The sequence below is a fragment of the Meiothermus sp. genome (assembly GCF_026004115.1).
Taxonomy (GTDB): domain Bacteria; phylum Deinococcota; class Deinococci; order Deinococcales; family Thermaceae; genus Meiothermus.
On the sequence record NZ_BPIM01000001.1, the window covers coordinates 3197563 to 3255233 of the forward strand.

The window sequence follows — 57671 nt, forward strand, 5'->3', positions numbered from 1 at the left end:
TGGGCAGTGACCCAAGGAGGAAACATGCGGCAGCTCAAACCTCTTTTGAAAATCCTTGCCTCAGGGATGGTAGGTCTATTGGCAGCTTGTGGTCAACAACCCACCACCGACCCAATTTCTAAAGCCGATGCCCAGAAGCTCAAGGACTCGCTAACACAGAGCAATAAATACCTCGTTGCAGCCATCGCCAGCCCATCGGGGGTCGTCACCACCAATACCGCAGGCGGGCTGAGCCTGCCTTCTCCGGTAGCCAACCTGATTCTGGCCTCTGGGCTGCAACCCCAATCCATCAACTGTACGGCCAGCGAAACCCCCCCCAAGGCACAGCAACAAGACCTGGACAACGACAAGATTCCGCTACAGGCTACCTACAGGGTAGACTGCACGGTCGGCGACACTCGGCTCAGGGGGGGCATCGTGCTGAGGGACAAAGACGACAACAACCCCACCAGCGGCTATACCGTGGACACCGACCAGTACCAGCTCACCTTCAACACCGGCAAGTCCAACGAGTCGGGGGTCAAGCTCGATCTGGATCTGGACGTCACCTGGAACAACCCCAACTATGCTGTTCGCTACAACTTCAACTTTGAAATCTACGGCAGCGATGGGCTTTACGGCACCACCTACACCTATACCGCCACCTATGTTCCTGATAATGCCCAAACGCCCTTTGCGGCAGGCACCTTTAACTATGAAGGTTCGCTGGACTTCCGTACCCCCACCAAGCTGTATCGGCTCACCGGCAAAACCACCGACCTCAAGTTCAGCAACGCCTGCAAGGAAACCTTCGTCGGCGGAAGCTGGAACCTGGAAGACACCCACGGCAACAAGCTATTTGTGGTCTACAACGCCTGCAACAACGTGACCGTGACCTACAACGGCGAGGCTTTATAGCCCTTGGCTCGGTTGTCAAGGCCAAAATTCGCACATCTTCTGGCCCAGGCGAGTACCATACACGTATGGCTCGCCTTTTAATTTTTGTGTTGCTGTTGCTTGGCCCGGCCCTGGCCCAGAACCTGCTCGCACTGGCCCCGCAGGGGGCCGTAGCAGGCTTTTACATGAACGACCTGCGCGGTAGCCGCTACCTGAGCGGTCTGGCTGCCGACTGGAAACAGAGCGGTATGGAGGCTCTGCTGGGCCGCGAACTGGGCAAACAGGCCGGCAACGATGCCGACTTATTGGGTATTGCAGCGGGCGGGGTGGCCATAGCCCTGTATAGCGATGGATTTTTTGTGATTACCCGACCCACCCAGGCAGCCATGCGGGCCCTGCGCAAGGATACCAGGGGACTGCGCCCCCAAGGCGGCTGGCTGGTGGGGGGTGACCAGGATGTCCAGACGGGCTTCAGCCGCGAGCTGGTGTTTATCGCCTCGCCCAGGTATGCCCGTTTGTTTTTGCAAAACCGCCGGGGCCTGCAAGCCCCGGTGCGGGGCGACATCGTGCTGTGGGGTTCACCGCCGCAAGACCTGTTGCAAAGCCTGAACCTGCCCCCCAGGGCCAATGGGGCAGCCCGCACCTTCCGTCGCTTCAGCTACGCCATCCAACTCACTGCCGGCGGCTACACCGAAGAGACTCGCCTGGACGTGAACCCTGCCCCCGACCCCGCCCTGGCCAGCCTGCTGCTGCCCAAAGAGCGCCCCTACAACGCTGCCGACCTTCCCCAGGGCTACTCGGTTTCTACAGGTGTGCTGGATCTGAGCCGGGCAGGCCCCTATCTGTCTGGCCTTTTACGCGATTTTGATGTACGGCTCAATCTCGATTTACGGGCTTTTGGGGCCCGCTATGCTACCGTAACGGTGCAAGGGCCACCCCCCGCCCCCGATGGTCGCAGCGAGGCCATTCTGGGTCACAGCCTGATCTACTGGGAGGTACGCGACCCCGCTACTGCCGAGGCCAACCTGCTGGCGCTCTTGCAGAGCCTGGCCGCCTTTTCTACACCCGATGGGCAGGGCGGCTTCAAGGTGTTGGGCAACGAAGGCGACTTTAAGGCGGTGGAGGTGGGTCTGGGCGGAACCCTCTACTACAAGCTCGAGCCCACCCGCCTGGTGATTGCAACCAGCAAAAGCGCCCTACAAGCGGTGAACAACCCCCCCTGGAGCCAGGATCCCAACTTCCGACGCTTCCGCGCCCGCATTCCGGCCAATGCCATCGGCTACAGCTTTGCTAACCAGGGCTCGAGCTTACAGCAGCAGTTGGGACAGCTGGGTACCACCCTCCCGCAAACCATTGGCAGCGAGCTGGATCAGCAAACCTCCCGCGAGCTGGCCAAAGCCTTGACCAACTTTACAGAGCGACTGGCCAAGCGCTTCGGTTCGGGGCTTTCGTATGCCGTGGTGGAGGGCAACAGCTTGATTAGCCGGGGGTTCTATGAGGTGCGCTGGTAATACCGGATTCAAAAAGATAATCATCCAAACCAAAGATCCCCCAGAGGCTAACTTTTTGAATCCTAGAGCACACCCCTCCCTGTCGGTCGGCGAAGAAAGCGTCTGCCTTCCAAGGGGCTTACGCCCTCCGCTACGCGGATAACTTCCAAGGGGCTTACGCCCTCCGCTACGCGGATAACTTCCAAGGGGCGGTATCGCCCTCCGCTACGCGGATAACTTCGGCCCTGTTAGTTCGCCGCCATCCGGCGCCGAACTAACCGAATCTGGTATTAGGGGTTCAAAATGGCCGCTCGAGCAAAAGCCAGCCCGGTGGCTTGCTCGAAGGCATGGGCTACGGTAAAGATTTGCTCGTCGCACAAAGGTTTGCCGATAAGCTGTACGCCCACCGGCAAGTTACCCTCGAGCCCGGCGGGGATGCTCATGGCGGGCGCACCGGCCAGGTTGACGGCTACGGTATCTATGTCGGCCAGGTACATCGAGAGGGGGTCGCTGGTTTTCTCGCCAAAGCGGAAGGCCGGGAAGGGGCTGGTGGGGGTGAGTAACAGGTTGGCTTGGGTAAAAGCATCGTCCAGGTCGGCTTTTAGTTTGGCCCTCGCCCGCAGGGCTTTGCCGTAGTAGGCATCGTAGTAGCCCGAGGAAAGCACAAAAGTTCCCATCAAAACCCGCCGCTGCACCTCGGGGCCAAAACCATGTTCACGGCTTTGCATCATGGTATCGGCACTATCCAGACCGGGCACCCGCAGGCCATAAAGCGTGCCATCGTAGCGGGCCAGGTTGGAGCTGATCTCGGCGGTGTTGACGATGTAGTAAGCCGCCAGGGCATATTCCAGGGTGGGGATGCTGACCTCCACAAAACGCACCCCCTGCTCCTCCATTACTGTGCGAAAGCGCTCGAGGGCCTCCAGCACGCCCGGCGAGTTGCCCACCGCCAGGGCTTCTTTAACGATGCCAATGGTCATGCCCTGCACTGGGGCCTCTAAAGCCTTCCCGAACTGCGGCACGGCCTCCAGGCTGGTGCTGTCTTTAGGGTCATAGCCACTGATCACATCGCTCAGCAGGGCCAGATCCTTTACCGAGCGGGCCAGCGTACCCACCTGATCCAGACTGCTGGCCGTGGCCACCACCCCATAGCGCGAGATACGACCGTAGGTAGGTTTGAAGCCATAGACCCCGCACAGCGCAGCCGGCTGGCGCACACTGCCACCGGTATCGGTGCCGAGCGCAACCGGCACCATATCGGCTGCGACGGCCGCCGCTGAGCCTCCTGAGGTGCCCCCCGGCACCCGTTCCAGATCCCAGGGGTTGCGGGTAGGGCCAAAAGCCGAATATTCGGTGGAAGAACCCATGGCGAACTCGTCCATGTTGGCCTTGGCCATCACAATAGCCCCTGCCTGCCGGAGCCTTTCGACTACCGTTGCGCTGTATGGGGGCACAAAGGCGGCCAGCATCTTAGAGCCACAGGTGGTCTCGAGGCCCTGGGTGCAGATATTGTCCTTGACGGCAAGCGGAACGCCCGCCAGGGGCAGGTTTTCGCCTCTGGCAAGCCGATGTTCAACAACATGGGCTTCTTCTAGTGCCTGGGGGTTCAGGCGGATAAAGGCATGGATGTGGGGCTCGAGCTGCTCGATGCGCTGCATGTAGCTCTCCACAACTTCCCGAGGTGACCTCTGGCCCGATTGAACGCTTTGCACAATTTCCAACGCCAACATACCGCCCCATGATAAGGCCGATGGGGCCGAAGGTAGCAAATATGGCTTTGGTGCCTGATTTTAAGGATGCTGTTTACGGGTCGCAAGTCTCAGGTCAAAGGCCGCCTTTTCGGGGCGTAGGGCTTGCCGAAATTTTGTCCTGGTGTTCTGGAACAAGTTCTGGAACAAGTTCTGGAACAAGTATCAGGATAACGGGCCTGGGCTATGCCCAATACCTCCAATCACAACCAGCCCTGAATACCGCATTCAAACCAGCTTTGCACATCAGGCCAGGCGGCCCCTCCGCCAAAGGGCAAAAAGGTGACCGGGCCGGGCTCCTTGCGGAACCAGGTGTACTGGCGTTTAGCATAGGCCCGTGTTGCGCTCACCACAGCTTGCTGGGCCTCCTGAAGCGTGTACTCACCTCGCAAATAGCCCGCTACTTCCTTGTAGCCGATGCTCTGCAAGGCGGTGGGCATGTGCGGGTACTGGTTCAGCAAGCGCTCGACCTCCTGAACCAGGCCTTGTGCAAACATTCGCTCGACCCGGGCCTCGAGACGCGGCTTTAGCCACTCCCAGGGGGGCCACAAAATCAGTTTTAGGTACCTGAACCGTGGCGCACGTCTGGGAATCCTGGCCGGTGGCATGCCGGTACGGCGCAGTATCTCCACCGCCCGCACGATGCGGCGGGGGTTGCGCTGCACCCGCAGGGCATCTTCGGGGCTGGCGGCCTCGAGTTCGGCCAGCAAAGGCCCAATCCCCCAGGTTTCAACCACCTTCCACAGCTCGGCCTGAAGCGCGGCATCGGGCTTTGGTAGTTCGTGTAATCCTTCCGATAGCGCTCGAATGTAATAGCCGGTGCCTCCCGCCACCAGGGGAATTCGATTCTGCTCCAGAATCTCTTCGATCGCCTCTTCGGCGCGGCGCACATAGTCAGAGACACTAAAGGGCTGGTTGGGCCACAGCACATCGATCAGGTAGTGCCTGACCCGTTGCTGCTCGGCTTGGCTGGGCTTGGCCGTTCCGATGTCCATCCCCCGGTACACCATGCTGGCATCGGCAGAAACCACCGCCAGCGGGTACCTCTCTCCCAGGCAGAGAGCCAGCTCGGTCTTGCCGGTGGCGGTGGGCCCGGTCAACACTGGAATGGCCGGATGGGGTCGCTGTTTCGCATCACGCATAGCTCATAGCCCAGGGCTTTAATCATGATATCCTCGAGGCCATGACCATTGAGCGCTTTGATGCTATTGAGCGTTTACAAACCATCCGCCAACAACTCGACGAGCTCTCGAGGCGGTTTGCCTCCCAGGAAGCCCTCGGCGAGTGGGTGCCGGCGGTAGATATACTCGACGAAGGCACCCAGTACCGCATTCTGGTGGATGTACCCGGCGTAAAAAACGAAGACCTGGAGTTGCTTGAGGAAGGTCAGACCATCACCCTGGCCGGTGTGCGGCATCCCAGGGTGGGCAGCTACGCGCGCCAGGAGCGTTCTACCGGCACCTTTCGACGCACCCTGACCCTGCCTGAGGCCATCCTCCCCAATAGCGCCCAGGCTTCTCTCAAGGGTGGGGTGCTCGAGCTGGTGGTGCAAAAAGCCCGTAAAACCTCGCGCAAAAGCAAAAAATAAGCCAGCCACGAAGGTTTTTATCCTGGAGCCAGTCCAGATAGGCCCAAGGGAATAGTGGCGATTCAAAGGATCTCCTGCACCTCCGGGGCCACCACCATATGACACTTGCGGCAGCGCGGCTCGTAGGCCTCGCTGGCCCCCACCAGGATCACGGGATCGTCGTAGCGGGCTGGTTTGCCGTTCACAAAGCGCTGGGTGCGGGTCGCAGGAGCTCCACAAACCGGACACACGGCATAAAGTTTTTCCACGTACTCGGCGCGGGTCAAAAGGTCGGGCATAATGCCAAAGGGCTCTCCACGAAAGTCCATGTCCAGACCAGCGCAAATCACCCGCACGCCCTTGTCGGCAAGCTCCAGCACTAGCGGTATCAAACCCGCATCAAAAAACTGTGCCTCATCTACTGCGACCACATCGGGAAGAGGCTCGGTCAGGTGGGCCCGCAGCTCGGCCGAATCGTACACCGCAATAGCCTCTGCGCGCCTGCCGTCGTGGCTCGAGACATCTGTTGCGTGCTAGCGGGCATCTATGCGCGGCTTGAATACCAGCACCCGCTGCCGGGCAATCAGGGCCCGCTTGATGCGCCGGATCAATTCGTCCGACTTTCCCGAGAACATCGGCCCAACCACAACTTCAATCCAACCCTGGTGGTGCGGAAGATGGGGCAAGCTCATAACCGGGGCCTAGCATATAGCATTGGCGGTATCGCCGACCGAAAGCGAGAGCAAGCGAGCAATCCAGTTAGCCGGTAGCCGTTCATGGGCCAAGGTATTGCGTGCACGGTTCACAGGCAACAAACAACCTGACTGCGCCAGGGTTCCATCCAGGACAAAGGGTTCTTATACCAGATTCGGTTGATTCTTTACCAAACGGCAGCGAATCTACCCGACCAAAGTTATCCGCGTAGCGGCGGGCAATACCGCCGTTGGAAAGGGCGACGCTTTTTCACCGACCGACAGGGAGCGGAATGCTCTAGAAAGACAACCTCTGGGATATTTGGTTTTGCAACGGTCTTTTTGCATCCTAAAGCACTCCCTTCGGCCCTGTTAGTTCGCCGCCATCCGGCGCCGAACTAACCGAATCTGGTATTAGAGCGGTCTCCAAGTACTTCCGCTCTAAAGTGGCAGCACATTTAGCGTAATATACTCAGATTATATTCTAATACTTTTTACTATTTCTAAAAAATGGACGGTTGTTGGACGGTATTGTGCTAACTTTGCAACAAGCAAAACTGCCATGTTCGGTCTGCCGGAACTCAACTACCATCAGAGCAAAGCCTTGCGGCTCCTGCGGTTGCTGGAGCTCCTGCAACAAAAGCCCTGGAAGCCGGCCGAGCTGCGACAGGAGCTGGGCCTGGGCGAGCGAGCCATTTTCGACTACCTGAACGAGGTAGAAACCCTGGCCGAGCGCCTGGGGTTGCGCTTTGTGCACGACACCCTGCGCAGCACCTACCACATCGAGGTGGTGGAGCGCCTGAGCCTGACCGAGACGGTGGTGGCTTTTGCTACCATCCGGATGCTGGCCCACCACGCACCGGGAACCAACAAGACCTACCAGGAAGCCCTGCGCAAGCTGGCCAAGCACCTGCCCGAGCCGCTCAAAACCCTAGCTCTAAAAAGCACCAATGCCTTGCAGCTTCGTCCTCCCAGCCTGAACGGGGCCAACCTCGAGACCCTGACCCAGGGCTGGCTGGAGCGGCGGGTGGTGGCTTTCGAGTACCGCATCCCGCAGGGTGGGGTCTTTGGGGTGGAGCTCGAGACCTATTTCATCGAGGTTTCGCGGGCCAACATGGCCGTTTATGTCATTGGGAAAGACCGCTTGTATGGCCGCAACATCCATTACCTGGACAACCTTAGAACCTACAAACTTGAGCGCATCCAGCGGCCCCGCTTGCTGGAGGCCTCCTATAGCATTCCCGACGATTTCGACCCAGGCCTGTACCTCTCGACCGCCTGGGGCATTGTGGGCGGCGCAAACCCGCAAAAGGTATTGCTTCGCTTCACGCCAGAAGCCAGCGAACGCATCCGTGAAGGGGGCTATCCCAATCTTTCAATCCTTGAGCAGCTCGAGGGTGGCGACACTCTCGTTGAAATTACCGTTGGCACCGATCATATTGGATTCCCCCTCGAGCTGCTTCCTTGGATACAAAGCTGGGGGCCCCGGGTAGAAGTACTAAAGCCCACCAGTCTGCGGCAGAAGTGGCTGGCCGAGGCCCGCCAGGTGCTCGAACGGTACGACCCCCAGCGGGTAACGGGCCCCAAAACCTACTGGGCCCACACCCACAAAGACCCCACCCGCTGGCAAACCCTGCAGGAACATGCCGCCCAGGTAGCCCGCCTGGCCGCCGAAAAAGCCCGCCCCTTTGGCGATTCGGAGAAGGCCGACCTAGCGGGAAAGCTCCACGACTTGGGCAAGTATGGCGACCTCTTCCAGCGCCGCCTCGAGGGCAAGGAAAAAGGCCTCGACCACTGGTCGGCGGGGGCTCATGTGGCCTTGTTCGAGTACCGCGCCCCCGAGCTGGCTTTAGCCATTCAGGGCCATCACATCGGGCTCCAGAGCGGGGCCAAAGAAAGCCTCAAGGCGATGCGGCTACGCGAGGATGGCCAGGGCTACCCGCCCGAGCTGCGCCTGAGTGAGACCCGCCTGGAGGTGCTTCAAGAGCGCTTGCAATCCGACGGCCTCGAGCTGCCCCCGCCCAGCCAGGCCCAGATAGCGCTGCCCCAAAGCGCCGCGGCCATGCTCGAGACCCGGATGCTCTTCTCGGCCCTGGTCGACGCCGACTTTCTCGACACCGAACGGCACATGCAGGGCGAGGTGCGGCCCAGCCCTCCCCCATTGCAAGCAGCGCTGGCCTTAGAGAAGCTCGAGGCCCGCCTGCAGGCACTCGCAAACCAGGAAGGTCTGCCCCAGCCCATCCGCGCACTTCGTCGGCAGGTCTCCGAAGCCTGTGCAGCGGCAGCGCAAGCACCGGCCCGACTCTTTACCCTCACCGCCCCCACCGGCAGCGGCAAAACCCTGTCCATGCTTCGCTTTGCCCTACAGCGCGCCGCGCAAGACCCGCGCATAAGGCGCATCGTGGTGGTGCTGCCCTACCTTTCTATCCTCGACCAAACCGTGCACATCTACCGCGAGCTATTCGCCGACTTCGGGCCCCACTACATCCTGGAAGACCACAGCCTGGCCTACCGACCGCTGCGCAAGGAGTTTTCCGATGAGCAAGACATCCTGGAACGGGAGCGCCGCCTCTTGAGCGAAAACTGGGAGGCCCCCATCATCCTGACCACCCACGTGCAACTCCTGGAGAGCCTGCACGCGAGCCGCCCCGGCGCCTGCCGCAAGCTGCACAACCTGGCCGGGAGCGTGCTGCTGTTCGACGAGGTACAAACCCTGCCCACCCACCTGGCCGTGCCCACCCTGAAGACCCTTGCGCACCTGGCCAGCGACAAGTACAGCTCGGTGGTGGTCTTTGCCACCGCTACCCAGCCGGCCTTCGATACCCTGCACGACAAAATCCAGGAAAACGAACCGCAGGGCTGGCAGCCGCAAGAAATTGTACCGAACCCTGAAGCGCTCTTTGGCCAAAGCCAGCGAGTAGCGGTGGAGTGGTGGCTCAAAAACCCCACCCCCAACCCGGCCCTGGCGACCCTACTGGCCGCGGATGAACAGGCCCTCGCGGTGCTCAACCTCAAGCGGCAGGCCCAGGCCCTCTTTCAGCAGGCCCAGGAGCGGGGCTTGGAGGGGCTTTATCACCTATCCACCGCGCTGTGTCCGGCCCACCGGAAGGCGGTACTGGGGCAGATCAAAGCCCGTCTGGATCAACGAGAACCTTGCCGCTTGATCGCTACCCAGGTGGTGGAGGCCGGGGTGGAGCTGGACTTTCCCATAGGCTACCGGGCTTTGGGGCCTTTGGAGGCCATCGCCCAGACCGCCGGGCGGGTCAATCGGCACGGCCTGCGCAGGGAAGGCCGTCTGGTGGTCTTTTTGCCCGAGGACGAGGGCTACCCCGACCGGGCCTACGCCCAGGCCGCCCAGCTCACCCGGGCCTTGCAGGCCGAGGGGGGCCTCGAGCTGACCCCCGCCGCCTTCCGCCGCTATTACCAAAGCCTCTATGGGCTGCAAAAGGTGAGCGACCCCGAGGTCGAACAACTCATCAAAACCCAAAACTACGCCGAACTCGCCCGCCGCTACCGCATTATCGAGTCTCCGGCAGTGAACGTGGTGGTGCCCTACAACGAGGAGGCCCTGGCCCTCATGCAGGAAGCCCGTGAGCGGGGCATCGCCGCCGACTGGATTCACCGGGCGCGGCCCTACACGGTGCCCTTCTTTTTGCCCCACGGGGGGCCGCCGGCCTTCCTCGAGACGGTCTTTCTGCGCTACGGTCGCCAAAAAAGCGAGGTTCCCGACTGGTTTTTATGCCCCGACCCGGCCTGCTACCACCCTTCGCTGGGCTTCACCCCTGCCGAGGGCGGGCAGGCAGGTCTGGTTATTTGAACACCGGGGTGCAGGAGCAAAGGCTATTTTTTTCCCAAAGGAGGTTCTATGCGAAGTTTTGTGCTCGAGGTTTGGGGGGAGCTGGCTTGTTTTACAAGGCCCGAGTTCAAGGTGGAGCGCTTCAGCTACCCCCTCATCACCCCCAGCGCAGCCCGGGGCATTTTCGACGCCATCTACCTGGACTTTGACCCCCAGAGCCAAAAGTCCCTCATGTACTGGCAGGTGGAGCGCATCGAGGTGCTCAGGCCGATACGCTACATCAGCCTGATGCGCAACGAGGTCAAGGAAAAGGCCAGCCCACGCAACATCCAGGCCTGGATGAAAGACCCCAGCCGCCTCGAGCCCCTCTATGCCGACGCCACCAGTAACGAAACCGGCCAGGACACCAAAGGCCGCACCCAGCGCCAGACCATGGCCCTCAAGGACGTGCGCTACCGCCTGAGCGCCCACGCGGTGCTCTACCGGGAAGACCCCGCCCTGCGCCAGAAAATTGAGCACAGCTTTGAGCGGCGGGCCCGTGCCGGGCAGTGCATCTACCAACCCTACCTGGGCTGCCGCGAGTTTAGCGGCTACTTCCGGCTGGTCGAGCCCGGCGAGGAAGCCCCGCCTGTGGACTACCACGAAAAGATCGGCTGGATGCTCTACGACGTCTTCGACCTCTCGCGACCGGGGGCCCCGCTGCGTACCGACAAAGGGGAAAAGCCCCGCATCAGCCTGTTCGAGGCCGAGGTGGTGGCGGGGGTGCTGCTGGTGCCCCCCTATGAAAGCGAGCGGGTCAAGAAGGGGGTGGGTTAATGCTCGCGCAGTTGGTGGAGTACGCCCGGCAAAAAGGCCTGGGCACCGAACCCGGCTTTACCACCAAGGAGATTCGCTGGCTGGTGGGGGTGAGTCCGGCTGGAGAGTTCACCGAGCTGATCGACCTGAACCAAACCAAACCTGCCCCCGACCTCTCCCAGCCCGACATGATGAGCCTGCCCGGCTACTTGCGGGCGCAGGGTCACACCGTCGAGCAGGCCGCCCACTTCCTGGCCGACACCTGTGCGGTGGTGTTTGGGCTGGCCGAGCGGGACGCCGCAGGGAATATCAAAAAGCCCGAGGAACATGCCAAAAACCTCCTGAAGCACGCTGCCTTCCGGCTGCTCATCCAGTTGGCGGCCAGAAACGTACCGCTCCTCGAGCCCATCGCCAAGGCGCTCTCCGACCCCCAGCAGGTGCAGGCTTTCTTGCAGAAGCTGGAGGCCCAAGCCCAGAAAAGGGGGCCAGAAAGGCTCAAATCCACCGACAAAATCTCTTTTTTCGTGAACGGCCGGTGCGTGCTGGACTGCCCCGACTGGCACGACTGGTGGCGGCAGTTTAGGGCCCAGGCCTTCCCCAAGTCGGGCGAAGAGGGCCAGATGCCCTCGTTCGCCAGCGGCGAGCTGGTCACTCCGGCTTCCACCCACCTCAAGGTCACCCGGCTGGGCGGGAGCGCCTTTGGCCACGCTTTGGTCACCTACGACAAGGAGGCCTTCGAGTCCTATGGCCTCTCCCAAGGGGAGAACGCGGCGGTAGAGGAGGAGGCCGCTACCGCCTACCGGGCCGGGCTGGACGCGCTGTTGGAGAAAGCCCAAACCCTGGGCGAGATGAAGGTGGTGGTCTGGTACGACCGCGAGATTCCCGAGGAAGACGACTTCTTCCGCGACCTCTTCGCCCCCAGCAGCGGCGAGGCCGAGGAGCTACAGGCCCTCGAGCGCGCCCACAAGGTGCTACAAGCCCTCAAGACCGGCCAGGCCCCGCCCAGCCTGCGCCAGGCCCGCTTTTTCGCCACCGCCATGAGCCCAGCCTCGGGCCGGGTGATGGTGCGCGACTGGCAAATCGGCAGGCTGGAAGACTTCGTGGAGGCCGTAACAACCTGGTTTGAGCAACTGGCCATCGTGCGCAAGGGCGGCGACCGCCCGGCCAGCCTGCCGGGGTTGAACCGGCTCTTCCTGAGCCTGCAGCGGCCCAAATCCCCCGACCAAAAGCTGGACGACTACCTCAAGCCCGTCAAAACCTTGCAACTCCCCCTCTGGCGAGCCGCCCTGAACCCCAGCCTGCCCATCCCTTACGCCGCCATCGCCAAAATTATGGAGACCCACACCGCCGAGGTGATGACCGGGGCCTTTACCGAGGCCCTGAACACCCAGAAACCCGACGCCGCCGCCCTGGGGCGCATCTACGCCCGCATGGGGCTTTTGAAGGCCTACCACATCCGCAAAGGAGGGAAGATGAGTACCGCCCTAGACCCCCACCACCCCAGCCCGGCCTACCACTGTGGCCGCTTGATGTGCCTCCTGGCCCAGATCCAGGAGGCCGCCAGCGAGTCCGAGATCAACGCCGGGGTGGTGCAGCGCTACTACGGCGCTGCCAGCAGCACGCCGGCCCTGGTGCTGGGCCGCCTCACGCGGCTTTCGCAGCACCACCTGAGCAAAATGGCCAAGGACGCCCCCGGCCTGGCCTACTGGTTCAACACCCAACTGGCCCAGGTCTGGAGCGCCCTGGGGCCCAGCCTCCCGCGCACCCTGAGCCTGGAAGAGCAAAGCCTTTTTGCCCTGGGCTACTACCATCAACTGGCCCAAAGCCGCAAGGGCAAGCAGGAGGGCGAGACTCAATCCGCATAAATCCAAGCCAAACCCTGAAAGGAGATGTTTATGTCCCAGCCCATCCAGAACCGCTACGAGTTTTTGCTCTTCTTCGACGTGCAAGACGGCAACCCCAACGGCGACCCCGACTCGGGCAACGCCCCCCGCGTAGACCCCGAGGACGGCCACGGCCTGGTGAGCGACGTGGCCCTCAAGCGGCGCATCCGCAACTACGCCCAGGCCGCCGGAGCCCCCATCTTTGTGCAGCACGGCACCAACCTCAACCGCTCCATCTTCGAGGCCCACGAGAAAACCGAGGGTGGGTTCACCGCAACCAAAACCAAGGACAAGGTAGAAGCGGCCCGCCGCTGGATGTGCGGGCAGTTCTTCGACGTTCGCACCTTTGGGGCGGTGATGAGCACCGGGGCCAACGCCGGGCAGGTGCGGGGGCCGGTGCAGATCACTTTTGCCCGCAGCCTCGACCCCATCTTTCCCGCCGAGTTCAGCATCACCCGCGGCGCGGTGGCCGAGGACGTCAAGAACGCCAAAACCCTGGAAGACTACCTGCGCTGGGAGAAAGAACAACCCGAGGACAGGCTGCGCACCATGGGCCGCAAGAGCCAGGTGGCCTACGGCTTATACCTGGCCAAGGGCTTCATCAGCGCCCACCTAGCCCAGGGCACCGGCTTCAGCCAGGCCGATCTTAAGCTTTTGGTGGAAGCCCTTTTGAACATGTACGACCACGACCGCAGCGCCTCCAAAGGCATGATGGCCACCCGCCGGCTTTACCTTTTCCAGCACGTGGGCAACGGCGACCCCCACAACGCCGAGCAAAACAAGCGCCAGGCCATGCTGGGCTGCGCCCCTGCCCACCGCCTGCTCGATCTGGGCCAGGTGGTCTCGGTGGGGCGACTCGACGAAAGCAAACCCCCCCGCCGCTTCGCCGACTACGAGGTAAAAGCCGACCCCCAGAAGCTACCCAAAGGGGTGCGGATGTTGGAACTGGACGCCTGGGACGAGGCCCGCTTTGACCGCTGGATGGGAGGGCAGGATGCCTAGAACCATCCCCTTTTCGCCCCCCGAACTCAAGACACCTGCGTTGGAGACCTGGACGCTCAGGCTCAAAACCATCACGCCAATGTTCGGCGGCAGCGCTACCCCGCGCGAGGTAGACCCGGAAAACCCTGTTCGGGCGGCCAGTGTGCGCGGGCACCTGCGCTTTTGGTGGCGGGCTGTGGCGGGGGGACGGTATGCCAGTGCGAAAGAGTTGTTCGAGGCGGAGGAGGAAATTTGGGGCAGTGATGCCATCCCAGGAAAAGTTTCCATAAAGGTATTGGAGGCGAGGGCATCAGAGCCCAAGCCTTGCTGTACTTATGAGCATCCGCGAAGAGATGGGGGAACTGAGCTAAAAACCTACCCTTATTTTGGGGAGTACCCCGGATATGCTCTTTTCCCGTTTCAGGGCAAGGCCCGGAGAGACAAACAAAGTGGCGTAATAACTATTACTGAGCAGCCATCTAAGTGTCTCGAAGAAGTAAGCTTTACCCTATGCCTTTCTTTTCCTAACTACATCAAGCCCCAAGTAGAACCGGCCGTCGCCTTTTGGCTAAAGCTTGGCGGAATAGGGGCGCGTACAAGGAGAGGCTGCGGAAGCTTAGAGATTGTTGAAGATTCGCTTCCTCAAAACACGAAGCTCGAATCTTTATTGGGTCGCAAAGCAAATAGTCTTCTCACAACGGTTCCAATCGTTTGTTTTGTGGGCGAAGAGAAAGAATCGCCCATCCAAGCATGGAAAGAGGCAGTTGAGGTTTACAAGGAGTTCCGGCAAGGAAAAGATTACGCCAGAGACCCAGGCTCTAATCCCAAATCTGCAAAACTCGGACGTTCAAGGTATCCAGAACCCGATACTATTCGCGAAATGTTTTCGCAAGAGAGTTGGCGGCACGGAGTAAAACATCCAGTTAGAGGCTTTCCTCGAGCCGATCTAGGCCTCCCGATAGTTTTTCACTTTCAGGAAGAAGGCCCTAAAGATGAAAACTTCTACCTCGAGTCCAACTATTCACGCGGTTCACGGTTTGCCTCGCCGGTCATTACGAAAGCGATGAAAAAGAATAATGGCTATGCTCCGGCTATTATTCTGCTCAACGCACCTCATGTGTGGGAGGCTGGAAACTTTACGTTGAGGTTGCGTTCGGATGTGCATGTAATAAAAGAGAACTTTGTTAATCTTGATCGGCACAGTCGAGAGCACATACCACCGCTGAGAATGTTTGGCTCCAAACCGATTCGCGAAGCATTGTGGGATTTCATAAAGTCCAAGGGCTACCAGGAGGTGCGCCTATGAGCCACCTGCTCTCCATCTCCCTGGGCCCAGTGCAAGACTTCATTGCCGCCGCGCGCCGCACCACCGACCTGTACGCAGGTTCGCAGATTTTGCAGGAACTGAGCAAGCACGCCGCGCAGCACTTGGCTTCGCAGGGGGCTACGCTCATCTTTCCAGCCAACCAGAACGCCGACGGGGCCAACAAGATTCTGGCCGAGGTAAAGGACGACCCTAAGCAGCTTGCCGCGAAGACCAAAAAAGCCGTTCAGGACAGGCTATTGAGTCTCTGGGACGAGACCAAAGGCAAACTTCCCGCCGAGCAACAGAACCTGATTGACCAAGCAAGGGCCCAAGAGCAGCTTGGGTGTTTTCTCGAGTTCTACGCCGCCTGGGTGCCGCTGCCCAACAAGGAGGCCTACAGGGAGGCCCGGCTTCAGGTGGAGCGCCTCTTGGCCGGGCGCAAGGCTTTGCGGGACTTCGCCCCCACCCAGCAGAGCGACGACGGCGTGCCCAAGTCCCCCCTCGACCCCTCCTGGGCGGCGGTGATCGATCCCCGACAGTGGGGGGATGTCAACATCCGCCTGGCCGTTGGCTCCTACCGCCCACTGCGCATCAAGCCCACCGAGCACCTCGACGCCATCTCGCTCCTCAAGCGCTGTTACGGGGTGCTGAACTCGGACAAAGTGGTGGACACCCGCACCATGGCCCGGCGCTCCTGGAGGCCGGAAGCAAAGCCCGACGAGCGCTACGGCGAGGAAGACGACCATATCCCAGAGCCCCAGCCCTACCTGGCCATCCTGGTGGCCGACGGCGACCGCATGGGCGAGCTGATCGCGCGGCAGGACGACCCCAATGCCCACCGTGGGCTATCAAAAACCCTGGACGACTTCGCCAAAGAAGCCCGCAAAATTGTGCCCAAGCACAGGGGCTTTATGGTCTATTCGGGCGGGGACGATGTGCTGGCCCTCCTGCCAGTGAATCGGGCCATCGCCTGCGCCAAAGACCTCTCGGAGGAGTTTCGCCACCGGGTCAAGGGCACCCTTTCGGCAGGAATCGCCATTGTGCACTACCGCGAGCCGCTTTCCATTTCCCTGCAACATGCGCGATATGCGGAGAAAGCCGCTAAGAACGGTGGACGGAATGCCCTGGCGGTGGCCCTGCACACCCGTGGTGGCTCGCCGGTCACGGTGGTGCAGCCCTGGAACGAGCTGTCCTGGGACGAGCTGCTCGAGGCCTACCAAAACCGCCAGATTACCCGTGGCCTGGCCCATGAACTGCGCGACCTGGTGCAGGAGTGGCAGGACGACATGCGGGCCGATTACCTCCATAAGGAAGCCCAGCGGGTTCTGTCTCGCAAAGAGGCCCGCAATCTAAAAATCCCCGCACCCGCCAGCGACACCCCCACCTACCGCAAAGCCCTGCTGCGCTTTGTGGATCAGCTCATCATCGCCCGCTTTTTGAGTGGCCTTCAGGAGGAAGAGCATGCCGGAAAGAGTGCTTGAAATCCACGCCCTGAGCCCCCTGCTTTTCCGCGACGGCAGGCCCTTTAGCGCCGCCGACGGTACCGAGACCGCCGCCCGGAGCCTGAGTCTGCCCTTGCCCAGCACCGTGGCGGGCTTCGTGCGGACGCAGGTGGGGCTGGCCGAGGGCAAGGGGTTTAGCCAGGAGCACCTGCAAAATCTGCACGGCCTTCAGGTGTGCGGGCCGCTGCTGGCTCGAGACGACGAGGTGTTGCTACCCGCCCCCCGCGATGCGGTGGTGTACCGGGATGCTGAAGGCAATGCCCAGGTCATGAAGCTGACCCCCTTTAGCCCCCCCGCGGGCCCAGGCTGTGACCTGCCGGACGGCCTTTTGCCCTTGCAGATCACCCAGGACGTGAAGCCCGAATCGGGCTACAACTTCTGGACGGCCCGCAACGTGGAGCGCTGGCTATTGGACGAGAGCCTGGTGCCCGAAAATATCTCTGGCCTCCCCACCGAGACCCGCGTGCACGTGGCCATGGACCCCGTCAAGGGCAAAGCCAGGGAAGGCCAGCTATACAGCGTGGCCTACCGGCCTTTGGAGATGGGCGAGAACCCCCAAACCTACCAGCCCGCCAGCCTGCGGGTGCGGCTCTCGCTGTCCAACGGGCAGACCCCGGCCCCCATCGGCCACCTGGGGGGCGAACGCCGTCCGGTGGCGGTGGAGGTGAAGGAAAGCCTTTCCGAGCACTGGTTCGATTGCCCGGAGGCTATCAAAAAGCGCTTCGCCGAGATGGGAAAAGGGGCTCGAGTGCGGCTGGTGCTGGCCACGCCAGCCCTGTTCGAACACGGCTGGAAACCTGGCTGGATCGAGAAATCGGGCAGTGGCGAGCTTCATCTGCCTCGAGGTCTGTGCCGGGTGAAACTCAAGCTGGTGGCCGCCGCAGTGGGGCGGCGCGAGCCGGTGAGCGGCTGGAGCCTGCGGGAAAACCGGCCCAAGCGGGTGCGTTGGATGGCGCCCGCAGGCAGTGTGTATTTCTTCGAGGTGGTGGAAGGCCAACCAGCCGACCTGCTGGAAAGCTGGCTCAGGCCCATTAGCGACCTCAAGCAAGATCGCAAGGACGGCTTTGGACTGGCCCTTTGGGGAGTGTGGTGAACATGCACGCAAAGATGATTTTTTGGCAGGCCCTTACGCCGGTGCACCCCGGCACCGGGCAGGACAGCAGCAGCGTGATTGACCTTCCCGTAGCCCGCGAAGCGGCCACGGGTTTTCCGGTGATACCGGCCAGCAGCCTTAAGGGGGTGCTGCGCGATGGGCGCGATGATGAGCAAAGCAATAGACTTTTCGGCTCCTTAGAAAATGCAGCCGAACTGACCCTGACCGATGCCCGCCTCTTGTTGCTGCCGGTGCGCTCGTATGCGGGCACCTTTGCTTTCCTGACCTGCCCGCTGGTGCTCGAGCGGCTCAAACGCGACCAGAAGGCCTTGGGGCTTCCTGAGCTGAAAGCTCCGATACCGAACCCGGGACAGACCGAAGCTCTCGTACCCAAGAACACTCAAATTGTGCATGCTAACCAGGTAATCCTCGAGGACATAGACCTGAGTGCCACTGTCGGAGGCGCAGAAGCGCTGGCGCAGGAACTGGGGCAACTGGTCTTTGGCGCGGAGTCGAGCTACTTTGTGGGGCGCTTTGCATTGGTATCCAACGAAGTGTTCGATTACTTTTGCGAGATGGGCCTCGAGGTCATCGCCCGGGTACGCCTGGAAAACGAGAGCAAAACCGTAGCCAACGGCGCTTTGTGGTACGAGGAAGCCATCCCTGCCGAGACGGTGTTCTCGAGCTTCGCCATCGGCAATGGGTTCGAGGAACTGAACCGGCCCTACATCCAGATAGGCGGCCAGGCCAGTGTGGGCCGGGGGCTGTTGCGGCGGTTGGGGGGTGAGTAGCCATGTCCCAAACACGCAGCCAAAAGGACATGCAGCAGGCGCTGGAGCTGGTGAGCAGCCTCGAGCGGGCCGACCCCGAGGTCAAGCGCATCTACGGCGGCCTCTGCCACAGCTTCCCGGTGATGGTCCTGCAGAGCGGGCTGTGCCAGGCCGTGGCCTTCAGCGCTGATAAAGCCAGCGGCGACGGTAAGCGGGCCCAGGCGCACCAGCATTTGCTTGAGCACCTCGGCGAGATGCTGGGCGTAAGGGGCAAGCTGCTGGAGGCGTTGCAGTCGGCACCCACGCCCCTGTACATGCACCACACCCGGCGGGTGCTGGAAGCGTGGGTGTACTTCAAGCGCTTTGCGGTAAGCGTACTCGAGGTGCAAGCGGGGGAAGACCATGAGAAATAGTCTGCGCGCGCTGGGGGCCATCTCCCATGCCGGGCTTGCGCTTTACAAGGGCCTGAAGGGGTTTGAACCCCAAGACAAGCAGAGCCTGCTCGAGGCCATCGTGCAAACCCCCATCGGCTCTGCCTACCCAGAGGCCTTCCAGCGCTGGAAGGCTGCCCTCAAAGATGCAGTCTTCCTCGAGGCCACCACCCGCACCCCGCTGGCCATCGGCCTGGGCAACAGCAGCCCCCTGGAAAACGGCCTTTCCATTCACCATACCTACGGTACGCCCTACCTGCCGGGCAGCGCCCTGAAGGGCCTGCTGCGCCGGGCCGCCGAGCGCTTTGGCCTGAGCGAATCGGAGAAAGCGGTTCTGCTGGGTGAAGGCCCCGACCCCAAGCAAAAGAAGCCGGGGAACGCCGCTTATCTGGTCTACTGGGATGGCTGGCTGGATCCGGCCAGCGCCCAGCCCTTCCAGCAGGACGTGATCACTGTCCATCACCAAGAGTATTACAGCACACGCGGACAAGTCTGGCCCACCGACTTCGACGACCCCAACCCGGTGGCCTTTCTCTCGGTAAGGCCAGGGGTGAAGTTCCATATTCCCATCACCTGCCCCGCCGAAAACGCCCAGGACTGGCCCCACAAGGCCGCCGAGATGCTCAAGTGGGGCCTGGAGCACCTGGGGCTGGGGGGCAAGACCAATGCGGGGTATGGGTATTTTGCGGTGAAGCTACCCCCCAAGCCCAAAAGCGCGCAAGAGGAAGGGCTCGAGCTACTCAACACCTACCAAAAGCGCATCGCCGCCATCAAGCCCGCCAACGAGCGGGGAGAGCTGGATTTCTTTCTGCGCGAGCTGGCCGATAAGCCCCCAGCCGTGCGCAGGCCGGTACTGGAGGCCATCAAGAAACACTTGCAGGAATGGAAGGTTTGGAAGGAGAGCAACCCGCAGCACGCCCGCATACAGGAGCTATTGGATTTATGAGCACTGTCGTCCTCACCACCGTCGGCACCAGCCTGCTCTTCAACGCCCGCCGCGAGGGCCTGGTAGAAGACCACCAGATTCTGGCTTACCTGAAGCAAGACCCCAAAAAAGCCAGCGCCGAGACCAACTCGCTTTCGCGCATTTTGCAAAAAGGCGATGAGGTGGTGCTGCTGCACAGCGACACCTTCGAGGGCGCTAACGCCGCAAACTTGCTGAAGCTTTTCTACGAGGAGCAGGGGGTGCCTTGTGGTCGGGTGCGCATACCCGGCCTGGCCTACGAGGCCCAGGGCTTTGTGGACTTTGGCCTAAAGAACTTTGTGCGCACCCTGGCCGGCGAGATTCGTAAGGCTGCCAAGGGGCAGAAAGACGTCATCATCAACGCCACCGGGGGCTTCAAGGCCGAGATTTCCTATGCCACCGTGCTGGGGCTGGTGTTCAAGGTTCCGGTCTGCTATATTCACGAGCAGTTCAGGGAAATTGCCATCCTGCCGCCCACGCCCATCGGTTGGGATAGTAGCTTGTTTGTTTTGTATGGCGACTTTTTCGACTGGCTGAGCGAAGGCGAGGGGGGCGTGCGCCCCAAATCGGAGGTGCAACCCAGGGCAGCTCTGTTGCCCGAAGAAGCACAGGTTTTGCTGGAGGAGTTCGAGCTCGACGGAAAGCCTTACGTGGGGCTATCCCCTTTGGGCGAGGCCTACTTCGAGGCCTTTCGGGGTGAACTCGAGCAGGCCCAGACCATCCCCATCTACCTCGCGCCCAAGGCCAGGCGCACCTGGGAGGGCCTCGAGCCCGCCACCAAAGAGCGCTACCGCAAGCTGCTGGAGCGCCTGCGCCTGCCCAACCGCGCTACCAGCAGCGAACTCAAAAGCGGCGGAGGCGACGCTCTGGGGTTTCCCAAAGGGCACACGGACGAGCGGGTTTTTTACGCCGAGAAGGACGGTGCGCTGTATGTGTTCGCCCTCACCCACCACGGCCCGGAGTACGAGCGGATGTGCCAGGAGGGCTTCTACTGGCGTGATTATTCTCCGCAGGATTTCACCCTGCTCGACGAGTGAAGCCCCCAAAGCCTGTCCGGAGGCTTTATGGACGAGACGGACGACCTATTCCCCCCAATAGACCCGCCCAGCCCCGCCGAGCGGGAGCCCCTACCCCTGAGCGCCCTGGCCCAGTACACCTACTGCCCCCGCCGGGCCGCGCTGATACTGCTGGAGGGCGAGTGGGAGGACAACGAGTACACCCTGCGCGGAACCCGCGCCCACGAGAATGTGGACATTCCCGAAGGGCTCTTGCGCGAGGGGGTCTGGGTCGAGCGGGCCTTGCCCATCTGGTCGGAGCGGCTGGGGCTTTCAGGCCGGGCCGATGTGGTGGAGTTTGTGAACGGGGTGCCCTACCCGGTGGAGTACAAGGTGGGCCAGCGGTGGCCCCGCGAACTGGCCCGCAAAGCTGCCGAGGTACAGCTCTGCGCTCAGGCCTTGTGTCTGGAGGAGATGTTCGGCCAGAGCGTACCCGCCGGGGCTTTGTTTAGCAAGGCCAGCCAGCGCCGCCGGGAAGTCCTGTTTACCCCGGAGTTGCGGGCCGCTACCCTGGCCACCCTCAGCGCCCTGCGCAAGCTTTTGCGTCAGGAACGCTTGCCCCCGCCCGCAGCAGACGAACGCTGCCGCCACTGCTCCCTTCATGCGGTGTGCATGCCCGAGGTGCCCCAGGCGTTGGTGCATTTCCTCAGCCACAACCAGCCATGACTACCGAGCTGCTCAATACCCTCTACATTCAGACCCAAGGCGTATACCTGCGCCTCGAGAGCGACACCCTGCGCATCCAGCATGAGGACGTAACCCTGCGCCATGTCCCGCTGCACCACCTGGGGGGCTTGGCGCTTTTTGGCAACGTGCTGGTTTCGCCCTTTTTGCTCCACCGCTGCGCCGAGGAGGGCCTCGAGGTCGCCTGGTTTAGCGAGTCGGGCCGCTTTCAGGGGCGGCTGGCAGGGCCGGTCTCGGGGAATGTGCTGCTGCGGCGGGCTCAGTACCGGGCCCTGGATAACCCTTCGACCTGCTTGTACCTGGCCGCGCGCTTTGTGGAGGGCAAGCTTAAGAACGCTCGCCTGGTGCTACAGCGAGCCGTGCGCGAGCGGGGCGAAACCGAGGCTCTGAATCAAGCACTTTTTGAACACGAAGCGGCCCTGCGCCAGCTTCCCCAAGCCCGAACGGTGGACGAGGTGCGGGGCCTCGAGGGACAGGCGGCCAGCGCCTATTTCGCGGCTTTTGGCGATCTGTTGCTCTCGGGCGAGTTCCGCTTTGAAGGGCGCAACAAACGCCCCCCGCGCGACCCCGTAAATGCCCTGCTGGGCTTTGTGTATGCCCTGCTCACCACCCAGTGCACCGCCGCCCTGGAAGGGGTAGGGCTCGACCCCCAGGTGGGCTTTCTGCATGCCCTGCGACCCGGTCGCAACGCCTTGGCCCTGGACTTAATCGAGGAGTTTAGAGCCTGGTGGGCCGACCGGCTGGTGCTTTCGATGATCAACCGCAAGCAGCTCTCTCCCGAGCACTTCGAGGAGCGCCCCGGCGGTGCGGTTTTGCTGAGTGAGGAAGGGCGAAAGGCGGTTATCGTGGCCTTTCAGGGCCGCAGGCAGGAAACCCTACAGCACCCTTTGTTCAAAGAGCCCGTACCCATCGGGTTGCTGCCCCACATCCAGGCCCGCCTGCTGGCCCGCTACCTGCGGGGCGACCTGCCCGAGTACCCCCCGTTTGTAGGAAGGTAGATATGGAGCGGCTGGATATTCTGGTTACCTACGATGTCAACGTAACCTCCGCAGACGGCCAGACCCGCTTGGCCCGGGTCGCCAAGGTCTGCAAGAACTTTGGTCAGCGGGTGCAGATGTCGGTGTTTGAGTGCCGCGTGACGCGGGCTCAGCTCGAGGACATGGAGGCCAAACTACTCAAAATCATCGAGCCCGACAAAGACAGCCTGCGCATCTACACCCTGCCCGGAGGCCGGGAGAAGTGCTTGCGGGTACACGGCCAGGACAAGTACACCGACTTCGACGACCCCTTGGTGGTCTAGGCCACCCTGGCACTTGCTTTGCGCGAACCCCAAGCAAGTGCCAAAACCCGGGGGGGTTCGCGCAAGCCGAGAAATCGGCTAGGGGACATTGAAAACCTGTTTTCCCTTCACCTTGCCCCACCCTGCGCCGGAACCCTTTTCAGGGGGGTTCGCGCAAACGGCCTCTTGAGCTTTGTCCAGCACGCACGCTAGAATGAGGCCGTTGCACTCGGGCGAAAGCTCGAGTGAGGATTGAAACCCTGATCCGCGATGCGCTGCGCTTCCGCCGAGTCGTTGCACTCGGGCGAAAGCTCGAGTGAGGATTGAAACCTGGCAGGCCTTGGAGCAATGCTTGGAGTCCCTGGTTGCACTCGGGCGAAAGCTCGAGTGAGGATTGAAACCTGGCCGACCAGCCGCGCGATCATCCGCTCGGCGTGTTGCACTCGGGCGAAAGCTCGAGTGAGGATTGAAACTGGTAGGTCGAAGGGTATATCTTTACGCGGATGGGTTGCACTCGGGCGAAAGCTCGAGTGAGGATTGAAACACAGAAGTGCCACAAATAGCGTCCAGGACAACAAGTTGCACTCGGGCGAAAGCTCGAGTGAGGATTGAAACGTGCCGTGTGCTCAGTAAGCATTTCCTCTAAAGCGTTGCACTCGGGCGAAAGCTCGAGTGAGGATTGAAACACATAAACGTACAACCCACGGCCCACTCGAACCACAAGTTGCACTCGGGCGAAAGCTCGAGTGAGGATTGAAACCTCGAGGACGATAGCCCAGAGGGGCTTCGCACCAACGGTTGCACTCGGGCGAAAGCTCGAGTGAGGATTGAAACAGCTTATCGATGGCCTCCTGGGGGCTGCGCCCGCGGTTGCACTCGGGCGAAAGCTCGAGTGAGGATTGAAACGGCCGTTATCTGTCGGGCTATGACGACTGGATAGCGTTGCACTCGGGCGAAAGCTCGAGTGAGGATTGAAACACCTGCATCCCTATGTTGAACAAAAATTCTTTAAGTGTTGCACTCGGGCGAAAGCTCGAGTGAGGATTGAAACGCAAGCCTCACAGGTGGTATAGCGTGCGTTGTAGCAGTTGCACTCGGGCGAAAGCTCGAGTGAGGATTGAAACTCGTAGCCCAGGAACAGCCGCCGGTCGTACTCAAGTTGCACTCGGGCGAAAGCTCGAGTGAGGATTGAAACCCGCACCAGCCAATCGTCATCCGATACTAGCCGCCAGTTGCACTCGGGCGAAAGCTCGAGTGAGGATTGAAACTTGAACTGAAACAATATTGTTTTCTCTGCCCAAAGTTGCACTCGGGCGAAAGCTCGAGTGAGGATTGAAACTGCTAACGCGCAGACATTCACGATCTGCGCAAACGTTGCACTCGGGCGAAAGCTCGAGTGAGGATTGAAACAGCGCCGCTAAGGGAGAATCGGCAGCCATGTTCATGTTGCACTCGGGCGAAAGCTCGAGTGAGGATTGAAACTTCTTTAGGGCGAATCATACCATTAGAATATTTTGTTGCACTCGGGCGAAAGCTCGAGTGAGGATTGAAACAGAGATGGGCTCCACGGGAATGACTACCTTATTATCGTTGCACTCGGGCGAAAGCTCGAGTGAGGATTGAAACCTTCGAGGGGTTCTACAGGTATTACTACCTTGTTATGTTGCACTCGGGCGAAAGCTCGAGTGAGGATTGAAACCCCTGCTGGATGGCGTCGTTGAGCAACGCCACCACCGGTTGCACTCGGGCGAAAGCTCGAGTGAGGATTGAAACGCGAGAGATGCACTAATGCTCGAGTCATACTCACCGTTGCACTCGGGCGAAAGCTCGAGTGAGGATTGAAACTCCTCACCGGGGAGGACATCCCCCAGGGCTGGGCGCGTTGCACTCGGGCGAAAGCTCGAGTGAGGATTGAAACTATAGCTGTTCCAGCTTCTTCAGTACTTCCAGATCCGTTGCACTCGGGCGAAAGCTCGAGTGAGGATTGAAACGAGTGCGAGGGGCGGCTCATAGAGGTAAAGGCCGCGTTGCACTCGGGCGAAAGCTCGAGTGAGGATTGAAACTATGCGTTTAGCGTTTAGGCGTTTAGGCGCGTATACGTTGCACTCGGGCGAAAGCTCGAGTGAGGATTGAAACGCGAGAGATGCACTAATGCTCGAGTCATACTCACCGTTGCACTCGGGCGAAAGCTCGAGTGAGGATTGAAACCATCAGGAATGAAATAAACTGTATAAACATCATCTGTTGCACTCGGGCGAAAGCTCGAGTGAGGATTGAAACAGGAGAACGCCCTTGTAGAGGCTTTCCTTTTCCTCGTTGCACTCGGGCGAAAGCTCGAGTGAGGATTGAAACTAGCCATTAGGATTGACAACGATTTGGCTTGGAGGATGTTGCACTCGGGCGAAAGCTCGAGTGAGGATTGAAACAGCCAAAAAATATCTTTCGAATTCAATTAACTGTACGTTGCACTCGGGCGAAAGCTCGAGTGAGGATTGAAACGTGCATAAAATGCACAATGTCTTCAGCCAGAGATAGTTGCACTCGGGCGAAAGCTCGAGTGAGGATTGAAACTTCTAATTTATTTCCAGTAGCAATAAAATGAAGGTTGCACTCGGGCGAAAGCTCGAGTGAGGATTGAAACTCGACGACGGCGAGAAATCCCGCGGGCCCCATCCCGTTGCACTCGGGCGAAAGCTCGAGTGAGGATTGAAACCCGAACGAGAAAAAAGCTGTTGGGAGAAATCTCGCGTTGCACTCGGGCGAAAGCTCGAGTGAGGATTGAAACGCTAAACAACGACACCACATTATTCAGAAGGGCGTGTTGCACTCGGGCGAAAGCTCGAGTGAGGATTGAAACAGGCATCCCATACAGCCGTACGTCCGTAGGCGACCCGTTGCACTCGGGCGAAAGCTCGAGTGAGGATTGAAACCGACTCCCGCGACGAGGAGCGGGTGCGCGCCCTCGTTGCACTCGGGCGAAAGCTCGAGTGAGGATTGAAACCCCGAACGCCTCGCTAAAATACGGCAGCCCGGCTAGTTGCACTCGGGCGAAAGCTCGAGTGAGGATTGAAACATCGCGGGCAGGTCTGTATCGTACCCCCAGCCCAGTTGCACTCGGGCGAAAGCTCGAGTGAGGATTGAAACTCGCCGTCGCAACCATCTGGGCTGGGCCTTTGAGTTGCACTCGGGCGAAAGCTCGAGTGAGGATTGAAACGGCGGTCAAAGGGCGGGCAGGCGGCAACATCAAGCGTTGCACTCGGGCGAAAGCTCGAGTGAGGATTGAAACGCCAGGCGAGTCAAGATTCTCTGGGAGTCCGTAGCATGTTGCACTCGGGCGAAAGCTCGAGTGAGGATTGAAACGCACTCCCCACATTCCAGGCCCCAGTAGGCCACGTTGCACTCGGGCGAAAGCTCGAGTGAGGATTGAAACGTTGCGGGCTTCGCCGTTGCCTGGGGGATCCAACCGTTGCACTCGGGCGAAAGCTCGAGTGAGGATTGAAACGAACAGTTCCGACCTGAAGTGTAGCAGGTCTTCCTGTTGCACTCGGGCGAAAGCTCGAGTGAGGATTGAAACTTTGACCTGGCTTACCGCTACCTCAATCCTGGCTCGTTGCACTCGGGCGAAAGCTCGAGTGAGGATTGAAACTCAAAGGCCCCGCGGAACTTGAATGCCCCGTGGGCGTTGCACTCGGGCGAAAGCTCGAGTGAGGATTGAAACCTTCAAATCGACTAGGAAAACGTAGGAAAACGGAGGGTTGCACTCGGGCGAAAGCTCGAGTGAGGATTGAAACAAGCACCACCAGCGAAGACATCCTGATTGCCCGTCTTGTTGCACTCGGGCGAAAGCTCGAGTGAGGATTGAAACAGACCACACCCCCGCTGGCGGGGTGCGGTATTCCACGTTGCACTCGGGCGAAAGCTCGAGTGAGGATTGAAACAATTCAATCTCTATTTGGCTATTTTCCACCGGAAGTTGCACTCGGGCGAAAGCTCGAGTGAGGATTGAAACTTACGCGGATGCGGGCAATGTTTTGCCCGTTCCGGCGTTGCACTCGGGCGAAAGCTCGAGTGAGGATTGAAACCGATGGTCGCGAGGGCTTGCGGGCCCGTGTGGAGGTTGCACTCGGGCGAAAGCTCGAGTGAGGATTGAAACTGGAGCGAGGGCGGCAGCACGTCCTGGGTCGAAGGTTGCACTCGGGCGAAAGCTCGTGTGAGGATTGAAACCTACGCGCCTTGTTGCTAGGAAGTTTACGCCGTCGTTGCACTCGGGCGAAAGCTCGAGTGAGGATTGAAACATTCCTGAACCTATGGGACAGGCCCGCCTCGAGTGGTTGCACTCGGGCGAAAGTTCGAGTGAGGATTGAAACAGAAAATCATCCAGAATTTCCTGCACGGCTTTTTGTTGCACTCGGGCGAAAGCTCGAGTGCCGAACAATAGCAAAACTACTCTTCGTCGGTGGATTCGTCGGTCTCGGCCACTTCTTTTCGTGGTTTGAGCAGGGGGAACAAAATCACATCGCGGATGCTGTTCTGGTTGGTAAGCACCATGGCCAGCCGGTCTATGCCCAGGCCCATCCCGGCAGCAGGGGGCATACCGTACTCCAGGGCCAGCAAAAAGTCTTCGTCGATCTCGGGTTCTTCGTCGTCGCCGGCCTCGCGGCGCTTGGCCTGTTCCTGGAAGCGGGCGCGTTGGTCGAGGGCATCGTTGAGCTCGGAGTAGATGGGCGAAATTTCGAATCCGGCCACAAACAAGTCGGCCCGCTCGGTCAGGTGGGGCTTGCTGGGGTCGCGGTGGCGCTTGACCAGGGGGCTAATGGCCAGGGGCACGTCCAGCACGTAGGTGGGCTGAATCAGGGTATGTTCTACGTAGTGCCCAAAAAGCTTGTCCAGCAGCTTGTAGCTCGGCACACTACGCAGCTCGGGGTGCTTTTGGTCGGCCCAGGCCCGCAGTCGCTCTAAGTCGGTGGGGTCGAAATCCAGGCCCGCTTTTTCTTTGAGTGTGGAGGTAAAGTCTATGCGGCGGAAGGGCTTGGCGAAGTTAATAAGATGCTCGCCATAGCGCACCTCGGTGGTGCCGAATAGGTGCTGCACCAGACCCGAGAGCAGGTCTTCGATGAGGGCCATCATGTCCTGGTAGTCGGCATAGGCCCAGTAGGCTTCCAGCATGGTGAACTCGGGGTTGTGCTTGACCGAGATGCCCTCGTTGCGGTAGTTGCGGCCAATCTCGAAGACCTTTTCAAAACCGCCCACCAGCAGGCGCTTGAGGTGCAGCTCGAGGGCAATTCGCAGGTTGAACTCGTGGTCGAGGGCGTTGTGGAAGGTTTTGAAGGGCTTGGCCTCGGTGCCGCCCGCAATGGCCTGAAGGGTGGGGCCCTCTACTTCCAGAAAACCTTGCTGGTCGAAGAAATCGCGAATGTAGCGCACCATGCGGCTGCGAATGCGAAAAACCTCGCGCACTTCGGGGTTCTGGATCAAGTCCAGGTAGCGCTGGCGGTAGCGGGTCTCCACATCGCGGATGCCGTGCCATTTATCCGGCAGGGGATGCAGCGACTTGACCAGAGGGGTAAACTTTTGGACCTTGACGGTAATCTCGCCGGTCCTGGTGGTGAATACCGTCCCCTCCACACCCACAATGTCGCCAATATCGAGCTTCTTGATCAGGTCGTAGTGCTCGGTCAGGTCGCGGGCCAGGTAGAGCTGAATGCGTCCACTCTGGTCTTGCAGGTGGGCAAAGCTGGCCTTGCCCATGTGCCGGAAGGTCATCAGGCGGCCGGCTACCCGCACCCGCTCGTCGGGCCACTCCTCTTGCGGCCCGGCCCCGGCGTGGGCGGCTAAAATCTGGGCAGCATCGTGGGTCTTGGGGAAGCGGTAGGGGAAGCGCTCAAAGCCAGCCTGTGCGAGGGCCTCGAGGTTGGCTAAGCGTTGTTGGGTCTGTTCAGTGTATTCAGGCATAAGTCCATCCAGCGTATAGAGTCTAGGCCCCAGGGCCGAAGGTTGTCGAGGGTTGGGGGGCGAACTATACAAAAAAACGCCTTTGGCTCCTGGCCTCGGGCGTTCTGGCGGGTGGGGCGGCTAGTGTCTGACCGTCTCTACCTTGAACTCTTTTTTGCCCTTGGGGGTCTCGAGCATCACCTTGGCCCCCACCTTCTGGCCCAGCAGGGCCTTGCCCAAGGGGCTCTCGTCGGAGATTTTCATGGGGCGCTCGAGGACGCTGGCCTCAGCAGGCGAGACCACCTGCACCTCCATGTGGTCGCCCTCCTTGGACTTCAGGCTCACGATGGCCCCCAGGCTGACCACACTCACCTTGTTGCCCTCTTCCTCCAGGATTTCGGCACGGGAGAGGGTGTCGGTCAGGGAGTCTATGCGGGCCTCGATGCGGGCTTTCTCGCGTTTGGCGTCCTCCAGACCGGAGTCGTCGTAGTCGTCGGAGGACTCCATGAGTTCCTGCAAAATACGGGTGGCATCCTGCAAGCGGGCGCGTTCTTGCTCGAGTTCGGCCACCAGACGTTCATATCCCGATTTGGTAAGTTTTACTTCGCGTGCCATCCGGCCTCCTGAAAGCTGTGACCTGTAACGCTTGGCGCCTTAGCTGGTCGCTAACGATGCTGCGCCATGGTTCTGAGATTTATATGAGATGTCTTTCCCTCGTCAAGGAAGAGGCCCGGCGCACCTTCTGCCGAGCCTGGTTTTGACCGTCGACCTGCTCAGGGCAGTATACCCCTTAACAGGATTTCTCTCAAACGCCCTGGTCGGGCCGCCCCCGAGCAGCTTTCGGTGTCGCGGCACAGGGCCACATAGCGAAAATGCCGCTCATTTTCAGCCACACCAAAGCGGAAGAACTGCGCTGCCGTGCGAGAGACATGTCTTAAGCAGGCCTCGCAGATGATGGGCGTGGAGCTAGCAGAGCGCTCGAGGGGTTCCAGAACCAGATGGAGCGGGCTTTCCTCGATGTGAACCCGCCCCTCCTTGTCCCGGTAATAAAGCACTTCCCCCGGAGGCAGCAGCTCCGGGGAAGTTCCAGGGAACAACTCTAAAATCAGCTCCCGCTCTTCGAAGATTTTTTCCCCCATGTTGGCAGTAGTTTACCATGTCCCGACACAGTTTTTACGCCTCGGCCCTGGTTCAGGTCGGTGCGTTATTTTGTGAAAACTGTGGCGAGGCATTCTATTGAAAATACTTATATACCATAACATTTCACGGGTATGAACTTTCTATTGGACGAAACCCTGGACGAGCTGTGGCGGCTGTCCACCCATCTGGTGTGGCAGATGCGGCTCGACCAGCAAAAAGCCTTTGAAGGGCTGGGCATCTCCCCGATGCAGGCTTTTGCGCTGATGTGCATCTCGGAGGGTATTGACCAGCCTTCGGGCCTGGCTTTTGTGATGGACGCCTCACCGCCGGGGGTCTCGCAGCTTTTGGCAGGCCTCGAGGAGCGCGGTTTGGTGCGGCGCGAACTCGACCCCAGCAACAAGCGCAAGGTACGGATTCTGCTGACCGATAACGGTAAAGATTTTCTTGGGCAGATGCGTGTGCAGTGGAGGGCCGTCTCGCGCGAACGATTTGCCCGGCTAAGCCCCGAGGAGCTAACCATGCTTACCCAGAGCTACCGCAAACTAACCGACCCCAGTTCTGTGGGCCTATCAGCCGGGAGACCAGGGGGTAGAACCATGAAAGGGCCAAAAGCGCTGATTGGGGCCGCCCTGGTGCTGAACCTTGGGCTCGCCCAAGGGTTCTTCGCCCCGCTGGAAAACCACCCTTCGCTGCTAGCAGGCCCGTCTGGGCCTCGAGGCCGCCCAGGCCCAGCTTCGGGCAACCCTCAGCCCCGTCAGCCTTGCAGGCCCAGGGGGGGTTTTCCTTCTTTGAGGTATCACGCCGCCCCCGGGCCCCCCTACCTGCCCCAACCCCCTCAACCCCCAGTGCGTCGCCGCTGCCCACCGATGGGCGGCAATTAACCCTGGGCCTGACCTTTACCCCGTTTCCCTTTGGCGATGTATCGGATGCGGCCAATCAGGCTGCTTTGGGGGTCGAGCAGGCTGCGCTGGGCTTGCGGCAGGCCCGTACCCAGCTCGAGGCCCAGGCTGTCGAGAGCGCCCTGCGGGTGCGCCTGGCCGAATCGGGCCTCGAGGTAGCCCGCCTTGGGGTGCGGCTGGCCCAGGCCAACCTGGAGGCCACCCGGCTGCGCGAAAGCCGGGGAGCCGCCAGCCCGAGCGAGGTACGCCAGGCCGAGGCCAACCTGCGGCAAGCCGCCCTGCAGCAAGCCGATGCCGAGCGCAACCTGGCCCTGGCAAAGCAAAGCCTGGCCGACCTCATCGGGCAAAGCAGTGCCACACCCCCCGCGCCTGGCGGTGCCAGCCGAGGGTGTTCCGCCCCAGGTGCGGCAGGCCGAACTGCAGGTAGCCAACGCCCAGATTGGCTTCGACCGGGCCGTGCGCGGGGTGCTGCCGGTAGTACAGGGCAGTTACACGCGCAACACCTCCGACAACGACTCGCTCACGCTGTCCATCAACTCCCGTACCCTGCAGCCCAGCCTGAGCTACACCAACCAGTCCCAGGGCCGCAGCGCCCCGCAGGATCGCATTGCGGGCACCCTGCAAATCGGGCTTTCGGCCAACATTGCTTTTGGGGTGCTGGACGCCCTCGAGGCAGCCCAGAAGCAGGTGGATGCGGCCCGACAGGCCCTCGAGGCCGCACGCCGCAACAGCAAGCTCCAGGAGGACTTGCTCCGCTCCTCCTTGCAAACCGCCGAGCAAGGCCTGGCCAATGCCCTGCAAGCCCGCGCCGACGCCGAACGCAGCCTGGCTGAAGCCCGCGAACGCGAGCGGCTGGGGCTCTCGAGCCCCCTGGCTTCCCTCCAGGCCGAGCTGGCCCTGGCCCAGGCCCGCCTTGGCGTTGAACAGGCCGAACTCAGTCGCACCCAACGAATTTTGGATCTGTACCGTTTTTATGCCCTGCCCCTCAGCGAGGTGAACCGATGAAAATGGCTCTTGCCACCCGTTTGATTTCCCTGGTTGCTGTGTTTCTAACCCCCTTCACCCTGTCTCAGGCCCAGAACCTGACCCTCGAGGCCGCGCTGGCCAGGGCCGCCGAGCAAGCCCCGGTAGCGGCGGCCAAGGCCGAACTGGACGATGCCAGCGCCAACCTGCAAAGGGTGCTCTCTGACCCACTTCTAACCCGCCCCAGCAAGGTACAGGCCGAGCAGCGGGCCGCACTGGCCCAGGCCAGCTACGAGCGGGCACTGGTTCAGGCCCAGAGCAGCATTGTGGGGGCGTATGCGCAGGTACTCGAGGCCCAGTTGCAAGTGCGCCTGGCCCAGAAGGCCCTCGAGGTAGCCACCCGCGGCCTGGAAATTGCCCAGATTCGCCAGCGCAACGGCTCCGGCACCGCCCTGGACGTGCGCAACGCCCAGAACCGCCTGGACGACGCCCGCAGCAACCTCACCCGGGCCGAGAACGGGCTGGCCCTGGCCCAGGCCTCGCTGCGAAGCCTGGTGGGTGCGTTCTCCACGGTAGCGCCGTTGCCCAATCCCCCTGCCCTGCCGGAAGCCACCTCCGTGCAGGGGCTGCTGGCTAAAAACCCCGACGTCATCCAGGCCCGCCAGCGAACCGAGCTGGCCAACCTCCAGGTGGAACTGCTCGACCCCAGCTACGCGGCCCAGGCCGAGATAGCAGCCGCAAAGTCGCGGGCCGAGCAGGCCAGTGCGGGCGCTCGGGAAATCGAGCGGGGGCTGGGGCTGCAATACGACTCGCTGTACCAGAACCTGCAGGCCGCCGCTCGGGCCCTGGCCGTGCAACAGGCCGCCCTGGCCAACGCCCGCGAGGCCCTGGCCAACGATAAAAAGCGCCTGGACGCCGGGCTGATTAGCCAGGTGGCCTACCTGCAGACCGAGCTTTCCTTCATCCAGGCCGAGCTGGCCGCCCAGCAAGCCTTGGGCAACTACTGGCGGGCCTACTACAGCCTGCTGGCGGGAGGGCGCTAATGGAAAAGTCGTCCTACAGGGTTTGGCTCTGGCTGGGGCTGGTGGTGTTCTTGCTGGCCGGGTGCGGGCCGCGCCGCGCCGCTTCTTCAGAAAGCCCTGCCCGCAGAAACGCCGGTGTCTCGAAGCATTAAGGTGCGGGTGGTGCAAGCCGAGCGCGGGACGCTCAGTACCATGCGCACCACCGGGGCTACCCTGTCGCCGGTACGAGAAAGCCAGGTCGGGGCCACAGCCTCGGGCAAGGTGCTGGAGGTGCGGGTAGCCGAGGGTAGCCGGGTGGCCCAGGGCCAGGTGGTCTTGCGGCTCGACCCGGCCAACGCCCAGACAGCCTTGCGCAACGCCGAGCTGGCCTTGCAGCAAGCCCAGGTGAACCTCGAGCGCGCCCAGCGCTCCACCTCCGGCTCCCTGGCGCCCTTGCAGGCCAGCCTGGAGTCGGCCCAGGCCAACCTCCAGGTAGCCGAGCGGCGCTATGTGGAAGGGCAGCAGCTTTTCAAGGCCGGGGCCATTTCGCAAGTTGAGCTTACCGGCCTCGAGGCCGCCTACAACCAGGCCCGGGCTGCCTTTGACAATGCCCGTGAAAACCTGGCCCGCACCCAAAGGGCCTCCAGCGAAGACCTGGCCTTGCTCCGCCTCCAGGTGCAGCAAGCCCAGAACCAGCTGGCCCAGGCGCGGCGGGCCGTGGCCGATACCGAGGTGCGGGCTCCCTTTGCAGGGGTGGTGGTCGAAATTTTCGTGAACCCCGGCGAGTTCGTTTCGGCGGGGCAGCGGGCCTTCCGGCTGGCCGATACCAGCCAGCTCGAGGCCACCTTCCGCCTACCCCCCGAGGAGGCCGCCACCTTACCTCTGGGAACCAGGGTAGAGGTGCTTTATGGCGGTAATAGCTACCCCGCCACCCTTCGCAAAAGCAGCAAAGTGCCCGGCACCGATCGCCTCGTCGAGCTGACGGCCCAGGTAGAAGGCAGCCTGCCCCCCGGGGCCAGTGTACAGGTACGCTACAGCCTCTCCCTGGCGCAGGGCAGCCTGCTGCCGGCCGGGGCCCTGCGCACCGAAGGCCGCAACACCTATGTTTTCGTGGTGCAAGATAACAAGGCCGTGCGCACCCCGGTGCGGGTGCTGGGCGATACCGGCACCCGGGTGGCGGTTGAAGGGGTCAACGGGCCGGTGGTTTTTCCGGTGCCCTCGAGCCTCTCCGACGGCGACGCGGTGGAGGTGGTGCAGTGAGGGTTCGCCAGGCCCAAATCTATATGAACCCTTTGCCTTCTCCCCTTGCGGGAGAAGGTGACGACACCCCACCGGCGCCATTGCGCTTCATTACAGCGACGCCATTGACTGCATCTGGGGCGTGTCGCCGAATGTGGGGCATATGGAACACCGCTCAAAAATAACCCTTCAGGTTGGGTCGGTATTAGCACAGCAGGAGGGGGTGCCGGCATGAGCCAGAAAGAGCGTAAAAACCCACAGCCCGAAACCGGCGATAAACCGGAGAACCCGGTCATTGCGTTCTTTGTCAAGCGCTTCGTGTTCTCCACGGCGGTCTTTTTGGCCATGGTGCTCTTTGGCCTCATCTCGGGCAGCCGGGTGGGCGTAGACCTCCTGCCCCGTTTCGAAATTCCGGTGGTAGCCGTCACGACGGCCTACCCCGGGGCCGGCCCCGAGGAGGTCGAGCAGCAGATCAGCCGACCCATCGAGGATGCGGTCTCGACCCTTTCCGGCCTCGACCAGATCGCCTCACTTTCGGGGGAGGGCTTTTCCCAGGTGATTGTTTCGTTCGAGTTTGGCCAGGACATCAACCGGGTGGCCACCGACGTCTCCCAGCGGGTGGCAGCGGTACGGGGGCAACTGCCCCGCGATGCCCAGGCCCCGGTGGTGCAGCGCTTCGACCCAGCCGCTTCCCCCATCCTCTTCATTGCACTTTCGGCGGAAGGGCGCGACCTGCGCGAGGTGGCCAAATACGCCAACGACGTGCTCAAGCCCCGTTTACAGCTTGTTTCGGGGGTGGCCGATGTGCAGGTGCAAGGCGCCCCCGACCGCCAGGTGCAGGTGCTGCTGGATCCATACAAGGTGGCCAGTTACAACCTTTCACCTGCCCAGGTGGTGGGGGCCATCCAGGCCTCGGCCCTGGCCGTACCCGCCGGCACCCAGAGCGACCAGGGGCAGCGCCTCCTGTTCACCCTGCGCAACACCCCGACCACCCCGGAGGAGGTGGGGCGCATTCTGGTAGACCCCGCCCGCGGCCTTCAGGTGCGCGATCTGGGCGTGGTGCGCGACACCCAGGCCGAGCCCACCCGCCTGACCCGGCTTAACGGCCAGCCGGTAATTCCCTTGGCCATTCGCAAAACCCCCGACTCCAACGCCGTGGCGGTGGCTCAGGGCATCAAGCGCACCCTGCAGGAAGCCCGCCTGCCCCAGGGCTACCAGGCCCGCATCGTGGGCGACACCACCACCTTCATCGAGAACACCGTCAACGACACCTTCCGCGAGGTGCTGCTGGTCGCGGCCATCGTATCGTTCATCACCCTCATTTTCCTGGGCAAGCTCAACTCGGTTTTCAGTGTGGTGCTGGCCATTCCCATCACCATGTCGGGTGCTTTGATTGTGTTTGGCTTGCTGGGCTTTACCTTTAACATCATCAGCCTGCTGGCCATCATCGTGGCGGTCGGCATCGTGGTAGACGACTCCATTGTGCTGGCCGAAAACATCGAGCGTTACCGCAAGATGGGCTACGACAACCTGCAAGCGGTTCTAAAAGGGGCCACCGAGGTGCTCTCGGCGGTTTCGGCGGCCACACTCTCGCTGCTGGCGGTGTTCTTGCCGATTAGCTTCCTGCCGGGCATTATCGGCGAGTTCTTCCGGCAGTTTGGCATAGTGCTGGCCGCGGCCATTGCGGTGAGCTGGCTCGAGGCCCTGTTCTTCCTGACCGTGCGCCTGGCGTATTTCCCCGACCCCGAGCCTCCAACCTGGCAGCAACTGGGGGCCCGCTTCCTGGGTCTGGGCCAGGACCTGCGCTGGGGGCTGCGGTTGCATGTCTACCGGCAGCCGGGCCTGAGCTGGGAGCGTCGCCTGTTCAATGTTCTGATCACGCCCGTCACGCTGCTCCTGGCCCCCTTGCGCTGGCTGTTCTCGGTGATTTTCGGACTGGCCGGGGCCATTACCGGCAGCCTGCACGGGGTTTCGGAGCGGGTATTCCTGGGGCTGCGCGAGTGGTATGCCCGCACCCTGGCCGCAGCCTTGAAGCGAAGCGGCCTGGTGCTCTTGCTGGGCCTGGGCTTCTTCCTCAGCATTGGCTATGTGGGCCCCAAAATTCCTTTCAACTTCACGGCCAAAAACGATAACGGCCAGATGAACGTGGATCTGGTGCTGCCCAAAGGCACCGCCCTCACCGAGACCGACGCCCTCGCCCGGCGGCTCGAGGGCTGGCTAGCAACGCGGCCCGAGGTTCGGGCGGTGCTTAACACCGTGGGCAGCTCACAAAACATCCTGGGCGCGGGCAACCCCGAACGGGCCCGCCTGGTAATTGAGCTGGTCAAGAAAGATGAGCGTCAAAACGTCTACGACCTGCTGCCCATCTACCGCGAAGCCCTGCAAAAACTGCTCGATGACCGGCCCGAAGCTGACCTGCGGGTGACCGTGCCGGAGGGGGGACCGGGCGGCGCCGCCGACCTGCAGTACACCCTAACCGCCCCCAGCCCCAGCCTATTGGCGGAGAAAAACCGGCAAGTCCTCGAGGTCATGCGGCGGCTCCCCTACCTCATTGACGTGCGCAGCAGCCTCGAGGAGACCGCCAGCGAGCGGGTACTGGTGCCCAACCCCAACCAGCTCCAGGGCACCGGCCTGACCCCCAACGACCTCGCCCAGACTCTGCGCATTTACAACGCCGGCACCGAGGCCGGCAACCTCCGCTCCGGCGGCGACGATATCCCCATCGTGGTGCGGGCCGACCCCCGCTTTGTGCCCGACCAGTCCAGCCTGCTTTCGCTTCCGGTGGCCGCGCCTGCTCTACGCAGCAGCTTGCCCCTTGGCAGCCTGGGACAGTTCGAAAACCGCCAGACCCCCGCCCAGCTTTCGCGCACGAACCAGGCCTTCTCCACCGGCATTAACGCCAACCGCGCGCCCGGCACCGAGGTCGGCACCTTCCAGCTTTCCAACCTGGTGCGCCAGGAGCTGGAAAAAGCTGGGATCTTTACCGATGGGGTGCGCCTTGAGACCCAGGGCTCTACCGCCTTTGTGGGCGACCTGGCCCGGAGCGCCCCCATTGCCTTTGGGCTGGCCCTTCTGCTCAACTTTCTGGTGATCTCGAGCCAGTTCAACACCTTCCGCTACCCGCTTTACTTGCTGCTGCCGGTTCCGCTGGCCCTGGTGGGAGCTTTCTGGTTCCTGTACTTCTTCCGAAGCGGCCTGGACGTGGTTTCGGTGCTGGGGGTGGTCATTCTGATTGGCCTGGTCACCAAGAACGCCATTCTGCTGCTGGACTTTGCGGTGCGCGAGGCCCGCGAAAAACCCCTCTACGATGCCCTGGTGGAGGCCGCCCGGCTGCGTCTGCGCCCCATTCTGATGACCACCCTGACGGTGTTGATGATCTCCATACCCCTCATCGCCGCAACGGGTGAGGGCTCGGAGTTCCGCAAGCCCCTGGGCATCATCATCCTGGGTGGGGTCTCGGTTTCGATGCTGCTGACGCTTTTTGTCGTGCCGGCTGCGTTCTACTTGTTTGAGCGAAAACGCTACGAAAAGCTGCGCCAGGAGCGTACCAGCTTACTGGGCACCGCACCAGCGGTGGGGGACTAAAACACCTCCGGGCCGCACGCCCAGGCTTATACCCGATTCTCTTGATTCGTTACTGTTTGTTGACGAATCAACCCGACCGAAGGGCGACGCTTTCTTCGCCGACCGACAAGGAGGGGTGCGCTCTAGGATTCAAAAAAACAACCTGTGGGGTTTTTGGTCTAGTAAACTGTCTTTTTGAATCCGGTGTAACCCCTACGCCCTGTCCCCTGTTCGCTAAGCATTTATGAGCAAATACCGCGTTTTCTGGCTGGTTTTCTTTGGAGGTCTGCTGCTTTTTGCCGGAGCCATGGTCTGGTACACCCGGCAGGCCCTCAAACCCTATCCGGCAAACCAGGCTGCTCAGGCAGCCCTGCAAACCGATGCCCAGGTGCAGGTACGTGCCGTTCCCTACGGCTGGGTCTTCCTGCCGCAAGGGCCGGTCAAGGGCGGGTTGGCCTTTTATCCGGGGGGTCTGGTAGAGCCCCAGGCCTATGCCCCCGTGATGCGTCGGATTGCCCAGGAGGGGTACCGGGTGGCGCTGCTTCAGGTGCGCTTTAACCTAGCCGTCACCGAGCAAGGCAAAGCCCGCCAGGCCATCGCCGAGGCGCCCGACCTGCCCTGGGCGGTGGGCGGGCACAGCCTGGGCGGGGTAGTGGCCTCCAACTTTGCCGACAGCAACCCCCAGGTCAAAGCCCTGGTGATGTGGGCGGCCTACCCGCAAAACAATCTCTCGGGAAAGCGCCTTCCCACCCTGGCCCTCTTCGGCGAAAAGGACGGGGTGATTCGGCGAGAACAGCTCGAGGCCGCCCAGGGTAAGTTCCCGCAGGGCACCCTCAAAGAAACCATCCCCGGCCTCAACCACGCGGGGTTTGGTTCTTATGGCCCCCAGCGCGGCGATAACCCCGCCACCATCGCCTCTGAGGCCGGCTGGGATGAGGTTGCCAAACGAACCGTGGTCTTCCTGGATCAAGCCCTGACAGCGCCATGAGGTCTACCGCTGCCCCAAACGGCGCCCGGCGATAAAGCGGTCTACCCAGCGGTCGGGCAACAAACGAGCCAGAAGGGCCCCTGCTCTGGCATCGCGCCCCACCACATAGCGGGTCCTGGGACGGGCTGAGGCGAGGGCCTGCGCCACCACCCGGGCTACCTCGTTGGGGTGTAAACCGCTGCCATCTTGCGCCCGGATGTAGTTCAGGATTCCGTCAATGGCGCGGCCGTACAATCGGATAGCTTCCGGGGGCAGTTGTTGTTTGAGCGCCTCGCCCCAGGCCACCCCCTTGCCCCAGATGGGGGTTTGGATGTTGCCCGGCTCGATAATCGAGACCTCTATTCCCCACGGCCCCAGCTCCCGCCTGAGGGCATCGCCGATGGCCTCGAGAGCAAATTTAGAAGCGGCATAGGGCCCCATCAGGGGTGCAGCCACCCGTCCGCTGATGGAGCTCATCAGCACCACCCGCCCCCTGGCCTTTCGCAGCAAGGGCAAAAAAGCCTGGGTGACGGCCACCTGCCCCACCACGTTGACCTCCAGCACCCGCCTGAGCTCCGGCAAGGGTAAGAACTCGAGCGGCCCCGCCACGGCAATCCCGGCGTTGTTCACCAGCCCATCGAGTTGGGGCGCCTGGCTAAAGACCAACTGAGCCGCTTCGCGAATAGAGGTTTCGTCCGTCACATCCAGCAGAACCGGCCTGAGGTGGCCTTTTGACTTTTGTTTGAGCGTCTCAGCATCGGTGTTTTTGCGCACCCCAGCAAAAACCCGGTAGCCCCGATCCTGCAGCCACAAAGCACAGGCCTCGCCAATGCCGCTGGAGGCGCCGGTGATCAAAACGGTTTTCAAGCTTCCACCCTTTCCAGCACCACCATGGCCAGGGCGTAGTGCTTCTCGTGCGAAAGCGATAGATGGGCCCTCAAGCGACCTTCTTCCAGCCTGGCGCGCAGCTCTGGAGCAAAACCCAGGCCTGGTTTAGGCCCTTGCATCTCCACCCAGACCTCGAGCCAGCCAAAAGATTCCGGCCAGCACTTCTGAAAGGCTTCCTTGGCCGCAAAGCGAACCGCCAGCGAAGGGATCGGATCGGCCCTGGCCAGGCAGTAGGCGATTTCGGAGGAAACAAAGTGGCGCTGCAAAAAACGCGCAGCATGACGCGCCCAGACCCGGCGCAGGCGCTCGAGCTCTACAATGTCGGTTCCAATGGCCACGATGGACATCGGTTAGCATTGTAAGCGCTGTGCTGCCTAAAGCCTTCCTGACCCGAATGTCTGAGCTGTTGGGCGAGGAATTCCCCCATTTTTTGCAGGCCCTCACCGGAGCCGACCGCAGCTATGGCCTGCGGGTCAACACCCTCAAGCTAAGCCCTGAACAGCTTTTGCAGATAAGCCCCTGGAATCTGGAGCCCATTCCCTGGTCGCCCGAGGGCTTCTACTACCCCGCCGAGGCTCGCCCGGGGCCCCATCCTTACTACTACGGCGGGCTTTACTACATCCAGGAGCCTTCGGCCCAGGCCGTAGGGGTGCTGGCCGACCCCAGGCCGGGGGAGCGGGTGTTGGACTTGGCCGCCGCGCCGGGGGGCAAAACCACCCATCTGGCGGCCCGAATGCAGGGCCAGGGGCTCCTGGTTTCCAACGAAGTGGATCTCGGCCGGATGCGCGGGCTGCTGGAAAACGTCGAGCGCTGGGGGGCCCACGTAGCCGTGGTCTCGGCTCCGGTGGAAAAGCTGGCCTGGGCCTGGGGGGCCTACTTCGACAAGGTGGTGCTGGATGCACCCTGCTCGGGCGAGGGAATGTTCCGCAAGGACCCCGAGGTGGTGCGTCACTGGGGGCCGGGGGCCCCGGCGCGGGCGGCACGGGTGCAACAAAGCCTGATTGCGGCGGCAGGCGAACTCGTGCGCCCGGGGGGTTTACTGGTTTACTCCACCTGTACCTTCGCCCCCGAGGAAAATGAGCAGATAATTGCCCAGTTCCTGCAGAATCCTGGCTGGGAACTCGAGGACGCCCAAATCCACCCCTCCTTCGCGCCCGGGGTTCCGGCATGGGGCGATGGTAACCCGGCCCTGGCCCGAACCGCGCGACTGTGGCCGCACCAGCTGCGGGGGGAAGGGCACTTTTTGGCCAAACTTCGCAAGACCGAGGGCGTAGAAAACCACCCGGCCCAGGAGCAAGCCCCACCGCTATCCCGTGAGGTGCGGGCGCTGTGGGAGTCCTGGCGCGAGGAGCACCTGAAAAAGGACCTCAGGGGGGAAATCCTCGAGCGCGCCGGACACCTTTACCTGCTGCCACCAGAGCTGCCCAGCCTGGCGGGCATCAAGGCCCCAGCGCCGGGGCTCTATCTGGGGGAAGCCCGGGTGGGAAAGCGCAAGGACGCAGGGCGATTCCTGCCAGGAAAGCCCCTGGCCCACTACCTGCACCCCAGCCAGGTCAGCAATACCCTGCCGCTGCAATCCGACGACCCCCGGGCGCTGGCCTTTGCCCTTGGGCAGCCCATCTTGGTCGAAGGGCCGGAAGGCTGGTATCTGGTTACGCTGCAAACGCCGGTGGATTCTTTTGGCCTGGGCTGGGGACGGCTCAAGGGCGGTGTGGTGCGACCAGGGAAGGCCGGGCTGTGAGGGAGGGCCGCACGAACACACGCAGGCACTTTGTATTGCAGCTTAACAAAGGGTCAGCAGTTGTTGCGCAGACCAAGCGCCAATACGGTGATCTTACTCTTCCTCGGCCTCGAGCCGCTTCAGAAGCTCCTTGAGCTGCGCTTTTTGCTGACCCTCTTCCATCCCATCGGCCAGTTTTTCAATGGCCAGGCGCACCACCTCCGACTTGGATACAAGTTGCTCGGGGCTGGAAAGCTCGTAGGCCAGCTTGGTCAGGAGCGCATCCTGATCATCGCTGATGACCACCTGCAAACGCTTTTTTTCCTTTTTGGGCATAACCGATATACTTTGCGGCAGTACGAGTATGGTAACGGAGAAATACTCGTATGCGTTTATGACTAAACTTTAGCACGTTACATTTGTGCTTGACAATACGGTTCTAACTTACTATGCTCAATGTGAGCATGATGTGTAATATACACAACCAAGCTTGGTAGCACGCAGGAGAAGCGCTTTCATATGGATCGAACCCTTATTATTCGCGGTGGAATCCCCCTCAGCGGGGATCTACGAATTTTTCCGGCTAAGAATTCTGCACTCAAGCTCATGGCGGCCAGCATCCTTACCGCCGAACCCGTGACCCTCGCCGAGGTTCCGCGCCTGCGGGACATCGACGTTTTACTCGAGCTCCTGGGCCACCTGGGCACCCGCCACGCCTGGGAGGGCCGCACCCTGCATCTGCACACCCCCGAAATCCGCTCCACGCAGGCGCCCTTCGAGCTGGTGAGCAAGATGCGGGCCAGCTTCAACGTGCTGGGGGCGCTGGCCGCCCGGGCCGGGGAAGGCACCGTGCCGCTGCCGGGGGGCTGCAACTTCGCCGAGCGTCCGGTAGACCAGCACATCAAAGCCCTGCGCGGCCTGGGTTTCGAGGTCTCCACCGAGATTACCGAACAAGGGGTGGCCTATACCGTGCGCCGCCACAAGCCCGCCTCGGGCCGGGTGGTCTACGACCTGCCCACCCTGGGCGGCACCGAGCAAGCCCTGATGGCCGCAGCCCTGGGCGGCGAGGCCGTTTTGGTCAATACCCCGCAGGAGCCCGAGATTGTAGACCTGTGCAACTTCCTGACCATGATGGGCGCCGAAATCAAGGGGATTGGCAGCAGCATCCTGCACATCAAGGGCAAGCCCAGCCTACGGGGGGGACGCTACAGTGTCATCCCCGACCGCATCGAAGCAGGCACTTACCTGTTTGCAGCGGCGGCCACCCGGGGCTCGATTACCCTGACGAATGTGGAGCCTTTCCACATGGACGCGGTGCTGGATAAGCTCATTCAGTCGGGCCACTCCGTCACCACCGGCAAGGACTGGATTCGCCTCGAGTCCACCGCACACCCCCAGCCCTTCAACCTCGAGGCCCGCGAATACCCCGGCTTCATCACCGACCTGCAGCCCCCTGCCGCGGCCTATCTGGCTACCGTACATGGCACCTCGCTGGTTTCGGACCGGGTCTACCCCGACCGCTTTACCCACGCCAGCGAGCTGGCCCGCATGGGAGCCGATGTCACCCTCAAAGACCGCACCCTGATTATTCAGGGGCGCCAGCTTACGGGTGCCGCCGTGGAGGCCCGCGATATTCGCGCCGGTGGAGGCCTGATAATCGCCGCCCTGGCCGCCGAGGGCGAGAGCCATATCGCCGGTATGCAGTACATCGAGCGTGGATACGACGACATCGAAAACCGCCTGCGGAGCCTTGGCGCCCAGGTAGGGGTACAGGTGCCCGAGCTGGCTTTGGCCGCGGACTGATCATAAGCGCATTTTGAATCTGGCCGGGCAAAGCTTTCCTGTTTCTCCGCAAATCCTGGAGATTATTGCGCCCGTGGGTCACCCCCGGGCTACTGTTGTGCTGTCGATTGAAGGCCATCGGGGGTAGATCCCCGGCTGCGTTTGACGTTTGCCCTCAGAAACCCTAGACTCAGGTGCTATGGATTTGCAGACCCTCCAACACCGACTCGAGGCCCTTCGGGGGTATCTTTGACATCGCCGGTAAGGAAGCCCGGCTAGCCGAACTCGAGCAACAAATCAACGATCCCCACCTCTGGGACGACCCGGCCCACGCCCGCAAGGTTTCGCAGGAGTCGGCCCGGCTGCGCAGGGTGGTGGAGGGGTTTAAGCGCCTGGAGTCCGACCTGCAGGGGCTTCTGGAACTCTGGCCGGAGCTTATGGCCGAAGAGCGGGAGCAGATGCAGCCCGAACTCGAGCGGGCCGGGCGCGAGCTCGAGGACCTCTACCACCAGACCCTGCTCTCCTTCCCCTACGCCGAAAACGCCGCCATTGTAACCATCAAGCCGGGCGCTGGGGGCACCGAGGCCTGCGACTGGGCCCAGATGCTCTACCGCATGTACACCCGCTTCGCCGAGCGCCACGGCTTTACCCTGGAGCTGATTGACCTGGAGCCGGGGGCCGAGGCCGGTATCGATTACGCGCAGTTCATCGTGCGGGGCGAGAACGCCTTTGGACTGATGTCCCCCGAGGCCGGGGTACACCGTCTGGTGCGGCCCTCCCCTTTCAACGCCCAGGGCAAGCGCCAGACCAGCTTTGCCGCGGTAGAGGTCATGCCTGAGGTAGACGAATCGGTGGATATCCAGATCGCCCCCGAAGACCTGCGCATAGACGTAATGCGCTCGCAGGGCAAGGGCGGCCAGGGTGTGAACACCACCGACTCGGCGGTGCGGGTAGTACACCTGCCCACCGGCATTATTGTGAAGTGCCAGGTGACCCGCAGCCAGCAAAAAAACAAAGAGATGGCCATGAACATCCTGCGCTCCAAGCTTTTCGAGATTGAGTACAAGAAAAAGCAGGAAGAAATGGCCCGGCTCAAGGGCGAGGCCCGCCCCATCGAGTGGGGCAGCCAGATTCGCAGCTACGTGCTGGATAAGCAGTACATCAAGGATCACCGCACCGGCGAGATGCGCCACGACCCCGAGAACGTGCTGGACGGCGACCTGGAAAGCCTGATCTGGGCGGGGCTCGAGTGGAAAGCTGGTAGAAGAGAAACCGTGGCCAGTGCCGAGGAAGAATAAGGTGGCATCAAAGTCTTAAGTCCTCAGGGCCTCCCTTTCTCACCCAAGCCTGGTGGCCCTGTACCTACCATCAAAGTATGGCGCCGGTGCGAAAGGTGCATAGCGGGGTGCCCACGCTCGAGCTGCACGGCCTGGCGTTGGTGCGTGACCTTGATGGCCTGCAGGCCCATCTTGTCCTCGACGCGCCCTGGGGTTTTGCCCTTCGGGAATCAGAAGCCTGGCCCCGCCCGGTGCTGGTGCTCACCGGCAACCCCTGCCCCCACTACCTGCGCGACCTTTTGGAGCACGACCCCGACGGCCTGATTGTCACCCCGGTGGGGCCCGAGGGGGTCAGGGAGGCTCTGCAGCTCGTGGCGGAGGGCCACAAAATTCGCCACCTTCCCGAACTTGGTCCAGACCCCCTGTGCCCCCGCGAACGGGAAATTCTTCGTCTGGTAGCTCACGGACTGACCAACATCGAACTGGCGAACCATTTTGGGCTCAGGGCCAAAACGGTCAAGAACTATGTGAGCAACATTTTGGATAAGCTGGGACTTAAAAGTCGGGTTGAAGCAGCGCTTTACTACTTTGGGGTACACCCCTGTTTTACATCTGGAGCAAACAGGACATAGTCCTGAGTAGAGCACGGACTTAGACTCTTTTCAAGGCACCGGTTATGGCCTAACGTGAGCTACCGATAGTAGAAAGAGCATAAGCAGGGGGCAGGGTTATGAGGTGTTTCTTGACTTTTCTAGTTTTTGCTCTGGTCAACACAATCGGACTAACACAAGCAAGTGGTCCAACACAAGATAGATGCTGTTGCGATTCGGGCTCACCAAGTTTCGTGAAGGATGTGAAGCCCGATAACGCAGAGCTCGATCCAGGCGGCGGAGGTTCTGGCGGTGGCTCGGGAGGGGGTGGTGGAGGTGGTTCGGGCAACCCCGGAAATCCCGGTTCAGGCGGTGAGGGTTGTAATGTCGTTTGTGAACGTGTTTGCCAGTTGGTGAGCGCTCTATCTTGCGCAGGTGCCTCCCCCAGTTGTGGCCCAAACGCGCCTTTTTGCGCAGCCGGTTGTACAGTTGTCACGTTCTGGGCTTGCCAGGACATTTGCAATTGCAGACCTCGATGAAGTTAGTTTCAGGCTGCCTCTTTTTGACAAAACATCTCAAGGAATACTGTGTATTTATGTTACACATCACTGGTTCATCATAGATAAACATTTAGGCTCGAGCCCCATCCTGGAGGTTAATCACATGAATGCATCAAGGTACATTTCGGCTGGTAATCGCCGTCTTGATCGTTTTGCTTGGCCCGCATGCCCTGGTGAACTTTGTCCCACAACTTCAACTGAGAGAAATGCAAGGGCTGGCGCTCGCAGCGTATGGCCTTGGCCACTCACTGGGTTTGTTCACTTCTGAATCTTACAGGCAATGGCCGGGTTACCCGTATACCTATGGCCTTAATGGCATGATTATGTTCTTGAGTTTTGTTTGGATCATTCGAACCGCTTTCGTCATTACAAGTTCCCATGGAACGACGGTATTGGCGACTATGTTGGTGGCAAGCAGTCTACCTTTACTTGTGGGATTTTTGCTAAGTCGATTTGAAATACACCGAGAAACAGCTAAGAGTTAGATTCAGCAGCAATCTGCCTTCCTACGGTCGCTAAATAGTTTGTACAACCGTGATGAGCTATATTTGCTACGATAGCTGTAGATGCACCTGCCAACCATGAAAAATCTACGATTTACCCCACTAAAATTGGCAGAACTGCTGATTGTTCTGTTGGTCTACCCGGTTCCTTGGCTAGTATCCTACCTTGCTACTGGCTCTTATGATCCGATGATTGGGTTTAGCCTTGGTTTCAGTTTATCTGCAGGGGTGCTTGTGGGTATTTTCTTTCGCACCAGTCAAAAACATCGTGGTATCCGGTTCGCCGCACTAGCCTTTGCAGTGGTGTTGGCCGTTTGGGTCTTCGGGACAGTTCGAGGCTTGTATCCCTCTGTTCTTCAGCAAAATATGGCGATACTCGCAACGCTCACAGCCTTACTGGGTTTGGTTCTTGCTTTGCTTGACCGGAGTCTTGATTCAGTGGAAGTGAACCCCAAATTTTGAAAGGTTCAACGCTTCCAATCGCCCATGGTGAAGTCGCTTCCTTGACAAAACAAAGTTGGCTGAACACGCAAAATAATAGACAAAAGGAAGCTTTATATCCTCAGGTCAGAGCGGTTCTGTGGGTTACCTTAATGACCAGGGCAGGATAGCTCGAGAGTGGTTCGCTATATCGGGTACACTACGCCCTAGCGTGTGAAGCGCAATGCGATGGGTGGCAAGCCTGCTAGGTATGTGAGCCCCTCGAAGACCTGTTCGTAAGTGCAGTTGTAGCAATTACTGCGCGGGCGTTGCCTTAAGCCGCTCCACCACCGCCCGGTCTTCCAGGGTGCTGGTGTCGCCCTTGATCTCCTCGCCCGAGGCCACCTGTCGCAGCAGGCGGCGCATGATTTTGCCCGAGCGGGTTTTGGGCAGGGCATCGGTCAGGCGAATCTCGTCGGGGCGGGCGATGGCCCCTATGGCCTTGACCACGTGGGCCTTGAGCTCGCTGGCCAGCTCGGCGCTGGGGGTCTGGCCGGTTTTGAGGGTTACGAAAGCCACAATGCCCTCGCCCTTGATGGGATCGGGGCGGCCCACCACCGCGGCCTCGGCCACGGCCGGGTGCGATACCAGGGCGCTCTCCACCTCCATGGTGCCCAGGCGGTGACCCGAAACATTGAGCACGTCGTCCACCCGGCCCAGAATCAGATAGTAGCCATCCGCATCACGCCGGGCCCCGTCGCCGGTGAAATAGTTGCCGGGGTACTGGGCAAAGTACTGGCGCTCGAACCGCTCAGGGTCACCCCAGACGGTGCGCAGCATGGAGGGCCAGGGTTTTTGGATAATCAGATGGCCGCCCTCGTCCGGGTTGTTCACGGGCTGGCCGGAGGTGTCTACAACTTCCGGCAGAACGCCAAAAAAAGGCTTTCCAGCATGGCCGGGCTTCATGGGATGCACCCCCGGAAGGGTGGTAATCATAATGCCGCCGGTCTCGGTCTGCCACCAGGTGTCCACAATGGGGCAGCGCTCCTTGCCGACCACCTTGTAGTACCACAGCCAGGCTTCGGGGTTGATGGGTTCCCCCACCGAGCCCAGCAAGCGCAGGCTGTCAAGGTTGTACTTGCGAGGCCACTGCTCGCCCCACTTCATGAAGGCGCGTATGGCGGTGGGAGCGGTATAGAGAATGCTCACGCTGTATTTTTCGATGATGTTCCAGATGCGACCCTCGTCGGGGGCGTTGGGGGCCCCTTCGTACATGAGGGTGGTGGCCCCGTTTTGCAAGAGCCCGTACACCACATAGCTGTGGCCGGTAATCCAGCCCACGTCGGCGGTGCAGAAGTAGGTGTCGGTATCCTTGAGGTCGAATATGTACTGGGCGGTCAGGTAGGTGTAGACCGAGTAGCCGCCGGTGGTGTGCAACACCCCCTTGGGCTTACCGGTAGAACCCGAGGTGTAGAGGATAAAAAGTGGGTCTTCGGCGTCCATGGGCTCAGGCGGGCAGTCGGGGGAAGCATTGACCATAAGCTCGTGATACCAGTGGTCGCGGCCCGGCTCCATGTGTACCTCGTTTCCGCAGCGCTTGACAACCACCACATTCTCGATGGACTTGGCGTCCGCCAGGGCTTCGTCGCTGTTGGCCTTGAGGGGCACCACACTCCCGCGCCGCCAGCCGCCATCGGCGGTGATGAGCACCTTGGCCTGGGCATCGTTGATGCGGTCAGCCAGCGCCGAAGCCGAAAAACCGCCAAACACCACCGAGTGCACCGCGCCGATGCGCGCACAAGCCAGCATGGCAATGGCGGCCTCGGCAATCATGGGTAAGTAGATGGTGACGCGGTCACCCTTCTTGACGCCGAGCCCCTTGAGCACGTTGGCAAACTTACTTACCTCGCGGTGGAGTTGCTGGTAGGTTAGGGTGCGTGCGTCGCCCGGCTCTCCCTCGAAGATGATGGCGGCCTTGTTGCCGCGGGTGGCCAGGTGCCGATCCAGGCAGTTGTAGGAGAGGTTGAGCTGGCCGCCAATGAACCACTTGGCGTTGGGGGGGTTCCACTCGAGCACCTTGTCCCAGGGTTTGAACCAGTGTAGCTCCGAGGCCACCCGGCTCCAGAACTGCTCGGGCTGCTCGAGGCTCTCGCGGTAGAGGGCCTCGTAGTCCTCGAGACGGCGGAGCCGGGCCGACTGCCGGAAGGCTTCAGAGGGCTGAAAAACGCGTTCCTCTTTCAAAACCGCTTCTATTTTTTCCATATTCGACTCTCCCGCATTCAACAAGCACCCGTTCTTTTGCAAGTGAGCATAGGCGGCCTGGATAGCAACGTCAAGAAAAAGTCGGCTTTGTCGAATGTAAGAAATAAGGCATTACTTGACAGTCTGTTGTAACATCGCCATCATATCGCCAGAACATCTGTTGCACCACCAACCGGATTGCTATGGCCCAAAGCCGTAAACTCACCACCGTTCAGGCCGCCTTGCGGGTTCTGGCTTACCTGGCCGAGCACCCAGAGGGGGTGGAGGCCGCCAGACTGGCCGCTTTCCTGGGCAAAAGTCTTTCCACCGCCTATGCCTTGCTGGCCAGCCTGGTCTCGGAAGGTTTTGCCGAACGGGAGGGCAGCACCTACCGGCTATCCAGGACAGCCCTGGCGCCCGCCCCGACCCGCCTGGCCGAGCCAGAGAAGCTGAGCGATGCGCTGGAAGAGCTGTACCTGCGTACCCGTGAACGCTCCTACCTGGCCTTGCTCAACCACGAAGGCAGGCTGCGCCTGTCTACCAGGGGACGGCAGGGTTTGCCCAAGCTGGCCGGGCTGGAAGAGCAGGTATTCGAGGGTTTTCATGCCCTGGCCCTGGGCAAAGCCGTCTTGGCGTTTCTAGATGCCGAGGCCCAAGCACCCCACCTGCAAAACCTCCGGGCCTTTACCCACCTCACCATTACCGACCCCCTGACCCTCGAGGAAGAGCTGACCAAGGTACGCCAGATGGGGTTTGCGGTAGAACTCGAGGAACATGCCGATGGCATCTCCGGGGTGGCTGCACCCATCTTTGGCCCGGATGGGGTGGTGATGGGCGCTTTGGGGGTGGTGGTGCCCTCGAGGCGGTTTCCCTACGCTTTTACCCGACTGGTACAGGCCGTGCAGGAGGTGGCCCGGGCGGCCTCGAGCCGTTCGCGGGTAGAACCACCCCAGGGTGAAGCCAAGCCCCTCCCACCCAGCGAGCCGGTTTACCTGGGTTCGGCTAGCGAAGAGACCCCGGTCTGGGCCCCCAAGGCTTTAGTAGAACAGGCCAACCTCCAGGATTACCCATCGGAGCACCGCAAAAGCCTGGAACACCCCGAGGCCTTTTGGGGGGCCTGGGCCGGGCGGTTTCACTGGTTCACCCCCTGGAGACAGGTACAGGAAATTAGCGCCCCCAACCACCGCTGGTTTGTGGGAGCCACTACCAACATCACCTACAACGCCCTGGATCGACATGCCGAGGGCCCCCGCCGCAACCAGCTGGCCCTGATTGCCTTAGCAGGCGATGGCAACGTTCACAAACTGACCTACCGCGAACTGCGCGACCTGACCGCCCGCCTGGCCGGGGGGCTCTTGTCGCTGGGCATCAAGCCGGGCGACCGCGTGGCGGTCTATATGCCCACCAGCCTCGAGATGGCCCTGACTTTTCTGGCCTGTGCGCGCATTGGGGCGGTGCACGTGGCGGTTCCTGCGGGGTTGGGGAGTCAGGCTCTACGCGAACGCTTACAGGACACTGGGGCCCGTTTGCTGGTAGCCGCCGACCGCATGTACCAGGGTGGGCGCACCCTTCACTTCACACACCTGATCGAAGAGGCCACCCAGGGCCTGGACATACCGGTGCTGTGGTTTAGCCGGGGGGGTGCTCGCAGGTCGCTGGAGTTTTGGGATTTGCTCGAGGCCCACCGCCCCACCACCAGGGCCCTACCAGTGGACAGCGAACACCCCCTGTTCATCCTGTACACCTCGGGCTCCACCGGCAAGCCCAAGGGGGTGGTGCACGTGCACGGGGGCTATATGGTGGGTATCACCTACCACCTGCGCACCCTGTTTGACCTGAAGGAAGGCGAAATCTCCTGGGCCACCGCCGACCTGTCCTGGATAGTGGGGCATAGCTACGGCCTGTACGCCCCATTGCTCGAGGGCCTGACCACCGTACTGCGGGCCGAACGGCTCGACTACCCAGACCCCAACAGCTTCTACGAGACCCTGGAGGACTGCGGGGTCAACGTCCTGATCATCAGCCCCACCTGGCTGCGCACCCTGCGCAAACACGGCGACGAGTTTGCCCAGAAGGCCCACCTGTCCGACCTGCGGCTGGTGGCCAGCGTGGGCGAGTACCTGGCCCCCGAGGTCTGGCACTGGGCCGCCAAACACCTGGCCCACGTGGTAGATCATTGGTGGCAGACCGAGACCGGCGGGCCCTGCCTCTCCACGCCCCTCTGTATGCCTGCCAAGCCCGGCAAGGTGGGTTTTCCGCTGCCTGGGGTCGAGGTACAGGTGGTGGATGCAGCGGGGCGCGAACTTCCCCCGGGTCAGAAGGGCCATCTGGTCATCCGTCAGCCATTTCCCCACTTTATGCGCACCTTCTGGAACAACGACGAGCGCTACGTCGAACAGTGGAGCCGCATCCCAGGCTGCTACAGCACCGGCGATATTGCTGTGCGCGACAGCGAGGGCTACATAGCAATCCTGGGCCGCTCGGATGACGTGATTAAGGCTGGGGAAATGCGCATCGGCACGGCCGAAATCGAGGGGGCCATGCTTTCGCACCCCTCGGTGGCCGAGGTTGCAGCGGTCGGGCTTGCCAACCCCGAGGTAGGCGAGGTGATCAAGGTGTATGTGGTGCTCAAAACCCGCGAGGCGAGCCTCGAGGTACGCACCATCCTGGCCGACAAGCTCCAAGCCCACCTGCGCCGACAGCTTGGCAGCATCCACCTCCCCACCGAGGTTGAAATTATCGATCAGTTGCCCCGAACCAAGAGCGGCAAAATCCTGCGCCGCCTGCTCAAAGCCCAGGAACTCGGCGACGATCCAGGCGACCTCTCCACGCTGGAACCATGAAGGCTATCCGAGCGCTTACCAAGCCGTCGTCCTTTTGCCGCCGGTGCAGTTCAGGCGGCCCATTCCGGGAACTTGCTGCCCCTGAACTAATACCGGATTCAAAAAGACAGTTCAAAAAACAAAAACCCATAGGTTGTCTTTTTGAATCCTAGAGCACTCCCTTCGGTCGGGTTAGTTCGTCACCCTTCGGTGACGAACTAACCGAATCTGGTATAAAACGGCATTTGTCTCTCAGTCTCTCTGCAAAAATACACCCTCAGGAGGCCCCATGGAACTCGAGCAACTGCTAAAATCCAAGGTCAGTTACCAAGCCCCCGCCGCCTTACGCCAAAATGCCAACATCCCGGACTTCTGGGCCGAATATAACCGCAGCCTGCAAGACCCCGAAGCGTTTTGGGGTGAGCAAGCCCGGCAGTTTAACTGGTTCGAGCCTTTTGAGCGGGTGCTCGAGTGGAACTTCCCCGACCACAGGTGGTTTTTGGGTGGGCAGACCAACATCACCTACAACGCCCTGGACCGCCATGCCAAAGGCGCCAAGCGCAACCAGGTAGCCCTTTTGTACCTGGGCGAGGACGGCAGCGAGCAAAAGCTTACCTATGGTGAGCTTCTGGATCGGGTTTCGCGCCTGGCCACCGGGCTAAAAAGCCTGGGGGTGCAGAAGGGCGACCGGGTCATTATCTACATGCCGCTCACCCTGGAAGGTGTGATGGCCATGCTGGCTTGCGCCCGCATCGGGGCCGTTCACTCGGTGGTGTATGCGGGCCTGGGGGTTTCGGCCCTACGCGAACGCATTATGGACGCAGGGGCCAAGCTCGTCATCGCAGGGGATGTCTCCTACCGGCGGGGCAAGCCGGTGGATCTGGAATCCATCGTGCTCCAGGCCATCGAAGACCTGGACGTGCACACGGTCTGGTTCAGCCGCAGCAAAGCAGTTCCAGAGGGGCCGCGCTTCCACGATTTCAACCTGCTGCTCTGGTCGCACAAGCCCGAAGCCGAGGCCATTCCCCTGGATAGCGAACACCCCTTATTCATCCTTTATACCTCGGGCTCCACCGGCAAACCCAAGGGGGTGGTGCACGTACACGGGGGCTACATGGTGGGCACCGCTTACCACCTGCGCTCATTCTTCGACGTGAAGGACACCGATGTCTACTGGGCCACCTCGGACATCGGCTGGATTGTGGGGCACAGCTATATTGTGTACGCACCGTTGCTGATGGGCATTACCAGCGTCCTGCGCGAGGGCGCGCCCGACTACCCCAACCCGGCAGCCCTCTGGCAGGCTGTGGAGCGGTATCGGGTGAATGTGATGTTCACCGCCCCCACCGCCGTGCGCATGTTCATGAAGTTTGGGCCCGAGTGGCCCGCTCGGCACGACCTCTCTTCGCTGCGGTTCATTGGCGTGGCCGGCGAACCGCTTAACCCCGAGGCCTGGCAGTGGGCGGTTGAACACCTGATGGATGGCGGCCAGCGCGGTTTTGTGGCCGACAACTGGTGGCAAACCGAGCTGGGCGGCCCCACCCTGGGTACCCCCCTGACACTGGAGGGCAAGCCCGGTTTTGTGGGGGTGCCTCTTCCGGGCGTGGAAGCAGCGGTGGTGGATGCGGATGGCAACGAGGTAGCGCCCGGAACAGGGGGTTTGCTGGCCCTGAGGCGCCCGTTCCCCCACATGATGCGCACCGTTTGGGGCAACCACACCCGCTATACCCAGTACTGGACGGAAATCCCCGGGAACTTCTACGCCGCCGGCGACGTGGCCAGCAAAACCGCCGAGGGCTACTTCACTGTGCTGGGCCGCGCCGACGACGTGCTCAACGTGGCCGGGCACCGCATCGGCACGGCAGACGTGGAGAGCGCCCTGGTCTCGCACCCCGCTGTAGCCGAGGCCGCCGTGATTGGGGTGCCCGACCCCATCAAAGGTGAAAACATCAAAGCTTTTGTGGTACTGCGAATGGGGCACGAAAAAACCCAAGCGCTCAAGACCGAGATTGTGCAGCACGTGAGGCTCGAGCTCGGCCCCATCGCCACCCCCGGCGAGCTGGTGTTCCTGGACAAGCTCCCCAAAACCCGCAGCGGCAAAATTCTTCGACGCTTGCTCAAAGCCCAGGAGATGGGGCGCGATCCCGGCGATCTAAGCACGTTGGAAGAGTAGCTTTTCATAAGCCCAAGTTATGAGCTGATAAGGGATTCCCCTGTATCCGTTGCACAAAAGGCCTTGAAGGCTACCTCGAGACATGCAGGGGTGTTCTGCTTAGATTCAGCGCTCAAACCGCATTGCATGGACAAATCCTGCGCTGCGCTTTTCCTCCAGCGAAGCTACGTTCGACTCGAGCGTGGCTCTCATTAATCAAATAAAAGCGACGACTTTCGCACATATACAAAAACATCAAATAACTTGCCAGACTACTATCTCGGTGTTAGATTCATGGCGCAAGTCTGAAAAGCGCTAAAGCGACCACCCCAATGGCTCTGGTGGCCGGACTTGTGTTACATGGAGGTTAGGCATGGATAAAGCTAAGGCCGATGCGTACTGGAAGGCCAACATCAGCCTGATCCGTAACCTGCTTATCGTATGGGCAGTGGTTTCTTACGGTTTTGGCATTTTGTTGGTTCAGCCCCTCAACAATATAAAGCTCGGGGCCGTTCCGCTGGGCTTCTGGTTTGCCCACCAGGGTTCCATCATCATCTTCGTCATCTTGATCTTCATCTACGTTTCGCAGATGAACAAGATTGACCAGCAGTTCGACGTATACGAATAGGGGTGCTGCTCATGAGCGTAGAACTCTGGACCTGGATCATTGTGCTCCTGACCTTTGGCTTGTACGTGGGAATTGGAATCTGGGCGCGGGTGCGCGAAACCGAGGGCTTTTATGTAGCCGGACGCGGCGTCCCCCCCATTGCCAACGGCATGGCCACCGCCGCCGACTGGATGAGCGCGGCTAGCTTCATCTCGATGGCGGGCCTGATCTCCACCCTGGGCTACGACGGCACCATCTACCTGATGGGCTGGACTGGCGGCTACGTGCTGCTGGCCTTGCTGCTAGCCCCCTACCTGCGCAAGTTTGGTAAGTTTACCGTGCCCGACTTCGTAGGCGACCGCTACTACTCCCAGACCGCCCGTGTGGTGGCGGTGGTGGCGGCCGTCTTTGTGTCGTTTACCTACGTCATCCCGCAACTGGTAGGGGTAGGTACGGTTTTTGCCCGCTATCTGGGAGTTCCCAGCATTACGGGGTTGTGGATTGGGGTGGCTGTCACAGCACTTTTTGCAGTGCTGGGCGGCATGAAGGGCATTACCTGGACCCAAGTAGCCCAGTACACCGTTTTGATTATTGCCTATCTGATTCCCGGTTTTGCTATTGCCAGCATTCTTACCGGCAACCCCATCCCCCAACTGGCCCTCACCTTTAGTGACATCACCACCCGCCTCAACCAGTTGCAGGTGGACTTGGGTTTTACCCAGTATACCCAGCCGTTCCAGCGCTTCGACATGCTCAATATATTGCTCATCACAGCATGTTTGATGTTCGGCACGGCGGGTCTGCCCCACGTGATTATCCGCTTCTACACCGTACCTACCGTGAAGGACGCCCGGGCCTCCGCTGGCTGGGCTCTGCTGTTTATCGCCCTGCTTTACACCACCGCCCCGGCCATCTCGGTGTTTGCGCGCTATAACCTGATCAACACCCTCAATGGCAAATCCATTGAAGAAGTGCGGCAAATCGACTGGGTGGCCAAGTGGGAGAAAACCGGCCTGCTGCGCTTCGTAGACAAGGACAACAACGGCATCATCACCATCGCCAAGGGCAACGCCTTCAAGTTCATTCCGGGCACGACCCGCCCCGACGTGAATAACCCCGATACCTCCAGCGCCAACGAGGTCTTTATCAACAACGACATCATCGTGCTGTCTACCCCCGAAGTGGCCAAACTAGCTCCGCTAATCATTGCTCTGGTGGCGGCTGGAGGTCTGGCGGCAGCGCTTTCCACAGCCTCGGGGCTTTTGATTGTTATTTCCTCGGCGCTCTCGCACGACCTGTACTACCGCATCATCAATCCGCGGGCCACCGAGGGCCAGCGCTTGTTGATTGCCCGCATCGGAATTCTGCTGGCCGTGTTAATTGCCGGTTACTTCGGGCAGAACCCACCAGGCTTTATTGCCCAGTTGGTGGCCTTTGCCTTTGGGCTTGCGGCCAGCAGCTTCTTCCCCGCCATACTCCTGGGCATCTTCGATAAACGCACCACCCGCGAGGGGGCCATTGCCGGGATGATAGTGGGGCTGGTCTTTACCGCCAGCTACATCATCGGCACCAGCTACTTTGGCATGCCCCGCTGGTTCCTGGGCGTGAGCCCGGAGGGTATCGGCACGGTGGGCATGGTGCTAAACCTTGTCATCACCTACTTTGTCTCCCGCATGACCCCCGAACCTCCCAAAGATGTGCAGGAGCTGGTGGAGTCGGTGCGGATTCCACGCGGCGCCAAAGACGCCCATTATCACTAGCTAACCGCCGGGGTGGGCAGACGCCCACCCCAGTTTTTTGGGTAATATCACGCTATGGCTGGCAACATGGAATCTGCAAAAAAGAGTCCTGTTTACGTGCCCCCCGACCTGACCCTGCGTTTGCTGAGGCTTTTGCTGGGGATTTCGGGGTTTTTGTTTTTGTTTTATACCGTGGGCCACTACCTGACCGGCTGGCCCTTCCCCACCCCCGTTGACCTGCTGCGTATCGCCTCGGCGGTGGTGCTGGGCGGCTTGCTGGGGCTGGTTTTTTCCCGTTTTTGGCCACTGCCCCCCAAACCTGGCCTGGAGCGCATTTTCCGCATCTTCTTTCTTTTGCTGCCCGCCCTGCTGTTTGGCTATGCCTTGCAGGTGTTTTTGGGGGCCAATCAGGCCCTGAGCATCATCCTGCCCCTTTCGGCCTGGCTCGGCTCGGGGTTGATTATTCGTCTACCGGAAGAGGGGCAAAAGGCTCCAGAAAAGTCGGCAAAATAGGGCTGTGAACCCGATTGAGTTTGTTCGTGAGCAAGCGCCGTTTCACCTGCTGCCAGATGAGGCCCTGCATCAGGTAGAACGCGGCCTGGAAATTACTTTTTACCCCAGGGGAAGCAAGGTTTTAGAGCGCAACGGCCCCAAGAGCGAGCATTTGTATATGATTCGCAAGGGGGAGGCACGCCTCGAGCGCGACGGGCAGACTGTGCTGCACCTTGAAGAAGGGGAGGTATTCGGCTACCCTTCCCTCCTTTCGCAGGACACCCCCGCTTTTGACGTGGTGGCCGAAGAAGACCTGCTGGTGTACCGCTGGCCCTGGGCCGTATTCCAAAAGCTGCTGGGGTACCCCGCTTTTGCCGAGATGTTTACCCGGGGGCTGGCCGAACGCCTGCGGCTTTCCACACGGGCCGAGGGGTTGGGCCTGGTCAATGTCGATATGGCCCTGCCGGTTGGGAAGCTAGTCACCCGGCCCCCGGTGTTTGTGCCCCGCTCCTTTACGGTGGGCGAAGCAGCCCAGGTCATGCGCAGCCACCAGATCAGCTCGGTACTGGTCGAGGGCGAGCCGGTGGGCATCCTGACCGACCGCGACTTGCGCAACCGGGTACTCGCTGCCGGTAAGGGGCCCGACACACCCCTGCAAGAGGTGATGAGTGCCCCGGCCAAAACCCTGCCCGCCAGCACCCCGCTGTTCGAGGCCCTTTCGTTCATGGTGCGTCAGGGCATTCATCACCTGCCCCTGGAGCAAGACGGGCAGATTATCGGTCTGATTACCGACACTGTCTTCATGCGCCAGCAGACCAAAAGCCCGCTCTACCTGCTGCGGCGGCTCGAGCGCACCCGCAACCCAGGCGACCTGGCAGGCTACGGCCAGGAGCTCTCGGGTGTGGCCGAATCGCTCTTGCTGGGCGGGCTGGGCGCCAGCGAAATTGGCCGCAGTGTAAGCGCCCTCAACGACCAGCTTGTTCGCATTCTGCTTGAGCTGGCCGAGGAACGGCTGGGGCCGCCCCCCACCCCCTACGCCTGGATCGTCTTTGGTTCCGAAGGGCGCATGGAGCAAGCCCTCCTCACCGACCAGGACAACGCCCTGGTCTACCAGCAGGACACCCCCGAGGCGGCGGCCTATTTTGAGCAACTGGCAGACTTTGTGGTGAATGGCCTGATTCAAGCCGGCTTTCCCCCCTGCCCTGGGGGTTATATGGCCACCCGGTGGCGCAAACCGCTATCCGAGTGGGAGCAGCTCTTCC

43 protein-coding genes, 2 pseudogenes and 1 CRISPR repeat array (1 of these 46 running past the window's edge) are annotated in these 57671 nt (G+C 61.1%); of the genes and pseudogenes, 35 read left to right on the forward strand and 10 right to left on the reverse strand.

What is annotated here, in order from left to right:
* Nucleotides 1-24: 24 nt before the first annotated feature.
* The gene (locus Q0X23_RS15390) at nt 25-897 is read left to right on the forward strand and encodes a hypothetical protein (RefSeq protein ID WP_297861082.1); all 873 of its coding nucleotides are present in this window, start codon (nt 25-27) and stop codon (nt 895-897) included.
* Nucleotides 898-962: 65 nt separating this feature from the next.
* Entirely contained in the window at nt 963-2387 is a 1425-nt protein-coding gene (locus Q0X23_RS15395; protein WP_297861083.1) for a hypothetical protein, read from the forward strand.
* A gap of 269 nt (nt 2388-2656) precedes the next feature.
* Here Q0X23_RS15395 and gatA read toward each other — a convergent pair whose 3' ends face one another.
* Entirely contained in the window at nt 2657-4096 is a 1440-nt protein-coding gene (gatA, locus tag Q0X23_RS15400; RefSeq protein ID WP_297861084.1) for an Asp-tRNA(Asn)/Glu-tRNA(Gln) amidotransferase subunit GatA, read from the reverse strand.
* 221 nt (nt 4097-4317) lie between these two features.
* Complete coding sequence (gene miaA, locus Q0X23_RS15405) at nt 4318-5256, reverse strand: tRNA (adenosine(37)-N6)-dimethylallyltransferase MiaA (RefSeq protein ID WP_297861085.1); 939 nt, start codon at nt 5254-5256, stop codon at nt 4318-4320.
* Nucleotides 5257-5297: 41 nt separating this feature from the next.
* On the opposite strand from miaA, the gene Q0X23_RS15410 reads away from it, so the two are divergent.
* On the forward strand, nt 5298-5702 hold the full coding sequence (locus Q0X23_RS15410) for an Hsp20/alpha crystallin family protein (RefSeq protein ID WP_297861086.1): 405 nt from the start codon (nt 5298-5300) through the stop codon (nt 5700-5702).
* Nucleotides 5703-5764: 62 nt separating this feature from the next.
* On the opposite strand, the pseudogene Q0X23_RS15415 reads toward Q0X23_RS15410, so the two are convergent.
* A pseudogene (locus Q0X23_RS15415) lies at nt 5765-6373 on the reverse strand (thymidine kinase).
* 562 nt (nt 6374-6935) lie between these two features.
* Between Q0X23_RS15415 and Q0X23_RS15420 the strand changes: the two are divergent.
* Genes Q0X23_RS15420 through cas2 form a run of 14 tightly spaced genes read left to right on the forward strand, consistent with a single transcriptional unit; the run spans nt 6936 to nt 22933 of the window.
* On the forward strand, nt 6936-10190 hold the full coding sequence (locus Q0X23_RS15420) for a CRISPR-associated endonuclease Cas3'' (protein ID WP_297861087.1): 3255 nt from the start codon (nt 6936-6938) through the stop codon (nt 10188-10190).
* Nucleotides 10191-10238: 48 nt separating this feature from the next.
* Nucleotides 10239-10985: a type I-C CRISPR-associated protein Cas5c gene (cas5c, locus tag Q0X23_RS15425; RefSeq protein WP_297861088.1), complete on the forward strand. Its 747-nt coding sequence runs from the start codon at nt 10239-10241 to the stop codon at nt 10983-10985.
* Complete coding sequence (cas8c, locus tag Q0X23_RS15430) at nt 10985-12829, forward strand: type I-C CRISPR-associated protein Cas8c/Csd1 (RefSeq protein ID WP_297861089.1); 1845 nt, start codon at nt 10985-10987, stop codon at nt 12827-12829. The genes cas5c and cas8c overlap by 1 nt, the downstream gene beginning before the upstream one ends.
* Before the next feature lie 30 nt (nt 12830-12859).
* Entirely contained in the window at nt 12860-13849 is a 990-nt protein-coding gene (gene cas7c, locus Q0X23_RS15435; protein ID WP_297861090.1) for a type I-C CRISPR-associated protein Cas7/Csd2, read from the forward strand.
* Nucleotides 13842-15134: a type III-B CRISPR module RAMP protein Cmr1 gene (gene cmr1, locus Q0X23_RS15440; protein WP_297861091.1), complete on the forward strand. Its 1293-nt coding sequence runs from the start codon at nt 13842-13844 to the stop codon at nt 15132-15134. Before cas7c ends, cmr1 begins: the two co-directional genes overlap by 8 nt.
* Nucleotides 15131-16615, forward strand: coding sequence for a type III-B CRISPR-associated protein Cas10/Cmr2 (gene cas10, locus Q0X23_RS15445; RefSeq protein ID WP_297861092.1), 1485 nt, complete (start codon nt 15131-15133; stop codon nt 16613-16615). The genes cmr1 and cas10 overlap by 4 nt, the downstream gene beginning before the upstream one ends.
* Nucleotides 16596-17729, forward strand: coding sequence for a type III-B CRISPR module-associated protein Cmr3 (gene cmr3, locus Q0X23_RS15450; RefSeq protein WP_297861093.1), 1134 nt, complete (start codon nt 16596-16598; stop codon nt 17727-17729). The genes cas10 and cmr3 overlap by 20 nt, the downstream gene beginning before the upstream one ends.
* Before the next feature lie 14 nt (nt 17730-17743).
* Complete coding sequence (gene cmr4 / locus Q0X23_RS15455; RefSeq protein ID WP_297861094.1) at nt 17744-18520, forward strand: type III-B CRISPR module RAMP protein Cmr4; 777 nt, start codon at nt 17744-17746, stop codon at nt 18518-18520.
* Nucleotides 18521-18522: 2 nt separating this feature from the next.
* Nucleotides 18523-18912, forward strand: coding sequence for a type III-B CRISPR module-associated protein Cmr5 (cmr5, locus tag Q0X23_RS15460; RefSeq protein ID WP_297861095.1), 390 nt, complete (start codon nt 18523-18525; stop codon nt 18910-18912).
* Nucleotides 18902-19876: a type III-B CRISPR module RAMP protein Cmr6 gene (cmr6, locus tag Q0X23_RS15465; RefSeq protein WP_297861096.1), complete on the forward strand. Its 975-nt coding sequence runs from the start codon at nt 18902-18904 to the stop codon at nt 19874-19876. The genes cmr5 and cmr6 overlap by 11 nt, the downstream gene beginning before the upstream one ends.
* A complete protein-coding gene (locus Q0X23_RS15470) occupies nt 19873-20931 on the forward strand; it encodes a putative CRISPR-associated protein (RefSeq protein ID WP_297861097.1) in 1059 nt (352 codons plus the stop codon). Before cmr6 ends, Q0X23_RS15470 begins: the two co-directional genes overlap by 4 nt.
* 27 nt (nt 20932-20958) lie before the next feature.
* Nucleotides 20959-21615 carry a CRISPR-associated protein Cas4 gene (cas4, locus tag Q0X23_RS15475; RefSeq protein WP_297861098.1) on the forward strand — a complete coding sequence of 219 codons (657 nt, stop codon included), beginning with the start codon at nt 20959-20961 and terminating at the stop codon, nt 21613-21615.
* A complete protein-coding gene (gene cas1c / locus Q0X23_RS15480; protein WP_297861099.1) occupies nt 21612-22631 on the forward strand; it encodes a type I-C CRISPR-associated endonuclease Cas1c in 1020 nt (339 codons plus the stop codon). The genes cas4 and cas1c overlap by 4 nt, the downstream gene beginning before the upstream one ends.
* Nucleotides 22632-22633: 2 nt before the next feature.
* Nucleotides 22634-22933 carry a CRISPR-associated endonuclease Cas2 gene (gene cas2, locus Q0X23_RS15485; protein WP_297861100.1) on the forward strand — a complete coding sequence of 100 codons (300 nt, stop codon included), beginning with the start codon at nt 22634-22636 and terminating at the stop codon, nt 22931-22933.
* A 201-nt stretch (nt 22934-23134) separates the two neighbouring features.
* Nucleotides 23135-27350: direct repeats of the CRISPR family, unit length 37 nt; unit sequence GTTGCACTCGGGCGAAAGCTCGAGTGAGGATTGAAAC.
* A 5-nt stretch (nt 27351-27355) separates the two neighbouring features.
* On the opposite strand, the gene lysS is transcribed toward cas2, so the two are convergent.
* The 3 genes from lysS to Q0X23_RS15500 form a co-directional block, all read right to left on the reverse strand.
* The gene (gene lysS, locus Q0X23_RS15490) at nt 27356-28864 is read right to left on the reverse strand and encodes a lysine--tRNA ligase (RefSeq protein ID WP_119342399.1); all 1509 of its coding nucleotides are present in this window, start codon (nt 28862-28864) and stop codon (nt 27356-27358) included.
* A 120-nt stretch (nt 28865-28984) separates the two neighbouring features.
* The gene (locus tag Q0X23_RS15495; RefSeq protein WP_119342398.1) at nt 28985-29458 is read right to left on the reverse strand and encodes a GreA/GreB family elongation factor; all 474 of its coding nucleotides are present in this window, start codon (nt 29456-29458) and stop codon (nt 28985-28987) included.
* A gap of 158 nt (nt 29459-29616) precedes the next feature.
* Nucleotides 29617-29982 (reverse strand): hypothetical protein, encoded by a 366-nt coding sequence (locus Q0X23_RS15500; RefSeq protein ID WP_119342397.1) that lies wholly within the window; start codon nt 29980-29982, stop codon nt 29617-29619.
* Between the two features lie 132 nt (nt 29983-30114).
* Between Q0X23_RS15500 and Q0X23_RS15505 the strand changes: the two genes are divergently transcribed.
* From Q0X23_RS15505 to Q0X23_RS15535, 7 genes and pseudogenes are all read left to right on the forward strand, one after another.
* Nucleotides 30115-30864: a MarR family winged helix-turn-helix transcriptional regulator gene (locus Q0X23_RS15505; RefSeq protein WP_297861101.1), complete on the forward strand. Its 750-nt coding sequence runs from the start codon at nt 30115-30117 to the stop codon at nt 30862-30864.
* An 8-nt stretch (nt 30865-30872) separates the two neighbouring features.
* A pseudogene (locus Q0X23_RS15510) lies at nt 30873-31166 on the forward strand (TolC family protein); the annotation flags it as partial.
* 67 nt (nt 31167-31233) lie between these two features.
* Entirely contained in the window at nt 31234-31887 is a 654-nt protein-coding gene (locus Q0X23_RS15515) for a TolC family protein (RefSeq protein ID WP_297861102.1), read from the forward strand.
* On the forward strand, nt 31884-32888 hold the full coding sequence (locus tag Q0X23_RS15520; RefSeq protein WP_119339979.1) for a TolC family protein: 1005 nt from the start codon (nt 31884-31886) through the stop codon (nt 32886-32888). Before Q0X23_RS15515 ends, Q0X23_RS15520 begins: the two co-directional genes overlap by 4 nt.
* Nucleotides 32889-33002: 114 nt before the next feature.
* A complete protein-coding gene (locus Q0X23_RS15525; RefSeq protein ID WP_297861103.1) occupies nt 33003-34106 on the forward strand; it encodes an efflux RND transporter periplasmic adaptor subunit in 1104 nt (367 codons plus the stop codon).
* 210 nt (nt 34107-34316) lie between these two features.
* On the forward strand, nt 34317-37670 hold the full coding sequence (locus Q0X23_RS15530; protein ID WP_297861104.1) for an efflux RND transporter permease subunit: 3354 nt from the start codon (nt 34317-34319) through the stop codon (nt 37668-37670).
* Nucleotides 37671-37893: 223 nt separating this feature from the next.
* Nucleotides 37894-38637, forward strand: coding sequence for an alpha/beta hydrolase (locus tag Q0X23_RS15535; RefSeq protein WP_297861105.1), 744 nt, complete (start codon nt 37894-37896; stop codon nt 38635-38637).
* Between the two features lie 3 nt (nt 38638-38640).
* Here the strand turns inward: Q0X23_RS15535 and Q0X23_RS15540 are convergent, their stop codons facing one another.
* Both Q0X23_RS15540 and acpS read right to left on the reverse strand, forming a co-directional pair.
* Entirely contained in the window at nt 38641-39483 is an 843-nt protein-coding gene (locus Q0X23_RS15540) for an SDR family oxidoreductase (protein ID WP_297861106.1), read from the reverse strand.
* Nucleotides 39480-39851: a holo-ACP synthase gene (gene acpS / locus Q0X23_RS15545; protein WP_297861107.1), complete on the reverse strand. Its 372-nt coding sequence runs from the start codon at nt 39849-39851 to the stop codon at nt 39480-39482. The genes Q0X23_RS15540 and acpS overlap by 4 nt, the downstream gene beginning before the upstream one ends.
* 20 nt (nt 39852-39871) lie before the next feature.
* On the opposite strand from acpS, the gene rsmF reads away from it, so the two are divergent.
* Entirely contained in the window at nt 39872-41245 is a 1374-nt protein-coding gene (gene rsmF / locus Q0X23_RS15550) for a 16S rRNA (cytosine(1407)-C(5))-methyltransferase RsmF (protein WP_297861108.1), read from the forward strand.
* 93 nt (nt 41246-41338) lie between these two features.
* Here rsmF and Q0X23_RS15555 read toward each other — a convergent pair whose 3' ends face one another.
* The gene (locus Q0X23_RS15555) at nt 41339-41560 is read right to left on the reverse strand and encodes a transcriptional regulator (protein WP_297861109.1); all 222 of its coding nucleotides are present in this window, start codon (nt 41558-41560) and stop codon (nt 41339-41341) included.
* Between the two features lie 183 nt (nt 41561-41743).
* Here Q0X23_RS15555 and murA point away from each other — a divergent pair, with 183 nt between their 5' ends.
* The 4 genes from murA (at nt 41744) to Q0X23_RS15575 (ending at nt 46398) form a co-directional block, all read left to right on the forward strand.
* The gene (murA, locus tag Q0X23_RS15560) at nt 41744-43027 is read left to right on the forward strand and encodes a UDP-N-acetylglucosamine 1-carboxyvinyltransferase (protein WP_297861110.1); all 1284 of its coding nucleotides are present in this window, start codon (nt 41744-41746) and stop codon (nt 43025-43027) included.
* A 178-nt stretch (nt 43028-43205) separates the two neighbouring features.
* Nucleotides 43206-44304 (forward strand): peptide chain release factor 2 gene (prfB, locus tag Q0X23_RS15565; protein ID WP_297861111.1). Its coding sequence is split into 2 segments (ribosomal slippage): nt 43206-43256 and nt 43258-44304, totalling 1098 coding nucleotides; the frame shifts between segments, so codons are not numbered across the junction.
* A 77-nt stretch (nt 44305-44381) separates the two neighbouring features.
* Nucleotides 44382-44915: a response regulator transcription factor gene (locus Q0X23_RS15570; protein ID WP_297861112.1), complete on the forward strand. Its 534-nt coding sequence runs from the start codon at nt 44382-44384 to the stop codon at nt 44913-44915.
* 1084 nt (nt 44916-45999) lie between these two features.
* On the forward strand, nt 46000-46398 hold the full coding sequence (locus Q0X23_RS15575; RefSeq protein ID WP_297861113.1) for a hypothetical protein: 399 nt from the start codon (nt 46000-46002) through the stop codon (nt 46396-46398).
* Between the two features lie 273 nt (nt 46399-46671).
* On the opposite strand, the gene acs (Q0X23_RS15580) is transcribed toward Q0X23_RS15575, so the two are convergent.
* Complete coding sequence (gene acs, locus Q0X23_RS15580; protein ID WP_297861114.1) at nt 46672-48618, reverse strand: acetate--CoA ligase; 1947 nt, start codon at nt 48616-48618, stop codon at nt 46672-46674.
* Between the two features lie 182 nt (nt 48619-48800).
* On the opposite strand from acs (Q0X23_RS15580), the gene Q0X23_RS15585 reads away from it, so the two are divergent.
* The 6 genes from Q0X23_RS15585 to Q0X23_RS15610 all read left to right on the forward strand — a co-directional run.
* The gene (locus Q0X23_RS15585) at nt 48801-51440 is read left to right on the forward strand and encodes an AMP-binding protein (protein WP_297861115.1); all 2640 of its coding nucleotides are present in this window, start codon (nt 48801-48803) and stop codon (nt 51438-51440) included.
* Nucleotides 51441-51708: 268 nt separating this feature from the next.
* Entirely contained in the window at nt 51709-53592 is a 1884-nt protein-coding gene (gene acs, locus Q0X23_RS15590) for an acetate--CoA ligase (RefSeq protein ID WP_297861116.1), read from the forward strand.
* A 352-nt stretch (nt 53593-53944) separates the two neighbouring features.
* Entirely contained in the window at nt 53945-54199 is a 255-nt protein-coding gene (locus Q0X23_RS15595) for a DUF4212 domain-containing protein (RefSeq protein WP_297861117.1), read from the forward strand.
* Between the two features lie 11 nt (nt 54200-54210).
* Nucleotides 54211-55938, forward strand: coding sequence for a sodium:solute symporter family protein (locus Q0X23_RS15600; protein WP_297861118.1), 1728 nt, complete (start codon nt 54211-54213; stop codon nt 55936-55938).
* 54 nt (nt 55939-55992) lie between these two features.
* Nucleotides 55993-56430 carry a hypothetical protein gene (locus tag Q0X23_RS15605; protein ID WP_297861119.1) on the forward strand — a complete coding sequence of 146 codons (438 nt, stop codon included), beginning with the start codon at nt 55993-55995 and terminating at the stop codon, nt 56428-56430.
* A gap of 4 nt (nt 56431-56434) precedes the next feature.
* Nucleotides 56435-57671, forward strand: partial view of a putative nucleotidyltransferase substrate binding domain-containing protein gene (locus Q0X23_RS15610; RefSeq protein ID WP_297861120.1) — the 5' portion only. It continues 569 nt past the right edge of the window; only the first 1237 of its 1806 coding nucleotides appear in the window; the start codon lies at nt 56435-56437; the stop codon falls past the right edge of the window.

Coding starts and splice junctions, on each gene's coding strand:
- Q0X23_RS15390 (WP_297861082.1), top strand. CDS start 25: ATGCGGCAGCTCAAACCTCTTTTGAAAATCCTTGCCTCAGGGATGGTA.
- Q0X23_RS15395 (WP_297861083.1), top strand. CDS start 963: ATGGCTCGCCTTTTAATTTTTGTGTTGCTGTTGCTTGGCCCGGCCCTG.
- gatA (WP_297861084.1), bottom strand. CDS start 4,096: ATGTTGGCGTTGGAAATTGTGCAAAGCGTTCAATCGGGCCAGAGGTCA.
- miaA (WP_297861085.1), bottom strand. CDS start 5,256: ATGCGTGATGCGAAACAGCGACCCCATCCGGCCATTCCAGTGTTGACC.
- Q0X23_RS15410 (WP_297861086.1), top strand. CDS start 5,298: ATGACCATTGAGCGCTTTGATGCTATTGAGCGTTTACAAACCATCCGC.
- Q0X23_RS15420 (WP_297861087.1), top strand. CDS start 6,936: ATGTTCGGTCTGCCGGAACTCAACTACCATCAGAGCAAAGCCTTGCGG.
- cas5c (WP_297861088.1), top strand. CDS start 10,239: ATGCGAAGTTTTGTGCTCGAGGTTTGGGGGGAGCTGGCTTGTTTTACA.
- cas8c (WP_297861089.1), top strand. CDS start 10,985: ATGCTCGCGCAGTTGGTGGAGTACGCCCGGCAAAAAGGCCTGGGCACC.
- cas7c (WP_297861090.1), top strand. CDS start 12,860: ATGTCCCAGCCCATCCAGAACCGCTACGAGTTTTTGCTCTTCTTCGAC.
- cmr1 (WP_297861091.1), top strand. CDS start 13,842: ATGCCTAGAACCATCCCCTTTTCGCCCCCCGAACTCAAGACACCTGCG.
- cas10 (WP_297861092.1), top strand. CDS start 15,131: ATGAGCCACCTGCTCTCCATCTCCCTGGGCCCAGTGCAAGACTTCATT.
- cmr3 (WP_297861093.1), top strand. CDS start 16,596: ATGCCGGAAAGAGTGCTTGAAATCCACGCCCTGAGCCCCCTGCTTTTC.
- cmr4 (WP_297861094.1), top strand. CDS start 17,744: ATGATTTTTTGGCAGGCCCTTACGCCGGTGCACCCCGGCACCGGGCAG.
- cmr5 (WP_297861095.1), top strand. CDS start 18,523: ATGTCCCAAACACGCAGCCAAAAGGACATGCAGCAGGCGCTGGAGCTG.
- cmr6 (WP_297861096.1), top strand. CDS start 18,902: ATGAGAAATAGTCTGCGCGCGCTGGGGGCCATCTCCCATGCCGGGCTT.
- Q0X23_RS15470 (WP_297861097.1), top strand. CDS start 19,873: ATGAGCACTGTCGTCCTCACCACCGTCGGCACCAGCCTGCTCTTCAAC.
- cas4 (WP_297861098.1), top strand. CDS start 20,959: ATGGACGAGACGGACGACCTATTCCCCCCAATAGACCCGCCCAGCCCC.
- cas1c (WP_297861099.1), top strand. CDS start 21,612: ATGACTACCGAGCTGCTCAATACCCTCTACATTCAGACCCAAGGCGTA.
- cas2 (WP_297861100.1), top strand. CDS start 22,634: ATGGAGCGGCTGGATATTCTGGTTACCTACGATGTCAACGTAACCTCC.
- lysS (WP_119342399.1), bottom strand. CDS start 28,864: ATGCCTGAATACACTGAACAGACCCAACAACGCTTAGCCAACCTCGAG.
- Q0X23_RS15495 (WP_119342398.1), bottom strand. CDS start 29,458: ATGGCACGCGAAGTAAAACTTACCAAATCGGGATATGAACGTCTGGTG.
- Q0X23_RS15500 (WP_119342397.1), bottom strand. CDS start 29,982: ATGGGGGAAAAAATCTTCGAAGAGCGGGAGCTGATTTTAGAGTTGTTC.
- Q0X23_RS15505 (WP_297861101.1), top strand. CDS start 30,115: ATGAACTTTCTATTGGACGAAACCCTGGACGAGCTGTGGCGGCTGTCC.
- Q0X23_RS15520 (WP_119339979.1), top strand. CDS start 31,884: ATGAAAATGGCTCTTGCCACCCGTTTGATTTCCCTGGTTGCTGTGTTT.
- Q0X23_RS15530 (WP_297861104.1), top strand. CDS start 34,317: ATGAGCCAGAAAGAGCGTAAAAACCCACAGCCCGAAACCGGCGATAAA.
- Q0X23_RS15535 (WP_297861105.1), top strand. CDS start 37,894: ATGAGCAAATACCGCGTTTTCTGGCTGGTTTTCTTTGGAGGTCTGCTG.
- acpS (WP_297861107.1), bottom strand. CDS start 39,851: ATGTCCATCGTGGCCATTGGAACCGACATTGTAGAGCTCGAGCGCCTG.
- Q0X23_RS15555 (WP_297861109.1), bottom strand. CDS start 41,560: ATGCCCAAAAAGGAAAAAAAGCGTTTGCAGGTGGTCATCAGCGATGAT.
- murA (WP_297861110.1), top strand. CDS start 41,744: ATGGATCGAACCCTTATTATTCGCGGTGGAATCCCCCTCAGCGGGGAT.
- Q0X23_RS15570 (WP_297861112.1), top strand. CDS start 44,382: ATGGCGCCGGTGCGAAAGGTGCATAGCGGGGTGCCCACGCTCGAGCTG.
- Q0X23_RS15575 (WP_297861113.1), top strand. CDS start 46,000: ATGCACCTGCCAACCATGAAAAATCTACGATTTACCCCACTAAAATTG.
- acs (WP_297861114.1), bottom strand. CDS start 48,618: ATGGAAAAAATAGAAGCGGTTTTGAAAGAGGAACGCGTTTTTCAGCCC.
- Q0X23_RS15585 (WP_297861115.1), top strand. CDS start 48,801: ATGGCCCAAAGCCGTAAACTCACCACCGTTCAGGCCGCCTTGCGGGTT.
- acs (WP_297861116.1), top strand. CDS start 51,709: ATGGAACTCGAGCAACTGCTAAAATCCAAGGTCAGTTACCAAGCCCCC.
- Q0X23_RS15595 (WP_297861117.1), top strand. CDS start 53,945: ATGGATAAAGCTAAGGCCGATGCGTACTGGAAGGCCAACATCAGCCTG.
- Q0X23_RS15600 (WP_297861118.1), top strand. CDS start 54,211: ATGAGCGTAGAACTCTGGACCTGGATCATTGTGCTCCTGACCTTTGGC.
- Q0X23_RS15605 (WP_297861119.1), top strand. CDS start 55,993: ATGGCTGGCAACATGGAATCTGCAAAAAAGAGTCCTGTTTACGTGCCC.